Annotated in this window: 49 protein-coding genes and 1 other RNA gene (1 of these 50 running past the window's edge); 8 read left to right on the top strand and 42 right to left on the bottom strand. The window is 44.6% G+C overall.

What is annotated here, in order from left to right; all coding sequences use genetic code 11:
• The first annotated feature begins 31 nt into the window (after positions 1 to 31).
• Positions 32 to 679 carry a hypothetical protein gene (locus DKW60_RS13745; RefSeq protein ID WP_109838236.1) on the top strand — a complete coding sequence of 216 codons (648 nt, stop codon included), beginning with the start codon at positions 32 to 34 and terminating at the stop codon, positions 677 to 679.
• An 83-nt stretch (positions 680 to 762) separates the two neighbouring features.
• On the opposite strand, the gene purL is transcribed toward DKW60_RS13745, so the two are convergent.
• Entirely contained in the window at positions 763 to 4,656 is a 3,894-nt protein-coding gene (gene purL, locus DKW60_RS13750; protein WP_109838237.1) for a phosphoribosylformylglycinamidine synthase, read from the bottom strand.
• Positions 4,657 to 4,808: 152 nt separating this feature from the next.
• Between purL and smc the strand changes: the two genes are divergently transcribed.
• The 3 genes from smc (at position 4,809) to DKW60_RS13765 (ending at position 9,338) form a co-directional block, all read left to right on the top strand.
• Positions 4,809 to 8,318, top strand: a complete 3,510-nt coding sequence (gene smc / locus DKW60_RS13755) for a chromosome segregation protein SMC (protein WP_109838238.1) — start codon at positions 4,809 to 4,811, stop codon at positions 8,316 to 8,318.
• 30 nt (positions 8,319 to 8,348) lie between these two features.
• Entirely contained in the window at positions 8,349 to 9,005 is a 657-nt protein-coding gene (locus DKW60_RS13760; RefSeq protein ID WP_109838239.1) for a cell division protein ZipA C-terminal FtsZ-binding domain-containing protein, read from the top strand.
• A 117-nt stretch (positions 9,006 to 9,122) separates the two neighbouring features.
• Positions 9,123 to 9,338: a PA3496 family putative envelope integrity protein gene (locus DKW60_RS13765; RefSeq protein WP_109838240.1), complete on the top strand. Its 216-nt coding sequence runs from the start codon at positions 9,123 to 9,125 to the stop codon at positions 9,336 to 9,338.
• A 63-nt stretch (positions 9,339 to 9,401) separates the two neighbouring features.
• Here DKW60_RS13765 and DKW60_RS13770 read toward each other — a convergent pair whose 3' ends face one another.
• From DKW60_RS13770 to rsmI, 18 genes are all read right to left on the bottom strand, one after another.
• Positions 9,402 to 9,809 (bottom strand): PGPGW domain-containing protein, encoded by a 408-nt coding sequence (locus DKW60_RS13770; protein ID WP_219988762.1) that lies wholly within the window; start codon positions 9,807 to 9,809, stop codon positions 9,402 to 9,404.
• Positions 9,810 to 9,880: 71 nt separating this feature from the next.
• Positions 9,881 to 11,032, bottom strand: coding sequence for a cell division protein FtsZ (gene ftsZ, locus DKW60_RS13775; protein WP_109838241.1), 1,152 nt, complete (start codon positions 11,030 to 11,032; stop codon positions 9,881 to 9,883).
• 97 nt (positions 11,033 to 11,129) lie between these two features.
• Positions 11,130 to 12,368: a cell division protein FtsA gene (ftsA, locus tag DKW60_RS13780; RefSeq protein ID WP_109838242.1), complete on the bottom strand. Its 1,239-nt coding sequence runs from the start codon at positions 12,366 to 12,368 to the stop codon at positions 11,130 to 11,132.
• An 8-nt stretch (positions 12,369 to 12,376) separates the two neighbouring features.
• Positions 12,377 to 13,201: a cell division protein FtsQ/DivIB gene (locus DKW60_RS13785; protein ID WP_109838243.1), complete on the bottom strand. Its 825-nt coding sequence runs from the start codon at positions 13,199 to 13,201 to the stop codon at positions 12,377 to 12,379.
• A 3-nt stretch (positions 13,202 to 13,204) separates the two neighbouring features.
• The gene (locus DKW60_RS13790) at positions 13,205 to 14,110 is read right to left on the bottom strand and encodes a D-alanine--D-alanine ligase (RefSeq protein ID WP_109838244.1); all 906 of its coding nucleotides are present in this window, start codon (positions 14,108 to 14,110) and stop codon (positions 13,205 to 13,207) included.
• Entirely contained in the window at positions 14,110 to 15,531 is a 1,422-nt protein-coding gene (gene murC / locus DKW60_RS13795; protein ID WP_109838245.1) for a UDP-N-acetylmuramate--L-alanine ligase, read from the bottom strand. Before murC ends, DKW60_RS13790 begins: the two co-directional genes overlap by 1 nt.
• Complete coding sequence (gene murG, locus DKW60_RS13800; protein ID WP_109838246.1) at positions 15,528 to 16,640, bottom strand: undecaprenyldiphospho-muramoylpentapeptide beta-N-acetylglucosaminyltransferase; 1,113 nt, start codon at positions 16,638 to 16,640, stop codon at positions 15,528 to 15,530. Before murG ends, murC begins: the two co-directional genes overlap by 4 nt.
• Positions 16,630 to 17,913, bottom strand: coding sequence for a putative lipid II flippase FtsW (gene ftsW / locus DKW60_RS13805; RefSeq protein WP_109838247.1), 1,284 nt, complete (start codon positions 17,911 to 17,913; stop codon positions 16,630 to 16,632). Before ftsW ends, murG begins: the two co-directional genes overlap by 11 nt.
• On the bottom strand, positions 17,907 to 19,253 hold the full coding sequence (murD, locus tag DKW60_RS13810) for a UDP-N-acetylmuramoyl-L-alanine--D-glutamate ligase (RefSeq protein ID WP_109838248.1): 1,347 nt from the start codon (positions 19,251 to 19,253) through the stop codon (positions 17,907 to 17,909). Before murD ends, ftsW begins: the two co-directional genes overlap by 7 nt.
• A 3-nt stretch (positions 19,254 to 19,256) precedes the next feature.
• A complete protein-coding gene (gene mraY, locus DKW60_RS13815; RefSeq protein WP_109838249.1) occupies positions 19,257 to 20,339 on the bottom strand; it encodes a phospho-N-acetylmuramoyl-pentapeptide-transferase in 1,083 nt (360 codons plus the stop codon).
• A complete protein-coding gene (locus DKW60_RS13820) occupies positions 20,333 to 21,697 on the bottom strand; it encodes a UDP-N-acetylmuramoyl-tripeptide--D-alanyl-D-alanine ligase (protein ID WP_109838250.1) in 1,365 nt (454 codons plus the stop codon). The genes mraY and DKW60_RS13820 overlap by 7 nt, the downstream gene beginning before the upstream one ends.
• Positions 21,694 to 23,196, bottom strand: coding sequence for a UDP-N-acetylmuramoyl-L-alanyl-D-glutamate--2,6-diaminopimelate ligase (locus tag DKW60_RS13825; protein WP_109838251.1), 1,503 nt, complete (start codon positions 23,194 to 23,196; stop codon positions 21,694 to 21,696). The genes DKW60_RS13820 and DKW60_RS13825 overlap by 4 nt, the downstream gene beginning before the upstream one ends.
• Positions 23,196 to 25,004 (bottom strand): peptidoglycan D,D-transpeptidase FtsI family protein, encoded by a 1,809-nt coding sequence (locus DKW60_RS13830; protein ID WP_245929713.1) that lies wholly within the window; start codon positions 25,002 to 25,004, stop codon positions 23,196 to 23,198. Before DKW60_RS13830 ends, DKW60_RS13825 begins: the two co-directional genes overlap by 1 nt.
• Complete coding sequence (gene ftsL, locus DKW60_RS13835) at positions 25,001 to 25,273, bottom strand: cell division protein FtsL (RefSeq protein ID WP_109838253.1); 273 nt, start codon at positions 25,271 to 25,273, stop codon at positions 25,001 to 25,003. The genes DKW60_RS13830 and ftsL overlap by 4 nt, the downstream gene beginning before the upstream one ends.
• On the bottom strand, positions 25,270 to 26,208 hold the full coding sequence (rsmH, locus tag DKW60_RS13840) for a 16S rRNA (cytosine(1402)-N(4))-methyltransferase RsmH (RefSeq protein ID WP_109838254.1): 939 nt from the start codon (positions 26,206 to 26,208) through the stop codon (positions 25,270 to 25,272). The genes ftsL and rsmH overlap by 4 nt, the downstream gene beginning before the upstream one ends.
• A 17-nt stretch (positions 26,209 to 26,225) precedes the next feature.
• Positions 26,226 to 26,681, bottom strand: a complete 456-nt coding sequence (gene mraZ / locus DKW60_RS13845) for a division/cell wall cluster transcriptional repressor MraZ (RefSeq protein ID WP_109838255.1) — start codon at positions 26,679 to 26,681, stop codon at positions 26,226 to 26,228.
• A gap of 303 nt (positions 26,682 to 26,984) precedes the next feature.
• Positions 26,985 to 27,332: RNase P RNA component class A (gene rnpB / locus DKW60_RS13850), an RNA gene on the bottom strand.
• Positions 27,333 to 27,363: 31 nt separating this feature from the next.
• Entirely contained in the window at positions 27,364 to 28,209 is an 846-nt protein-coding gene (rsmI, locus tag DKW60_RS13855) for a 16S rRNA (cytidine(1402)-2'-O)-methyltransferase (protein WP_109838256.1), read from the bottom strand.
• Between the two features lie 84 nt (positions 28,210 to 28,293).
• Here rsmI and DKW60_RS13860 point away from each other — a divergent pair, with 84 nt between their 5' ends.
• The 3 genes from DKW60_RS13860 (at position 28,294) to DKW60_RS13875 (ending at position 30,702) form a co-directional block, all read left to right on the top strand.
• Positions 28,294 to 28,683 (top strand): YraN family protein, encoded by a 390-nt coding sequence (locus DKW60_RS13860; protein ID WP_109838257.1) that lies wholly within the window; start codon positions 28,294 to 28,296, stop codon positions 28,681 to 28,683.
• Between the two features lie 40 nt (positions 28,684 to 28,723).
• Positions 28,724 to 30,013 carry an amino-acid N-acetyltransferase gene (gene argA, locus DKW60_RS13865; protein WP_109838315.1) on the top strand — a complete coding sequence of 430 codons (1,290 nt, stop codon included), beginning with the start codon at positions 28,724 to 28,726 and terminating at the stop codon, positions 30,011 to 30,013.
• A 161-nt stretch (positions 30,014 to 30,174) separates the two neighbouring features.
• Entirely contained in the window at positions 30,175 to 30,702 is a 528-nt protein-coding gene (locus DKW60_RS13875) for a hypothetical protein (RefSeq protein ID WP_109838258.1), read from the top strand.
• Between the two features lie 87 nt (positions 30,703 to 30,789).
• Here DKW60_RS13875 and DKW60_RS13880 read toward each other — a convergent pair whose 3' ends face one another.
• The 15 genes from DKW60_RS13880 to DKW60_RS13950 form a co-directional block, all read right to left on the bottom strand.
• Complete coding sequence (locus DKW60_RS13880) at positions 30,790 to 32,034, bottom strand: O-antigen ligase family protein (RefSeq protein WP_181389705.1); 1,245 nt, start codon at positions 32,032 to 32,034, stop codon at positions 30,790 to 30,792.
• 113 nt (positions 32,035 to 32,147) lie between these two features.
• Positions 32,148 to 33,386, bottom strand: coding sequence for a tetratricopeptide repeat protein (locus tag DKW60_RS13885; RefSeq protein WP_146203488.1), 1,239 nt, complete (start codon positions 33,384 to 33,386; stop codon positions 32,148 to 32,150).
• A gap of 17 nt (positions 33,387 to 33,403) precedes the next feature.
• Positions 33,404 to 35,707 (bottom strand): GumC family protein, encoded by a 2,304-nt coding sequence (locus DKW60_RS13890; protein WP_109838261.1) that lies wholly within the window; start codon positions 35,705 to 35,707, stop codon positions 33,404 to 33,406.
• A 1-nt stretch (position 35,708) separates the two neighbouring features.
• Positions 35,709 to 36,704, bottom strand: a complete 996-nt coding sequence (locus tag DKW60_RS13895) for an SLBB domain-containing protein (protein WP_109838262.1) — start codon at positions 36,702 to 36,704, stop codon at positions 35,709 to 35,711.
• A 192-nt stretch (positions 36,705 to 36,896) separates the two neighbouring features.
• The gene (locus tag DKW60_RS13900) at positions 36,897 to 38,819 is read right to left on the bottom strand and encodes a polysaccharide biosynthesis protein (protein ID WP_109838263.1); all 1,923 of its coding nucleotides are present in this window, start codon (positions 38,817 to 38,819) and stop codon (positions 36,897 to 36,899) included.
• 74 nt (positions 38,820 to 38,893) lie between these two features.
• The gene (locus tag DKW60_RS13905; RefSeq protein WP_245929714.1) at positions 38,894 to 39,481 is read right to left on the bottom strand and encodes a sugar transferase; all 588 of its coding nucleotides are present in this window, start codon (positions 39,479 to 39,481) and stop codon (positions 38,894 to 38,896) included.
• Entirely contained in the window at positions 39,451 to 40,419 is a 969-nt protein-coding gene (locus DKW60_RS13910; RefSeq protein ID WP_109838265.1) for a UDP-glucose 4-epimerase family protein, read from the bottom strand. Before DKW60_RS13910 ends, DKW60_RS13905 begins: the two co-directional genes overlap by 31 nt.
• Positions 40,420 to 40,421: 2 nt before the next feature.
• Positions 40,422 to 41,198, bottom strand: coding sequence for a WecB/TagA/CpsF family glycosyltransferase (locus DKW60_RS13915; protein ID WP_109838266.1), 777 nt, complete (start codon positions 41,196 to 41,198; stop codon positions 40,422 to 40,424).
• Positions 41,199 to 41,223: 25 nt separating this feature from the next.
• A complete protein-coding gene (locus DKW60_RS13920) occupies positions 41,224 to 42,426 on the bottom strand; it encodes a glycosyltransferase family 4 protein (RefSeq protein ID WP_109838267.1) in 1,203 nt (400 codons plus the stop codon).
• Positions 42,427 to 42,448: 22 nt separating this feature from the next.
• On the bottom strand, positions 42,449 to 43,678 hold the full coding sequence (locus tag DKW60_RS13925; protein WP_109838268.1) for a glycosyltransferase family 4 protein: 1,230 nt from the start codon (positions 43,676 to 43,678) through the stop codon (positions 42,449 to 42,451).
• Entirely contained in the window at positions 43,675 to 45,024 is a 1,350-nt protein-coding gene (locus DKW60_RS13930) for a nucleoside/nucleotide kinase family protein (RefSeq protein WP_109838269.1), read from the bottom strand. Before DKW60_RS13930 ends, DKW60_RS13925 begins: the two co-directional genes overlap by 4 nt.
• A complete protein-coding gene (locus DKW60_RS24685) occupies positions 45,017 to 46,051 on the bottom strand; it encodes an EpsG family protein (RefSeq protein ID WP_109838270.1) in 1,035 nt (344 codons plus the stop codon). Before DKW60_RS24685 ends, DKW60_RS13930 begins: the two co-directional genes overlap by 8 nt.
• Positions 46,048 to 47,247, bottom strand: a complete 1,200-nt coding sequence (locus tag DKW60_RS13940) for a lipopolysaccharide biosynthesis protein (RefSeq protein ID WP_109838271.1) — start codon at positions 47,245 to 47,247, stop codon at positions 46,048 to 46,050. The genes DKW60_RS24685 and DKW60_RS13940 overlap by 4 nt, the downstream gene beginning before the upstream one ends.
• Before the next feature lie 14 nt (positions 47,248 to 47,261).
• Positions 47,262 to 48,239, bottom strand: a complete 978-nt coding sequence (locus tag DKW60_RS13945) for a phosphotransferase family protein (RefSeq protein ID WP_109838272.1) — start codon at positions 48,237 to 48,239, stop codon at positions 47,262 to 47,264.
• The gene (locus tag DKW60_RS13950) at positions 48,239 to 49,105 is read right to left on the bottom strand and encodes a glycosyltransferase family 2 protein (RefSeq protein ID WP_109838273.1); all 867 of its coding nucleotides are present in this window, start codon (positions 49,103 to 49,105) and stop codon (positions 48,239 to 48,241) included. Before DKW60_RS13950 ends, DKW60_RS13945 begins: the two co-directional genes overlap by 1 nt.
• A 97-nt stretch (positions 49,106 to 49,202) precedes the next feature.
• Here DKW60_RS13950 and DKW60_RS24690 point away from each other — a divergent pair, with 97 nt between their 5' ends.
• Entirely contained in the window at positions 49,203 to 49,346 is a 144-nt protein-coding gene (locus DKW60_RS24690; RefSeq protein ID WP_109838274.1) for an IS1 family transposase, read from the top strand.
• Between the two features lie 54 nt (positions 49,347 to 49,400).
• Here the strand turns inward: DKW60_RS24690 and DKW60_RS13960 are convergent, their stop codons facing one another.
• The 8 genes in view from DKW60_RS13960 to DKW60_RS13995 are tightly spaced (at most 22 nt apart) and all read right to left on the bottom strand, a layout consistent with a single transcriptional unit that may run on beyond the window.
• On the bottom strand, positions 49,401 to 50,285 hold the full coding sequence (locus DKW60_RS13960) for an NAD-dependent epimerase/dehydratase family protein (protein WP_109838275.1): 885 nt from the start codon (positions 50,283 to 50,285) through the stop codon (positions 49,401 to 49,403).
• Positions 50,285 to 51,601, bottom strand: coding sequence for a lipopolysaccharide biosynthesis protein RfbH (gene rfbH, locus DKW60_RS13965; RefSeq protein ID WP_109838276.1), 1,317 nt, complete (start codon positions 51,599 to 51,601; stop codon positions 50,285 to 50,287). The genes DKW60_RS13960 and rfbH overlap by 1 nt, the downstream gene beginning before the upstream one ends.
• Positions 51,588 to 52,658 carry a CDP-glucose 4,6-dehydratase gene (gene rfbG, locus DKW60_RS13970; protein ID WP_109838277.1) on the bottom strand — a complete coding sequence of 357 codons (1,071 nt, stop codon included), beginning with the start codon at positions 52,656 to 52,658 and terminating at the stop codon, positions 51,588 to 51,590. The genes rfbH and rfbG overlap by 14 nt, the downstream gene beginning before the upstream one ends.
• Entirely contained in the window at positions 52,651 to 53,436 is a 786-nt protein-coding gene (rfbF, locus tag DKW60_RS13975) for a glucose-1-phosphate cytidylyltransferase (protein WP_109838278.1), read from the bottom strand. Before rfbF ends, rfbG begins: the two co-directional genes overlap by 8 nt.
• A gap of 18 nt (positions 53,437 to 53,454) precedes the next feature.
• Entirely contained in the window at positions 53,455 to 54,411 is a 957-nt protein-coding gene (locus DKW60_RS13980; RefSeq protein ID WP_109838279.1) for an FAD-binding oxidoreductase, read from the bottom strand.
• Between the two features lie 6 nt (positions 54,412 to 54,417).
• Positions 54,418 to 55,374 (bottom strand): GDP-L-fucose synthase family protein, encoded by a 957-nt coding sequence (locus tag DKW60_RS13985; protein ID WP_281271855.1) that lies wholly within the window; start codon positions 55,372 to 55,374, stop codon positions 54,418 to 54,420.
• On the bottom strand, positions 55,343 to 56,440 hold the full coding sequence (gmd, locus tag DKW60_RS13990) for a GDP-mannose 4,6-dehydratase (RefSeq protein WP_109838280.1): 1,098 nt from the start codon (positions 56,438 to 56,440) through the stop codon (positions 55,343 to 55,345). Before gmd ends, DKW60_RS13985 begins: the two co-directional genes overlap by 32 nt.
• Positions 56,441 to 56,462: 22 nt before the next feature.
• A protein-coding gene (locus DKW60_RS13995) for a mannose-1-phosphate guanylyltransferase/mannose-6-phosphate isomerase (RefSeq protein ID WP_219988763.1) crosses the window boundary here: on the bottom strand, positions 56,463 to 57,671 show its 3' portion. The gene runs 219 nt beyond the window's last position; only the last 1,209 of its 1,428 coding nucleotides appear in the window; its start codon lies beyond the right edge, outside the window — the gene reads right to left on this strand; the stop codon is at positions 56,463 to 56,465.

Consider the following 57,671-nt stretch of genomic DNA (forward strand, 5'->3'; position numbering starts at 1 on the left):
CTACTTTCAATCATAACTCGATATAAAACAGTTGGATATTTTTGGTAAAATAAACCTATCATTCAAACTTATGGAAATATTAGGGCAAATAGCTAAAAACTATTATGGATCCCTTGACGGGCCTTTAAAGGTAGAGTTAATAGAGGAAACATACAACCTAGGGCTGCGATCATTAAACTGCTTGATGCAGGGGTTCAATGAATACACTGATGTCATAGAAGAGCATGTACAAGAAGCGATTGAAAAAAATGGCTATGCTTCAAAAGATGACATCACACTTCTTAGGAAAAAAATCGTCTTTAACTTTGCAAGTATGATTTCTCTAAGCTTCATAGAAAAAGCAGCTAACAGTGTTGCTTCCAAAGATCTAACTAATATATTCAAAAAAGTATATGAAGATGACCCACAAATAGGTAAACGACTTATAAATACTGCGATAGAGTTGGACTTCCCGAATGGCTTAAGCAGTAACTCTATCGCAGATTTCAATAAAGACCTAAAAGGAAACAACCTAGCACTAATGTTATTAAAACTCTTCGTCACTAGGCATCTATATAAGTTCAATGTCAAATATGATGTCAGACAGCGTGTATGTGAAGAACTTAGCATTGGACTAGAAAAACAAAAAAATATTTTAAGTAGTCAACAAAAGCAACTATCCTCAAGTAGCAAACACTAGCTTTTAAAACAACTCACACATAAGGGAAGCACTGCCTGCTCCCTTTTGTATCTGCATAATAAAAAACACTTAATTTATTTTCATCAACCAACCCAAACACGCGCATTACGGAACATACGCATCCAAGCACCATCTTCCTCCCACTCATCAGGATACCAAGAGTTCGTCACAGCACGCTGCACACGCTCAGGATGAGGCATCATAATCGTCACACGACCATCATCACTCGTTAGACCAGTGAAACCACCCACCGAACCATTCGGGTTCTCAGGGTAGTGCTCAGTCGCTTGACCTTGTGCATCCACATAACGCAATGACACTTGCTGATTCGCTAGCACTGACTCAGGTGTTACACCCTCATCAAACACAGTACGACCTTCACCGTGAGCAACCGCAATCGGCATCTTAGAGCCAGCCATTCCTTTTAGTAGAATAGATGGAGAGTCCATTACCTCAACCATCGCCACACGCCCTTCAAACTGCTCAGAGTGGTTGCGGTGGAATGATGGCCAGTGCGATGCACCCGGAATCATGTCTTTCAACTGAGACAGCATCTGGCAGCCGTTACAGATACCCAATGCAAACGTGTCTTCACGGGTAAAGAACTCGCTGAATGCTTGCGTCGCTTTTTCGCTGTGCAAAATAGTCTTTGCCCAACCTCCACCAGCACCCAGTACATCACCGTATGAGAAACCACCACAAGCCACGAGGCCTTTGAAGTCTGCAAACGATACGCGACCACTCAATACGTCAGTCATGTGAACATCAACGGTACGGAAACCTGCTTTATCAAATGCCGCTGCCATTTCAATCTGACCGTTAACGCCCTGCTCTCGCAAGATCGCAACCGCTGGACGATTACCTGAAGCAACCAGATCAGCCGTGACATCTTCATTTACGTCAAAGCTTAGATCTGCAAACAAACCGGTGTCGTTAGCATCTGCAATGCGCTCAAATTCTTGATCAGCACATTCCGTGTTATCACGTAGCGCCTGCATGCGGTAACTCGCTTCTGACCAGTACTGCTGCAAGGTCACGCGTGAGTTACTGTAGACCGTCTCACCTGACAGGCTAAACTCAACCGTATCGGAGTCATTTAACTGACCAATCACATGCGCGTAATCCGCGATTCCAGCCTTAGCAAATGCCGCTTCAACTGCTGCAAGCTCATCTGCTTTAACCTGAATCACTGCACCCAGCTCTTCGTTGAATAGCGCTTGTGTTGCATTAGCTGCAACTGCTTCAAGCTCAACAGACACACCTGTATGACCTGCAAATGCCATTTCAGCTACCGTTGCCAGTAGACCACCGTCTGAACGATCGTGGTAAGCCAACAACTTGCCTTCTGCACTGAGCGTTTGAACCGCTTCGAAGAAACCAAGCATCATGTCAGTGTCTTTAAAGTCAGGCGCATACTTACCAACCTTAGAGTAAACCTGTGACAACGCAGACGCTGCCATGCGGTTTTCGCCTTTACCCAAGTCAATCAGCAACAGCTTCGTGTCACCTTTGTCTGTGCGTAACTCAGGCGTTAGCGTGTTGCGAATATCTTTAACCGTCGAGAAGCTTGTCACAACCAATGACAATGGTGAGGTCATTTCGCGAGGCTCATCACCCTGCTGCCAAACCGTCTTCATTGATAGCGAATCTTTACCCACAGGGATACAGATACCCAGCTTAGGACAAATCTCTTCACCCACCGCGCGTACTGTGTCGTAAAGCGCTGCATCTTCACCGTCGTGACCGGCTGCGGCCATCCAGTTAGCAGACAACACCATCTTCGATAGCTCACCAATGTTCGCTGCTGCGATATTAGTAATCGCTTCACCAATCGCCATACGGCCAGACGCTGCTGGGCTAACCAATGCAATCGGCGTGCGCTCACCTAGCGCCATTGCCTCACCTGTGTACGACTTATAGTCCGTTGCAGTGACCGCAACGTCAGCCACAGGAACCTGCCAAGGACCAACCATCTGATCACGATGAACCATACCCGTGATACTGCGATCACCGATAGTGATGAGGAATGCCTTTGACGCAACCGTTGGTAGTCGTAGTACACGCTCAACCGCTTCTGCTAGATCAATCTGCGAGTAATCAAACTCAGGCTGTTCAAACTCAACATGCTTCACGTCACGTAACATCTTTGGCGGCTTGCCAAGCAGTACGTTCATTGGCATATCAACAGGCTTGTTGTCGAAGTTTGAATCCGCAACTAACAAGTGCTGATCTTCCGTCGCATGACCGACCACGGCATACACCGCGCGCTCACGCTGACAAATCTCTTCAAACTGCGCTAGCTTAGTTTCATCAACCGCCAACACATAACGCTCTTGCGCTTCGTTACACCAGATTTCCATTGGTGCCATGCCCGGCTCAGCATTTGGTACAGAACGTAGTTCAAACTTACCACCACGACCAGCATCATTAATAATTTCTGGGATCGCGTTAGAAATACCACCTGCACCCACATCGTGCATCGACAATAACGGGCTGTCATTTCCAAGCGCGTTACAACGGTCGATCACTTCCTGACAACGACGCTCCATCTCTGGGTTGCCACGCTGTACCGATGCGAAATCTAGCTTCTCAGCACTGGTTCCACTCGCCATTGACGACGCTGCACCACCACCTAAACCGATCAACATCGCTGGGCCACCTAGCACAACGATTGGTGTACCTTCTGGTAGCTCTTTCTTCTTGACGTTGTCTGGACGGATGTTACCTAGACCACCTGCCAACATGATTGGCTTGTGATATCCGCGAAGCTCCATGCCTTTAGGGCCTGGCACTTCTGCTTCAAAGCTTCGGAAGTAACCGCAAAGGTTTGGACGACCAAACTCATTGTTAAATGCTGCTGCACCGATTGGGCCTTCCAACATAATGTTAAGCGCTGAATCAATACGCGCTGGACGACCGTAGTCTACTTCCCACGGCATTTCGTATTCTGGAATTCTTAGGTTCGATACTGAGAAACCACACAGACCTGCTTTCGGCTTAGAACCGTTACCTGTCGCGCCCTCATCTCGAATTTCACCACCAGAACCTGTGGCTGCACCTGGGAATGGAGAGATCGCAGTCGGGTGGTTGTGTGTCTCAACCTTCATAAGCATGTGAACAGGCTCATCGTGATGCGCGTATTCATTGCTGCCATATTGCGGGAAGAAACGACTTGCCGCTGGGCCTTCGATAACCGATGAGTTATCACTGTAAGCGGTCAATACGCCATCTGGTGAGCACTTGTACGTGTTACGAATCATGCCGAAGAGTGTTTCTGCTTCTGGCTTGCCGTCGATAATCCAATCCGCATTGAAAATCTTATGGCGGCAGTGCTCTGAGTTTGCCTGTGCAAACATCATCAACTCAACGTCTGTTGGGTTACGACCTAGCGCTGCGTAATTGTCAGCTAGGTAGTCAATCTCATCTGGCGAGAGTGCTAGACCCAGTTCGGTGTTTGCATCATTTAAGGCTGTTTGGGCATCTGTACCTAAATCGATGTAACGAAGCTCTGCAGGTTCAGCGTGACTGAATAGCGCTTCAACGCTGTTATAATCAAACTGCACACTTTCCATCATGCGGTCATGCAGTTGCTCCGAAATAAGCGATTTTTGCTCATCACCTAGCGTGGCACTCGTCTCGATGTGATAAGCCGTTGCACGCTCTACTCTTGAAACGGTGCTTAACCCACAGTTATGCAAAATATCTGTCGCCTTACTCGACCAAGGAGAAATAGTCCCTTGACGTGGCACAACCAAAAACAACTCGCCCGACGGTGTCGTTGTATCTTGCTCTTCGCCATAGCTCAGGAGTTTATCAAGCAGTTCAGTTTGCTGCGCATCCAAGTCTTGCTCAAGATCAGCTAAGTGCTGATAGCGTGCGTGGACAGCGGTTACAGCAGGCACTACACCTTGTAACTGAGTCAGTAATTTGGATTGAATAAAGTCGGAAAAGGCTCTGCCACCGGGGATAATCAACATGGTTGGCTACATCGTTAGAAATGGATTCGCTATAATAGTGTATCTGCGCGCTGGGTTGAATGCTGATTTTTAATTTTTTCGTGCAAATAACGGGTAGCTTACTTATTATTAGCCCCCTATTGAAAATCACAATAATGGCAACTCGTCTCTGAATGCGCCTTAGCAAGATAAAACTGGCTGGATTTAAATCCTTCGTTGACCCGACTACCTTTGAAATGCGCAGTAATCTGACTGCGATTGTGGGTCCGAACGGCTGTGGAAAATCCAACACCATCGACGCCGTGCGCTGGGTAATGGGTGAGTCATCGGCTAAGCACCTGCGTGGGGCCTCAATGGAAGACGTTATTTTTAACGGCTCCTCCTCCCGTAAAAAAGTCGGCCAAGCCTCTATCGAACTGGTGTTTGATAATTCTGACGGTAGTCTTGGCGGCGAATATGCACAATACAGTGAGATTTCTACCAAGCGTCAAATCAGCCGTGATGGTCAATCCAAATATTTTCTGAATGGTTCACGTTGCCGACGTCGTGATATTACCGACATCTTTCTGGGTACCGGTTTAGGCCCGAGAAGTTACGCCATTATCGAGCAAGGCATGATTTCGCGTTTGATCGATGCTAAGCCTGAAGAGCTGCGTGTTTATATTGAAGAAGCAGCCGGAATATCCAAATACAAAGAGCGACGTCGCGAGACTGAGAATCGTATTCGCGCGACACGTGACAATCTTGATCGACTCACTGATTTACAAGAGGAGATTGATAAGCAACTCAGCACATTGAAGCGTCAGGCCAGTGCTGCAGAGCGATTCAGGGATTTTAAACAGACGGAACGTCAGTTAAGCGCAGAGCTGATTTACCTGCAGTTACAAGCCGTCGATAAAGAACGCCATAGCCAACAAGAAGAAATCAATATACAGGCAAAACAACACGAGACACACTTAACAGAGCAACGCTCAATTGAGACCCAGCTGGAAACACTGCGTACTAAACAAACCGAAGCAAATGCACATTTTAATCAGGTGCAGGCAGGTGTATATGAAGCGGGTGCTAAGGTATCAAGCTTTGAACAGCAGATTCGTCATCAACATGAGATCGTGCAACGTGACAAACAGCAACGTGAGCAATTAGCGCAGGAACTGGCCAGTGCCCGCATGCACCTTCAGCATGATGAAGAGCGCCTGACTGATGCCCTCTCCTCTTTGGAACTATTGGAGCCACAAGCCGAGGAACTGCTTGAGGTCAAAGAAACTCAGCAAGAAGCACTGGACCGTGCAGAGCAAGTACTGAATCAATGGAAGCAACAATGGGCGCAGTTGCAGCAGCAAATTGCTGAGCCTAGCCGACAGCTGAGCGTTGAAAAAAGCCGAAGCGAGCAACTTCAGCAGCAAATTAATCGCAACCAACAGCGCTTGGCTCGTCTGGAACAACAGCAATCTGATCAACAGAACAAAGACTCTGATGCAGAAGATCTGGATGCGATCCGTGAACAGCAAGCAGTGCTTGCCGAGCAACTACAAGAAGCAATCCTGACACTGGAAGATACGCAAGCTAAAGCGACGGAGCGGCAGCAACAGTACCGTGAGCAACAACAAAAACAGGATCAGTTACGCAGTGCGATTCAAAAATCAAAGGGTCGCCTCAGCTCATTGGAAACCTTGCAGCAAGCGGAGCTTGGGAAAGATAAAAAACAACTAAATACTTGGTTAAGAGAACACAAGCTAGATCAGCTGCCACGGCTTGCAGAACAGATTGAGGTGAGCCCCGAGTGGGAAAAAGCCGTTGAGACTCTTCTTGGGCCAACACTGGAGGCATTGCAGCTTCCGGATAGCAGGCAAGCAGCACAAATTATTGACGCGGGCTGTACTCAATCACTGGAATTATTATTGGCAGCGTCACCACAAGGTTCAGCGGACTACCCAAGCGATAGCCTGGCGCAACAGATCAAACAACCTGAGTCAATTAAGCCATTACTCGCCATGGTCTACTGTGTGGCAGATCATCAGAGTGCGCTAGCTCGGCAAAATAGCCTGCAAGCAGGCGAGAGACTCATTACCCCCGATGGTAGTTGCTTCGCTAAACACTGGATGCGACTCAGTGGCAGCCATCAGTCGAACGAAGGTGGTGTACTGGCTCGTCAAAAAGATATCGAGGCGTTGCAACAACAGTTAGAAGACGATCAGGTCTTGCTGGAAAGCACTGAGGAATCGCTGCAAAGTAATCAGGAGATACGTCAACAACTTGCTGATCAGCAAAAAACATTGCAACAGCAACAGCAAGCCTTGCACCGCGAAGAAAGCGAAATCAACGCTAAGTTACACAGCCTTGAGCAACAACAAATTCAACAACAGCAATTTAAGCAGCGGCTTAGCGAAGAAATTACAGAACTGACTGAGCAACAAGAGCAAGATGCAGAGGACTTGCTCGCCTCACAAGACGCTCAGGAATTGGCACAGGCACAGATAGAGCAGCTCAATGAGACGATCGAGCAATTACGTGAGCAACAGCACGATCTGGAGCAACAAGTCACGCTTAGCAGACAGTCATTGCAGAGCAGCCTCAACCAATATCAAGGCTTGCAGATTCAAATAGAAACACAACGTAGTGCTAAGCAAAACAGTGAGCAGCAAGTCTCCCGCATCACATTGCAAATAGAACACTTACAAGAGCGTGAATTGAGTCAGCAAGATGCTCAGCTTGATGAGGTGTTGATAAGTGAGCTACAGCTGCAATTGGATGATGCGCTTGGTGCGCGCAAACTCTCAGAGACTGAACTAAAAGATGCCAGAGAGTCACTCTCAAATATTGATCAGGAGATTCGCCAGAAAGAACTCGCCAGAAGCGAAGCCGAGTCAAAAGTGGTTAAGCTACGTGAACGTATTGAAACGCTGAAGCTCAATTGGCAAAGTGTCAATGTCCGTCATGAAACACTGACCGAGCAATTGGCAGAAACTGAGTTTGATCCTGAAGGCTTGCAGTTAGAAATGGATCTTGCAGCGCAGATTGAATCTCATCAAACGCAGCTGCAGGAGATCAAACAAAAGATACAGCGTTTGGGTGCGATCAACCTTGCGGCCATTGAAGAATATGATACGCAAAGCGAACGAAAAACGTATCTGGATGAGCAGCATGCAGATCTGACTGAAGCACTGGAGACTCTCGAAAGTGCGATCAAGAAAATTGACAGAGACACACGCGGGCGCTTTAAAGACACCTTTGAGCAGGTCAACTCGAAGATTCAGGATATGTTCCCTCGCTTATTTGGCGGCGGCCAGGCATATCTTGAAATGACGGGTGATGACTTGCTAACCACCGGCGTCTCGATTATGGCCAGACCACCGGGCAAGCGGATTAGTAGCATTCAGTTATTATCAGGTGGTGAAAAAGCCCTGACCGCTTCCGCGATGGTGTTTGCGATCTTTGAATTGAATCCGGCACCATTTTGTATGCTGGATGAGGTGGACGCACCATTGGATGAAGCTAATGTTGGTCGTTTTTGTGAGCTGGTAAAACATATGTCACAGCGAGTACAATTCATTTTTATCACGCACAATAAGACAACCATGGAATTAGCGGAAAATCTAATTGGTGTTACGATGCGTGAACCGGGTGTATCCCGAATGGTAGCTGTTGATGTTGATGAAGCGTCAAGAATGATTCAGTCATAACAAAATAAGCGATGAGTGAAGGAAAGCAATATGGACATAGTTAGTATTCTGATTACCGTTGCAGGCATTATCGTCATGATAGCCCTGTATATAATGGGAAGAATCTCACAGAATAGGTTTCCGAAAGAACAAGATAACTCGATTCCAAGAATCAATGATGACTTCGGCGAAGTAACCTCCTCCATTATGGAAGACATTCCTGCGACAGATGGCTCTACGCCGGTTGTGGTCGAAGAAACCATTACCGCTTCAGACCCACCGACTAAAGAGCGTAAGCAGGCTGTAACGCCGCGTCAGGTAGTTCTGTTTATTGCTTCAGAAGAAGGCAAGATGCTCGACGGTAACAAAATCAATGAGGTGCTGCCTCAATATCACCTCAAGTTCGGTGAAATGGATTTGTTTCATTATCCGGTTGAAGAAGATGGTGTGCCATCGAAGCTGTTTAGTATCGCCAATGGCATTCAGCCATGGACACTAAATCCGGATGACCTGAAAGACTCAGAAACACCGGGATTATCGGTGATGATGCAATTACCAACACCTCTGGATGATCGCGATGCTATCGAGATTTTAGTGTCAACTACGCAGATGATCGCGACAGATCTCGGCGGATCACTGAAAAACGGCAATCAGGAAACCTTTAGTAAAACCGACTATCAAGACCTGATTGACTCGCTAGACCACTAAAAACGCAAGATAAAAGGTAAGCTTGACTCAGCGCTCGTTAAGCTTACCTCTCTGATAATCGAAGCCATAACGCTCAAATAACAATAATAACAGCCCAAAGGGCAAAGTGAGTTTGGCATGATGACAGACAACAAGCAGGTACTTGATAGTATTTTTCAAGCGACAGATGACTCAATCCGAGTCATGGATAATAAATCTAAGAACGGCAAAGAGAACGAAAAGAATAAGCCTAAGCCGCATGTGCTACGACGAAATATCGAAGACTATCTTGAACGAAAGGCACTCGAGAGAAAACTTCAGGATGTTTTCGATGACGATTATCCATTAGACTAAATCATCACAATAAAAACTATGACCAGAGACTGATTAGTCGCAGGACTGGCGGTCTCGCATTCTCTAAATGAGTAGTGGTTTTTTATTGGCTTTCTTGCGAATCCAATTGATTGAATGCAGCACTTTTGGATATGAAACCAAACGACGCTCTACTGCGTATTTTCCCGGGAAATCCATCAGGGCTATCCCAAAAAATATCGTCAATAAGCCCTGTCCGGGCAACACCAACATCAAAATTCCCATCAGCAGCAGAATAAAGCCGGCAATGTTTTTCAGAGCGATCAGCAGATACCGTAGTACGGGATGAAAGCTGGCCCAACGACTTACATGACGTTGTTCGTCACTGAAGTAATCTTCAGGAATTCTTACGATGACAATTGGCACGATAAGCAATGTCAAAACAAACATGGCAATTGAGATAAGCCCGATAGTGACAAACCATTCGGGGTTTATTGAATCTAATCCAAACACTCAGCTCACCAAAAAGACGTTGGCGGATATTCCCGCCAACGAAAACATTGAATCGATATTACGACAAGCTCTTAGTCAGCTTGGTTACGCAAAAACGCCGGGATATCCAGGTAGTTTTTATCAGAACCTGAGCTCTTAGATTCAGGCTGCGCTACTGTAGGATTCACATCACTACCCGCAACTTTCTTCTGAGTTTGCTCAATCTGTACAGGACGTAAACGTGTGGTTGCCTGACGTTGTGGAGCAGCCGCTGCAGTTGAGGAAACCGGTCCATCCAGACCAGTGACGACAATTGTTACACGGATCTCATCCGTCATATCAGGATCGATAACGGTACCAACTACCACTGTCGCTTCATCAGAAGCAAACTCACGGATCGCGCTGCCCACTTCTTCAAACTCGTGGATACCCATATCCAAACCAGCCGTGATATTTACAAGAATACCGCGAGCACCGTTCAGATCTACATCATCCAGTAGCGGGCTAGAAATCGCTGCTTTCGCTGCTTTCGTTGCACGCTCTTCACCTGAAGCACTACCAGTACCCATCATGGACTGACCCATGCTGTTCATTACTGTGCGCACGTCCGCGAAATCCACGTTGATCAAACCAGGACGAGTAATTAGCTCAGCAATACCCTGAACTGCGCCTAGTAGTACATTGTTAGCTGCTTTAAATGCGTCTAGCAATGTGATGTTCTTGCCTAAAGAAGTCAGCAACTTGCCATTAGGAATGGTGATCAAAGAGTCAACGCTCTTACCCAGATCAGCAATACCAGCTTCAGCAGCTTGCATACGCTTAGGTCCTTCGAATGGGAAAGGCTTGGTAACAACCGCAACCGTCAGAATACCTAGCTCACGTGCCAGTTCAGCAACAACCGGAGCAGCACCTGTACCTGTTCCACCACCCATACCGGCCGTGATGAACAACATATCAGTACCTGTAATCAACTCCTTGATACGCTCACGGTCTTCCAACGCCGCTTCACGACCAATTTCAGGATTAGCACCAGCACCCAATCCTTTGGTTAATGAGTTACCTAACTGCAGCAAAGTGTTTACGCCTGAACCTTCCAGCGCTTGTGCATCCGTATTGGCACAAATAAATTCAACACCTTCAATGCCAGAATCCACCATGTTTTGAACAGCGTTTCCGCCACCGCCACCAACGCCAACAACTTTAATTACCGCGCTTTGGCCATCTGTATCCATAATCTCAAACATGCCTTTCTCCTTTTAATCTTCTTCTATCAATTCAATGTGACTAACAATTATTTTCCTAAGCCCTTCGTGACCTGGAATCTATCCCTTTTACGAGCTTCTAAAGATTTCCGTTAAACCAGCCCTTCATACGTTCCCACAAACTATCTGACGAACCTGACACAAGCGTGCCACTTCCGGTTCCGGCAGCCATTTGGCGCGCGCCATAAATCAGCAAACCAACGCCTGTCGAATGGATTGGGTTATCGACTTCCCCTTTCAAACCACCTACTTTACGAGGCGACCCTAAACGCACTGGCATGTGGAAAATTTCTTCCGCCAAGTCCACTGCGCCCAGAATTTTTGATGAGCCACCGGTTAGCACGATACCGCCACCAATTCGCTCGGCGTAACCACTGCGACGCAGTTCTGCCAGAATCAATGAAAACAGCTCTTCATAACGAGGCTCAATCACCGATGCCAAAGTCTGGGTTGATAGCGTTCTTGGTTCACGCTCACCCACACCCGGCACTTCAATAATCTCTTCTTCCGTAATCAGCTGGCGTAAGGCACTGCCGTGCTGGATCTTTAGTTGTTCTGCAAACTGAGTCGGTGTACGTACCGCGACTGCGATATCATTGGTTACCTGGTCACCCGCAATCGGTATAACCGCTGTGTGCTGGATTGCGCCGTTCAGGAATACCGCGATATCACTGGTTCCACCACCGATATCTACCAGACATACGCCCAGTTCTTTTTCATCTTCCTCAAGCACTGCGTAACTTGACGCTACCTGCTCAAGAATTAAATCATCCACATCAAGACCACAACGCTCCACACACTTAATAATGTTTTGCGCGGCACTCTGAGCACCGGTTACCAAATGCACCCGTGCTTCTAAACGCACACCTGCCATGCCAACCGGATCACGAATGCCATCCTGATCATCAATCACATACTCTTGCGGTAACACGTGCAAGATGCGCTGATCGGCAGGAATCGCCACCGCTCTCGCGGCATCCATCACTCGCTCAAGGTCAGCTTCCGTCACTTCCTTGTCTTTAATCGCGACAATTCCGTGAGAATTCAGACTGCTAATATGACTTCCGGCAATTCCGGCAAACACAGAGTTAATGTTCACTCCGGCCATCAGTTCCGCTTCTTCCACAGCACGATGAATCGACTCGATAGTGGAATCAATATTCACCACCACGCCTTTCTTCATGCCGTGTGATGGGTTCTTGCCGATACCAACAATTTCTACTTCACCATTAGCCGCCACTTCACCAATGAGCGCTACAACTTTAGACGTTCCAATGTCTAAAGCGACTACCAAACTTGTTCCACCGTTACGTGACATGCCGTGTACTACCCCTTTTTCTTGCTGGCTTCTTGTTTGAGTTGCCAGTCACTTTTCCACTTCACTGCAAAACCATTGGTATAGCGCAGATCCACTGTGTGAACTTTGTTGATCAGATCGACCAACTCTTCCTTGTATCCAATAACAAACCGGCGTAACCGCTTTTCCTGCTGATCACGGCCGATATTCACGATTAACCCACTTGCTAACTTCAACTGCCACGAACCACGAGAATCTTCACGGAACTCAACAATCTTGGCAGGAAAATCTCGCGTCCATTCCTGAACTTTCAGGTAGTTCTCAACCATGTTTCGCCCATTGTCTTCAGGGCTAAACAAAATTGGCAACTGACCCATTTTTTCCGGTAGCTGTGCATCAATGATTTCACCAAACTCATTAAGCATGCTGTCCTCACCCCAAAAAGCGATAGGACGCTCTTCATGGATGGTGATTCTCAATTTATCCGGCCACAACTTTGTCATTGATGCCGAGTAAACCCAAGTATTGAACTCCAGCTCGGTTTCCAGATTTTTAGCTTCCAGCAGATACAAATTCGTCGAAACAAATGGCTCGATAATCGGCTGTAGCTCATCCTGATTCAGGTACTTCAGATCACCCGTCACTTCTACCGATTGAATCGTCAGATTCTCCGGACGATTTATCCAAATGTATCCCGCAGCAATTAACAACAATGGCGCAAGCATCAACAAAAATGCAGAAACCCTTCCCCAATTGACAGAGATATTTGGCTTCCAACGCTGCGCAATAGGCTGCTTGACGGTCTTGCGACGCGTAGCCTGCGGGCGTTTCTTTTTAGGTGCCTGAGTTGCCATAAATTACCTCGAGGTCTCCAATATCTTCACGACTAACTCACCAAAGCTAATGCCTGCAGCAGCGGCCGCTTTTGGCACCAATGAATGACTTGTCATGCCCGGGCTGGTATTCAGTTCAATTAGCCAAGCCTTGCCATTAGTGTCCTGCATTAAATCAATACGCCCCCAGCCTTTAGCGCCAAGCATATCGAATGCTTGTTTCGCTAATTGCTGCATGTTCTTTTCGGCCTCTGCCTCCAAACCACATGGGCAAAAATAGCGTGTGTCATCCGACTTGTATTTCGCTTCGTAGTCATAAAACTGACTATCCGTTTCCACCCGGATAATTGGCAGTACCGTGTCACCAACAATCGAAATCGTGTACTCCGTACCATCAACCCACTGCTCAGCAAAAACCTGGCAATCATACTGACGTGCGGTCTGATACGCACCCGGTAATTGTTCTGCACTGGTGACTTTCGTCATGCCCACGCTGGAACCTTCGTCAGCTGGCTTTACCATCAGTGGCAAACCATAATCAGCAACAACCTGATCAAAGTCAGTATCATCATCTAACATGGCAAATGCTGGGGTTGCCAGCCCAGAGCCAGTCCAAATTCGCTTGGTCATCAGCTTATCCATACTGATCGCTGAAGCCATCACGCCACAACCGGTGTAAGGAATTTGCAGCAGCTCTAAGGCTCCTTGCAAGACACCATCTTCACCACCACGGCCGTGTAAAATATTAAACACACGATCAAAGTTACCGGCTTTTAGTACTTCCAGCACATCTCGACCTGCGTCAACCGGATGTGCATCCACACCCTGAGCACGCAAACCTTCCAGCACTTCTGCACCACTGTTTAGGGATACTTCACGCTCTGCGCTCCAACCTCCCAGCAATACCGCAACTTTACCGAAATCAGACATCAGCCTTCGCCTCCAACACTGAGTTGCTTAGGCAACGCTGCGGAAATAGCACCGACGCTTCCTGCTCCCAAAGTCAATAGCACGTCACCGTCCTGCAGCTGATGTTGCAGGTTCTCCAGAATGTCATCGTTATTCGCAATAAATACCGGATCAACCTTGCCTCGATTACGAATCGCTCGAGAAAGTGAACGACCGTCTGCACCAGCGATGGGCTCTTCGCTGGCAGCATAAACATCCATCAACAACAACACATCCGGCTCAGATAGCACTGATGCAAAGTCTTCAAACAAATCACGCGTACGTGTAAAACGATGCGGCTGGAATAACACCACCATACGACGTGTTGGCCAGGCAGTTCGTACCGCATTCATGGTCGCGGCCATTTCAGTTGGATGATGGCCGTAATCATCAACTAGCATGACTTTACCGTTTGGCGTTTCAATATCACCGTAACAATTAAAGCGACGACCAACACCCTGAAAGTTCGTCAACCCACGCTGAATCGCATCATCACTGACACCAATCTCAGCCGCTACTGCGATTGCAGCTAATGCATTCAATACATTGTGCTCACCCGGCATATTCAGCTCGATATACAATGACGGCTTATCTTTACGCTCTACCGTGAAATAACTCTTTGCTCCGTCATAACGAACATTCGTACCTCGTACATCAGCATCATAATGAATCCCGTAGCTCACAATGGTACGGGACACTTCCGGCAGAATTTCACAGACGTGTTCATCATCCACACACATCACGGCTAAACCATAGAAAGGTAAGTGATGCAGGAACTCCACGAAGGTCGCTTTTAGCTTTTCGAAATCACCGTCATACGTGGACAAGTGATCCGCATCGATATTGGTGACAATAGAGATCATTGGCTTTAGTAACAAGAATGACGCATCACTCTCATCCGCTTCTGCCACCAGATACTCACCACTACCTAAGCGAGAGTTACTCGCGGTACTGTGAAGCAAACCACCGATAATAAAGGTTGGATCTAAACCACCCTCTGCTAAGAGGCTTGTCACCAAGCTTGTAGTCGTCGTCTTTCCGTGTGTACCGGCAACCGCGATACCATTACTGAATCGCATGATTTCAGCCAGCATTTCAGCACGAGGAACAACCGGAATACCGTTAGCACGTGCCTCCAGTACCTCAGGATTGTCCTCGCTGACCGCAGATGAAATAACCACTACATTAGCGCCAGCAATATTCTCAGCAGCATGACCAATATGAATTATCGCACCCAAGTCTCTCAGGCGATCCGTCATGGCACTTTGCGCAATGTCCGAACCCGTTACCTGATAGCCAAGATTTGAAATCACCTCAGCAATACCGCCCATACCAGAGCCGCCAATCCCCACAAAGTGGATTTGCTTGATACGTCTACGGGCTAATTCGTTAGCTGGCTTCATGCCACAACCTCTGTGTTAAATCGATAATCTGCCAATCCTGCAACTATTGCGGCGACTTCAGCCGTTGCATCCGGACGGGCAAGCTCACGGGCTCTTTCACCCATTTGCAACAAACGCTCTGGCGTCTGCATCATTTTTTCTAAGTGCTCTGCCAAAGCAGAAGCAGTTAAATCTGTTTGCGGTAACAAAATCGCTGCACCATTTTCGGACAAGTACAATCCATTGGCTGTTTGATGATCATCAACCGCATACGGATACGGTACTAATACCGAGGCTAACCCTGCTGCTGCAAGTTCCGCCACCGTCAACGCACCAGAACGACAGATGACAAGATCTGCCCAACCATACGCCTCTGCCATATCCTCAATAAACGGACTCACCTGCGCGTCAACCGATGCCTTCTCATAACACTCACGAGTCATTGCATCTTTATCGCGACCCGCCTGATGTCTCACTACAAGACGGATTGATTCATCCAGCTGAGCCAATGCCACTGGTACTGTCTCATTCAATGCCTGAGCACCTAAACTGCCACCAATAATCAGCAGATGTAATTTGTCACCGTGCTGCTTCATACGCTCAGCCGGAGCAGGTAATCCCGCAATATCTTTGCGTACCGGGTTACCGATAGGCACTGCTTTATCTTTAGCCTGCGTGAAGCTTCCCGGGAAGCCTTCTAACACCTTAGTGCTGAATTTACTCAACAGACGATTCGTTAGTCCCGGAATTGCATTCTGCTCATGGATCACGACCGGAATCTTCATCAATGAAGCAACCAAGCCTCCCGGCCCTGCCACAAAGCCACCCATGCCTAATACGGCAACCGGCTTGTGTTTACGCATAATCGCGACTGACTGATACAAGGCCTTTACCAGCTTGAAGGGTGCAAGCACTAATGCCATCACGCCTTTTCCGCGCAAACCTGTCACATCAAGCCAAGCCATTTCAATGCCTGCTTCCGGAATCACACGCGCTTCCAAACCTTTGTGCGTCCCCATCCAAACCACCGGAACGCCCTGTTCCTGTAGCGCACGCGCAACTGCTAAACCCGGATACACATGGCCACCAGTTCCACCTGCAGTAATCAATACCGGACGTTTATTTTCCACGAAACGCGCCTCCGACTTTTGCAGGTGCTTTGCGTTTTTTCATCGTTTTTGCTCGCTTTGACGGGACTTTGCGTGCCGCCACTGACTGCTTACGTTGCTTCTCACGTTCCAACTCTTTTTCAGACAAGCCGAACAATGCAATCTGCGTATCGCGATGCACACGCATCAGCAATGCCATTGCAATCATGATGCTTAATAAACTACTACCACCGTAACTAATAAATGGTAGCGTCAAACCTTTAGGTGGCAATATCGCCAAGTTCACACCAATGTGGAACAGTACCTGAAAGCCCAACCAAAAACCGATGCCGTAAGCGACGTATGCCCCGTAGTGAAGCTTGGCTTTATCCGCATTAAAGCCAATCACAAATGATCGCTGAACCAACCAGCCAAACAGGGCTAAGGTGAGAACAATACCCACGAATCCGAACTCTTCTGCGAGCACTGCAAACACATAGTCATTATGTGCTTCCGGAAGGTAAAACAACTTCTGCACACTTGCGCCCAGACCAGTTCCGAACCAACCGCCATCACCAATTCCCATCAAGGAATGAACGGTTTGGTAACCTTTGTTCTGTGCATGCTCCCAAGGGTTAAGGAACGCAATCACACGAGCCATGCGATAGCCGCCGGCCATCACCATGCCGACCATAGCAACAATTGCAATAGTGAATAAGAACAACAAACGATGCAGCTTCACGCCACCCAAGAACAACAACGCCAAACCAGTCGCCGTGATCATGATCACGCTTCCGAAGTCAGGTTCTAAAATCAATAAGGTATCAATAATCACAATCACCAGCAGTGGCATGATCAGTGGCTTATAGGAGCTTGACTCCGCAAGGTCTTTCCCATGACGCACCAGATAGCCCGCCATATATAAAATAAAGCTGACTTTGGTTATTTCAGAGACCTGAATCGATGCGAAACCAACACCAATCCAACGGTGTGCACCGTTCACCTCACGCCCAATAAACAGAACAGCAACCAGTAATATGATTATAGGAACCAAAATCGCTGGCCCCATGTTCTGCCAGACTGACATTTTAAAGTTGTAAGTCACGTAAGCAACTACAGCACCTAATACCAAAAATACCATTTGGCGATTCAGGTAGAAGTAGGCGTTACCGTTATTCTTTTCGGCGATAGCAACCGACGCTGAGGTCATCATGACCGTGCCCAAGGCAATTAGCAGCATGATATTGATCAATAACGCACGATCAATATAACGCTCCCATTCCGGGTAAAAGTCAGCAAGGATACGCTTTAACATAGCACCACCCTCTTGACAGTCTCGACAAACACATTGCCGCGCTGCTCATAGTTATCAAACATATCGAAGCTGGCACAGGCCGGAGATAACAACACATTGTCACCAATCTGTGCCAGATCTTTCGCCTGCGTTACTGCGTCCACCATATTGCGTGCAAAAACGATTGGAATATCGCCCTTTAGCGATAAGGCAATCACTTCAGCATCTTCGCCGAACAGGACCACTGCCCGGGCATACTGGCGAACCACATCAGCAAGCGGCGTAAAGTCAGCACCTTTGCCCTGACCGCCAGCCAGTAATACCGTCTTTCCTGTCAGGCCAGTCATCGCCGCGACAGTCGCACCAACGTTAGTACCTTTTGAATCATTAAACCAGTTGATCCCGTTGTACTCAGCAATCCACTGTGTGCGATGTTCCAGACCGGTGAACTCTCTCAGTACTTCAAGACAAGGGCTTAAAGGAATGCCAGCAACCTCAGCCATTGCTAAAACTGCTAGTCCGTTAATCTCATTGTGCTGACCGGCCACTTTTAGATCATCCTTACAAATCAAAGGCTGCTTACCTTTGACTAACCATGTCCTGCCCTCGTTATCGGCTAAGCCATACTCGCCTTGATTCGGTACACCTACACCAAATGTAATGATGTCTTTATCACCCGCAGCAGTCACCACTAATGGATCATCACGGTTAACGATTTTGTAATCGCAGTGGTCATAAATTTTGGCTTTGGCGGTTGCATACAAATCCATGCGACCTGAGTACCGGTCCAAATGATCTTCTGTTATGTTCAGAATACAGGAAGCTTTGCAGTTCAAACTGAAGGTTGTCTCTAACTGGAAGCTGGAAAGCTCAAGCACGTATAGCTCAGTATCAGCCTGATCTAACAGCTCAAGTGCCGGCATGCCAATATTGCCACCCGTCGCAACCTTGACACCGGCTTGCTTAGCCATCAAATCAAGCAATGTCACAACGGTCGTCTTACCATTAGAACCAGTGACAGCAATAATCGGGGCTTTTGCCTCGCGAGCAAATAGCTCGACATCACCCACTACTTCAATGCCTAGTGAGCGCGCTTTTTCAATTTCTGGTGTCGCCAGTGGAATACCGGGGCTCACCACTAAACGCTTTGCCTCACACATCACATCAGCATCAAAGCCGCCAAAGTAACGAGGCACTTCCGGAAACTCTTCGGCTAAAGTATCTGACGATGGTGGCACTTCACGAGTATCCATCACAGCAAACGCAACGCCTTGCGTCGATAAATGACGCGCAACCGACAACCCGGTCTTTCCAAGACCGACGATCAGTGTATGCCAATTTATCTGCTCAATTCGTTGCATAATTTAACGTACCTTCAGGGTCGCTAAGCCGACCAAAACCAGAACAATCGTAATAATCCAGAAGCGGACAATTACCTTTGGCTCAGCCCAGCCCTTTAATTCAAAGTGGTGATGGATAGGCGCCATGCGGAAAATACGCTTTCCGGTCATTTTGAAAGAGCCAACCTGTAGAATCACTGAGACGGCCTCCATCACAAACACACCACCCATGATTGCTAATACAATTTCCTGACGTACGACAACGGCAACTATACCGAGGCCTGCGCCAAGTGCGAGTGCGCCAACGTCACCCATGAACACCTGAGCTGGATAAGTGTTGAACCATAAGAAACCTAAGCCTGCGCCGAAAATAGTCGCGCAGAAAACAACCATTTCACCCACTCCGGCAATATATGGAATGCCAAGGTAGCCAGAAAACACGCTGTTACCACTCACATAAGCGAAAACACCTAAACCTGCAGCAACCAAAATGGTTGGCATAATGGCCAAACCATCCAACCCGTCAGTGAGATTTACCGCGTTACTTGAGCCGACAATGACCAGGTATGCCCATGGAATGAAGAAAAGTCCCAAGTTTACAGATACGTCCTTGAACACCGGAATAAACAAGGTTGTTTCAGTATCACCTGCTGCCATCAGATAAAGAATCGTCACACCAACAAAAGCAATCAGTGATAAACCGAAGTATTTCTTGCGTGCAGACAAACCTTTACTGTTTTGGTATTTCAGTTTCAGGTAATCATCCAAGCCACCAATCAGGCCTGAGCCCAGAGTGACGAATAAGGTCACCCACACGTAATAGTTAGTCAGGTCACCCCAGAGTAATGTGGAGACCCCAATAGAAAGCAAGATTAGTGCACCACCCATGGTAGGCGTACCTGCTTTACTCAGGTGTGTCTGTGGCCCATCGTCACGAATACTTTGACCAATTTTTAGCTCGGTCAAACGACGAATCATGAGTGGCCCAATCGCCATACTCAAGCCCAATGCCGTTAATACCGCTAAAATACCCCGCAATGTCAGGTACTTAAACACATCGAAGAAGCTAAAAAACCCAGATAACCAATCAAAAAAGAAAACTAGCATGTGCTTGCCTCCTTTTGGTCGTGAGTAGCAATTTCCTGTTGTAATGCTTCAACCACTCGCTCCATGCGCATGCCGCGAGATCCTTTCACCAATAAGGTCATATTATTTTTCAGTTGTTGTTTTAAAGAATCCAGTAGTGGTTCAAGCTCGGTAAAAAACTCGGCTCGCTCACCAAATGCCTTTGCAGATTCCTCAGTGAATTTGCCAAGACAAAATAATTGATCAATATTTTTTTCACGCGCATATTCACCGATATGACGGTGCAGCTCGAGCACATCATCGCCCAACTCCCCCATATCACCGAGCACTAGTACCCGCTCACCTGCGGTAAAACCGGCCAATACATCAACCGCCGCTGCCGCTGAGGTTGGGTTAGCATTATAGGTATCATCAATAACACGTGTGCCGTGCTGACCAGGCACTGACGCCAAACGCCCTTTAACTGGCTGTAGCGTTTCAAGCCCTGCTTTGATATCCGCCAAACTTGCACCCACAGCGATTGCCGCACTGGCCGCTGCTAATGCATTTCGTGCGTTGTGGTTACCCAATAATGATAAGGTAATTTCTACTGACTCATCTTCAGTAGAAAGTACCAACATCCCTGTTGGTGAGACCTTTCCTTGTACGGTGGCGGCATTATCCATGCCGAAACTGATAATCTCACGTCCAACATTGCAGCCCTTCCAATAGTCAGCATACTGATCATCTGCGTTGATAATCGCGACACCAGACTCATCCAAGCCCAGGAAAATTTCTGCTTTAGCGCGTGAAACACCCTCAATACTGCCAAACCCTTCAAGATGTGCTGCGCCTGCATTATTCAGAATCGCAACATCGGGTCGGGAAATACCGGTTAAAAATTTAATCTCACCGAAATGGTTCGCTCCCATTTCGATAACAGCATAATCATGTTCATCTCGTAATCTAAGCAGCGTTAGCGGCATTCCCAAGTCATTATTCAGATTGCCAAGCGTTGCCAATACAGAGCCTTTTTGTGACAAAATGGCACTCAGCATTTCTTTTACCGTGGTCTTACCATTGCTTCCTGTCAGACCCACCAACGGCTTTTTAAACTGTTGGCGCCATGCTGCCGCAAAACTCGCTAAGGCAGCCCGTGTATCCGTCACAAGCACCTGTGGAAGATTACATTCAACCAATTCACTTACCAGAGCCGCACCAGCAATTCCGTCAAGCGCTGCCACAAAATCATGCGCATCAAAGCGCTCACCTTTAATCGCAATGAAAAGCTGATCGCTGTTGACCGCACGTGAATCAGTGGCAAACGAATCAATTTCTACGTCGGCGCCATGGAGCTTTCCACCAGTCATCTTTGCAATATCAGAAAGCATCCAAGTCATGCCGCAGCCTCCATCGTTGCTAAAGCCTGACGAATTTGTTCACGGTCATCGAAAGGATATTCCACGCCACCAATAAGTTGTGCTTGCTCATGTCCTTTGCCGGCGATCAGTACTACATCACCCGTGTTAGCTTGCTGGACTGCGAGCTTTATAGCTGCTGAACGATCATGTTCAATAATCACCGCTTCGGGGTGTTCAAAACCTGCCGTGATATCACTCATAATATCCACTGGGTTCTCTGTTCTGGGGTTATCGTCGGTCACTATCACAACGTCTGCCAAGCGCTCAGCAACAGCAGCCATTAATGGACGCTTCCCCGCATCACGATCTCCACCACAGCCAAACACGCAAATCAATTTTGCCGAACAATGGACGCGCAATGCAGATAGCACTGACTCAAGTGCACCTGGCGTGTGTGCGTAGTCTGCTACAGTTAAAAAGTCTTGATGCTCATTTAATGCGACGCGTTCGATACGACCGGAGACAGTTGCAACTTTAGTTACTGCATCAATAGCGACATCAATGTCGTAACCTAATGAAATCATTGCTCCTAATGTCGCCATCAGATTACTGAGGTTGAAGTCACCCAGCACTGATGCACCAAGTGAATAATTCTGGTTCTTGTAGGAGACAACAGCGGATAAACCACGATGATTATAGTTCGCACTTGAAGCAACTAAAGTGGTTTCTGTGTAATCAGAAGCGTCGCCGATCACATAAGGAACAACAGTGACATCACTACCACTCAATTTTTCAGCAAGCAATAATCCGAAGTCATCATTAAGATTAAGCACCGCTGATTTTGGTCGATGCTCAAGAAATAGTTTAGCCTTGGCTTCTGCGTAAGCCTCTACAGTCCCGTGATAATCAAGATGGTCACGCGTCAGGTTAGTCAAGATGGCGACGTCGAAGTTGACGCCTGCTACGCGCTGCTGATCCAACGCATGTGAAGAGACCTCCATCGCCACACAGCGGCTCCCTCGCTGGCTGAGGCGTTGGAGATTCTTATGAACAGAGATCACATCTGGTGTGGTATGGGTCGCTTTTTCCAAAGCATTAGGGTTCCCAATACCCAGTGTCCCGATCACAGCACACGATCCACCGCTTGCATTCATTGCTTGCGCCAAAAAGTGGCTAACAGAAGTTTTTCCGTCGGTTCCTGTAATCCCGACAATCTGCAGTGGCTGATTAGAATAATCATAGAGACGGGCTGCAATTCCGCCTAGGCTCGCTGGTAGATTCTTTATCGCAATCAGAGGAATTGATAACTCAGGAACATCGATACCATCGACATATTCCCAGATAACAGCTACTGCTCCGGATTGCTCTGCTTTCTGTGCATATTTCAAGCCATGTTCTTGCGAACCATTCATCGCAACGAACAAATAACCACCAATAACGGCTCGACTATCTAAAGTCATTTCCGAAATTTGCTGATCTTCAAAACCGGATTGTACACCAATCACGCCATCTAATAAATAACTAAGCGGTTGTGACATTAAGATGCCCCCCCGTTAGTTTTGCTGGATGCTCTTTGCTTTGGCAGGTCATCAGGTGGAATATCCAGCACACGTAAACTGCTCGACATAATTTTTGAGAACATTGGCGCAACTAAACGGCCACCGTTGGCGCGCTCCACCCGAGGCTCATCCATCATGATCGCAACAATCAAACGTGGATCACTCGCGGGCGCCAAACCGATAAAGCTCACCACTTTACGATCCTTACGATACTTTTTATTGATGTACTTAAATGCTGTGCCTGTTTTACCTGCAACAGTGTAGCCATCAATCATAGCTCGGCGACCCGTCGCTCCCTCTTTAACCACTGCAGTCATCATACGCAATACAGCCCGCGCATTTTCTGGTTTCATAATGCGCTGTCCAACAGGCTCTTCAGTCTGTCGTATCAACTTAGCCGGATACATAACACCTTCATTAGCGAAGATTGTGTAAGCCTGCGCTAGCTGTAAAAGACTCACCGACACACCATAGCCATAACCATGTGAAGCGCGATCAACCTCTCCCCACTTATCGTAATAGCTAAGGCTGCCATTAGTCTCAGCAGGCGCGCCTGAGTCCGGACGCAAACCAAGACCGACGCGATTAAGAAACATCCAGTGATCTTTGGCATCCATTAACAATGCAACCTTGCTTGCACCCACGTTACTGGACTTAGCCAATACCATATCCAGAGTCAATGTACCGTAGTTACGCGGATCAGTAACTGTTGTCTTTCCTAGTTTCAGCTTACCCGGATTCGTATCGATCGATACTTCAGTACCAATGACCCGCGCCTCCAAAGCCGCTGCAAGCGTTAATGGCTTAAGCGTAGAACCTGGCTCATAGGCATCCATCAGTGCTCGATTGCGATAGTTTTCAGGCTTCAAAGAGCCACGTGCATTAGGGTTAAAGCCAGGCATATTTGCCATCGCCAATACTTCACCAGAACGTGCATCCAGCACAACCACCGAACCGGCTTTCGCGCTTAGCTGAGTAACCTGTTCTTTAAGTACTTTATATGCCTGATACTGAATACGACGGTCAATACTCAACTGAACATCCTGGCCGGGAACCATGCGTTCAACTTGCTCCACATCTTCGATTAAGCGAGCCGCACCATCCTGAATTACTCGCTTTTCGCCAGCCTTACCCGCCAACTCTTGGTTCATTGAAAGCTCGATACCTTCAACACCACTATCATCTATGTTAGTGAAGCCAACAACATGAGCAACTGACTCAGCCATAGGATAGAAACGACGGTACTCAGAATGAGAACCTATCGCAGGAATATTCAGGTCAGCGATATCTTGCGCCAACTCAGGAGGAGCTTGTACGGCTAAGCGCACAAAACGCTTGGTTTTGTTATCAGTCAGCAACTTAGTCAACTCACCTGAAGTCATACTCAACAATGCTTCAGCTTTTTGTAAGTTAACGTCTAAATCATCCAACTTATCTTGAGCAGCTGCAGAGTCTTCATCCTTTTCCGCTATCGCCTTACGTAAGTTGTTGCGGACATCCCAAAATTTACGAGGGTCTGTCCAAATCGTCTCTACAGGTGAACTAATGGCAAGTGCATCATTATTACGATCTATGATCTGGCCGCGGTAAGGAGGAACCGTCATCGTGCGCATCTGGCGCTTATCAGCCTGAGCCTGTAACCATGTCTGCTGGAAAATTTCCAAATAACCCGCACGCACCAACATCACCGCCATACCTGCAAGCAGCACCATCAATAGTACTAAGCGCCTGCCCCGGTATACGGGTGAAATTTTTGCATTTTGTGATTTACGACGAGTTACAGTCACTCTCTTATTACCCTTATATCTACAGCACGAGGAATGTGCATTCCTAATTCACGGCGCGCCTGAGCTTCGACACGCACTTCATTTAAATCTGTTCCTTGTTGAATCTTCAGTTGACTCCATTCCGCGGTTAGCAAGTCGCGTTCCTGCTGAACCTTTTGTGCTTCAACGAATAATGTTCTTGTGTAATTGCGCTGTGTCACGACCTGTATGGCTGCGAACACGACTCCAACATACAAACTCACCAACAAAATAAGCTTCCAATGCTTCACGACTTTCGCTCCAAAATCCTCATCACGGAACTGCGTGAACGGACATTCTCAGCAACTTCCCTACTATCTGGCTTCATCGCCTTGCCAATCGTACGAAATGGCAATGCAATATTTGTCTCTAAAACAGGCAAACCTCTTGGAACCGGTGCTGGTGTCGATAACTTCTTAAAGTACCGCTTCACCATTCGGTCTTCTAAGGAATGAAAACTAATCACTACCATCCGACCATCGAGCGCCAAACGCTCTGCGCCTGACTCTAAGCAACTCTCCAAATCAGCCAACTCTTTGTTAATAAAGATCCGAATAGCCTGAAAGCTTTTGGTTGCCGGATGCCGCTTACCATGAAACTTTCGTGGAATCGCATCACTAATCAAATTCGCCAACTGCAATGTCGTTTCCAGTGGCTTTGTGTCTCGCTGCTCAATAATGCGTTGTGTAATCCGGCGCGCGAACCGTTCATCGCCATATTTCCACAACACTTCCATAATTTCGGTATCCTGCGCCTCAGCCAACCACTCAGCGGCAGACTCACCAGACTCCGGATTCATTCGCATATCAAGCGCACCATCACGCTGAAAGCTAAATCCTCTGGCAGCATCATCCAACTGAGGAGATGAAACACCCAGATCTAACAAAAAACCATCAACGGACCCTTCAATGCCACGCTCATCAAGCGCTTGCGAAAAATCAGCAAACGACCCGTGGTGAATCATCACTCTTGGATCATCTGCGAATAAGTCATTCGCTACTTTGATCGCTTCAGGATCCTTATCAACCACTAATAAGCGACCCTGCTCTCCTAATTGCTCAACGATTTTTTTTGAATGTCCGCCGCGACCAAACGTGCCATCAACGTACAAACCTTCTGGCCTGACTCGCAAAGCATCAACCGCTTCGTCTAGCAGTACCGTGACATGTTGATAGTGTTCAGCCATTCAAGCCGCATCCTGCGTTAGAGAGAGACCTGACTTAAAACGTCGTCTGTTTCCAGATTAGCTTGTGCCTCGGCAATCCATGAGTCACGCTGAGCCAACCAAGTCCCTTCATCCCATAATTCAAATTTATTAGCTTGCCCCACCAGTACCGAAGCCTTCTCGATACCTGCATACTCACGTAATGGTGGAGACAAACGAATCCGACCTTGCGAATCCAGTTCAACTTCAGAAGCATGACCCAGCACCAAACGCTGCATGTTTCTGACGCTTCGGTTCATATTAGGTAGACGCATCAACGTTCTTTCAACATTGATCCACTCATCCATGGCATAAACCAATAAACAATGATCTGTGTGGTCCACAGTGACAACCATCTGTCCGGATGCACTCTGCTGAATCGACTCACGATAACGCGAAGGGATTGCGATGCGCCCCTTAGTGTCAACGTTGAGATTGGATATTCCACGAAACATGTGTTTTTTCCGATTCAGGCGGAGTGATTTTTAGCAGGAAAAACCACAATTCCCCACATCACTCCACTTTCCGCCAATATAGCTACGAAAAACCCACAGGTCAACACAGATTTGTGAAAAACCTCTAGAAAAGACAATTACTTAGACGACCTGAGACACCACTAACCCGAACAAAATTAAGTTTATTTTTAAAATACAAAATTGTGTCAGCACAACTTAAGAAATTACTTCAATAAAGTTGACTAAGTTGCGGATTACTGGATATAAAAATGAAAAGTGAATTATAAATAATCACCCTATAGAAGTTCGAGTTGGCCGATAAGCCGGGTTCTGTCTTGGACAATCATTCATCTGAATATACGTCACCGCATATTTCAAGCAACCTACCCGGATACAACGCGGGTCGCGCCATAGTATCCCTATTTGGTCTTGCTCCGGACGGGGTTTACCTTGCCACAAACTGTTACCAGCTGTGCGGTGCGCTCTTACCGCACCCTTTCACCCTTACCACTTTCGTGGCGGTCTTCTCTCTGCTGCACTTGCCGTCAGCTCACGCTGCCCAGAAGTTATCTGGCGTCCTACCCTGTGGAGCCCGGACTTTCCTCCCAACTCAGGCCGAAACCTGAATTGCGCGACTGTCTGGCCAACTCGACCACGGACTGTAGCAAAATAAACGCAGCATTCATAGGTCACGCAAAGCCATTGCAGCCTTATAACAGTGATTTTTATTCTCTCCGGTAATTTTTGCCGCCAGAGAAGCGCTTTGTTTGACGGAAAGCTCTGCCATTAATAACTTTAATAAAGGTTCCAGCGCCATACCCTGTGAAGCCTCGGTGGGGAATGCGCCCTGAACCATCACAACAAACTCACCTTTTTGGTGATTTGGTTCAGATTCTAACCACTTCAACACCTCCGAAGCCGTTCCGGAAAACGACTGCTCAAACATTTTGGTTAGCTCACGCGATAATACCACCCGCCGATCCGCCTCAATCACTTCTGACAAATCCCGCAAGCTCGCCACAATACGATGACTCGATTCATAATAGACCTGAGTACAGGTTTGCTGTGTTGCTTTTTGGAATGCTTGCTTACGTGCCGCGGACTTGGCTGGCAAAAAACCCTCAAACACAAATCGATCCGTTGGTAAGCCAGCCACCGACAAAGCGGCAATAATGGCGCAAGCACCCGGAATTGGCACGACGGGTATAGACAACTCCCGCAAGTGCTGTACCAAATGATACCCAGGATCACTAATCAATGGCGTACCCGCATCACTAATTAACGCCAAACTCTCTCCAGACTGCAACCACTCAGTTAACTGATCCAGCTTATCCCGCTCATTATGATCATGCAGTGCCACCAAGCGCTTTTGTAGACCAAAGTGAGTCAGCAAACGCTTACTGGTTCGCGTATCCTCGGCACACACGCGGTCAACCCCTGCCAGCACATCCAGTGCCCGCTGCGTGATATCCCCCAAATTTCCGATGGGTGTCGCCACAACGTATAGTGTCCCTGGCTCAATTTGCATACCGTTTTTCCTTTGAAATGTGCGGGACCGATATTCCCGTGCTAGAGTCGTCGACACCCTAACTAACAAAAATAATCCAGCTCTATGAACGACAGGCACTATACACCAAAAGCCCGCCACTCTGCGACATCCCGACAGGTCAGAGGCGAATCAGAAGAACAACGTGCCTGCGAGTATTTACAAGCACAAGGACTTGAACTAATCACCCAAAACTTCAACTGCAGAATGGGTGAGATCGACCTAATAATGAAACACAAAGATAGCTTGGTATTTGTAGAAGTACGTTACCGCAAAAACAGAGCATTCGGTGGAGCCGCCGCCAGCATTACCCGCAGCAAACAACGCAAAATCATCCGCACCGCACTCTTTTATCAACAAAAGTACGCCCCAAAAAGCTGCATGCGTTTTGACGTCATCGCCATTGAAGGTGATAATGAACTCCAATGGTTTCCTAGCGCATTCGATGGCTTCTAGGTACACTTTCCCACCCAGACAGACTTTTATCGGTTTTGACATGCCACTCAATCACCACAGCTTAGTAGGCTTCTTTCGGGAAGCAGCCCCTTATATCCACATGCACAGAGGTAAAACCTTTGTTATTGCTGTTTCCGGGGATGCATTAATGCACGAATCGATTGGGAATTTATTTAGTGATATCGCGATACTATCTACGCTCGGCGCGCGGATCGTCTTAGTGCATGGTGCACGACCGCAGATTGAGGCTCACTTGACTGCCAACAACCATAAAGGACGGATTCATAAAGGCCTGAGAATTACTGACGACAAAACACTCGCCTACTCCAAAGCAGCTATTGGTGCGGCCCGACTGGAAATTGAGAACCACCTAAACCGTGCATTGAATCGTCCACCTATTGTGAATAATAGTCTTGGGATCGTATCTGGTAACTTTATAACCGCCAAACCCATTGGGGTAATCGATGGCGTTGACCACTTACACACGGGCAAAGTCAGGAAGATAAACCATCAACAACTGGGACAGCTATTATCAAATGGCAATATCGTACTATTATCACCCATGGGTTACTCCCCAACAGGGCAAATTTATAATGTACTGTTTGAAGAGGTTGCCGGATTTGCTGCTAACAAGCTAAAAGCAGACAAGCTCATATTTGTGCATGAACGCACCTACTTGCCTGACCTTCCAAAACAGCTCAATCTCAGCCAACTGGATGACATCAAGAATAGCTCGACGGAAAGACTTCTTAAAGAGATCAGCCATGCTATTCATCATAACGTGGAACGAGCACACCTAATTGACCCAAACATCGACGGAGGATTACTACTCGAACTTTATACTCGCGACGGTGCCGGAGTAATGATTGACAACAGTCACTATGATGAACCAAGACAGGCTAACATAGATGATGTGAGTGGCATACTTGATCTAATCAGGCCGCTAGAAGCAGAGGGAATACTAACTAAACGCTCACGTGAACAGCTAGAGCTAGATATTGGGAATTTTAGCGTAATAGAGCGAGACAAAAAAGTAATCGGGTGTGCCGCGCTATATGTGATTGAAGGTACAGAATTTGGAGAGCTGGCATGTCTGGCAATTCACCCCAACTACAGAAACAGCAATAGAGGACAGAGAATTTTTGACCACATAAAAAGCAAAGCGCGCAATTTAAACATTAAAAACTTATTCATACTCAGCACACAATCCGTTGACTGGTTTACTGAGCTAGGTTTCAAGCCATTTGAGTTTAAAAAACTACCACAAAGCAGAAGGGACACCCAAATAAAGTCCAGAAAATCAAAATCAATGATTCTGCCTCTTCCATAAGCATACAAATATATCAAACCTAAAAAGAACAATTTTAGAACATACCGCACATCAATTTACCTTAAATAATCGTGCCATTTAGATAAAACTACGATATAATTGTACTGAACGAACTTTGCAGCCACAGCTGCATCACAATTCATCCCTTGGAGATATTACAAATGGGTACAATGACAAAAATAGCTGTTGCCATTGGTCTTTCAGCTTTCGCTGGTTCAGCATTAGCAGCTGCACCTGCAGACATGCAAAACAGAACAGACACACGTGCACAGCAGATCCTTACTAAACTAAACACAACGACTCAGGAAATGTCTTGCCGTGAGATGTCTGACCAGTTGGCTCAAGCAGGTAAATCTGGCTCAAAACTGAAAGGCGTAGTTCTTAAAAATGCCCTTACCGAAGCGATTACTACCACTTCTGAGAAGAACAACCTCAAGGAGTGTATTTCTACTGTAATGGCCTCTAACGCTGCAGCAAAAGCATCTGGCGTTAGCACAGGCGCTAAAGGCGGCTTACTAGGTAAAGCACCTGGCGCAGCAGGTTTACTTGGCGGTGCTGGTGTTGCTGCTGCTGGCACATCTACACTTGCTACTGTGGCATTAGGCCTAGCTGGTGCTGCTGCAGTTGCAACAGTAGTTAATGAATTGGATGATGATGATGATCCAGTATCTGGTACTACTGGTGGCTAAGCAAAATAGCATTATTTTGTGACATCAAAGGCGACATATCTAATAATATGTCGCCTTTTTTATTTTTAGATAAGCAAGCATCAATTATTAATTAGAGTTTTCCCTTCTAAAAAACATCCCTACCAGCAAAGCAAAAACCATCGTATTCATTGGCTCATGCAAAATAAAATCCATTGAAGAATGCAAGAGCAACATTAAAATTCCGATACCAGAGCCAACCTGAATAAACCTTTCTCTGTTCCAGACACCACCGGCCAACTTAAACCAGCCAAACAGATAAAGAAAAAAGAACCCCACAATAATGAAAACGGCTGCAGCACCCATCTCAAACAATAGCTCTAGGTAATCATTATGAGCATTATTGATAAACCGTAACTGCTCGACAGGCTGAAACGCTCTATAAATATCAGAAAAGGTACCAGGGCCACTACCAACAGGAAAGAAAGCTTTTATACCTTGAATAGTATGCTCGAAGATACGCCAACGCTCATCTTCAACTGGATTTTTCGAAACAAACCTATTGAGTACAGGGATTAACCCAATCGACACTGATAAGCCGATTGCAATAGTAGCAAATGCTGCGGTAAATCCGACTGACGCCTTACCACCGATATGACGGGAGAAAACAATCGTAGACAGCAACACTGCCACCATGATTAATAACACGCCGATTCGGGATTTTGCGAATATAGCTGCCAAAAAGACAATCAAAGCAATAAAAGTGTATATCAGCACCTGATTAAAAATACGACTCAAGTTTTTGGCTCGTCGACCAGAGCTTGACCTGCCTATTGAGAATAATAAAAGCCCAATGACAAGGGGCAGAACCATCTCAAGCAATGCAGAAAAGTGGTCTCGATTGACATAAGTACCTTGAGCACTTCCACCGCTCGATGGCATACCAAACAAGAAAAAAGGATTACCGCTGGTATACTGAATCAAGCCTAACGAAGCTTGTAAGGTAGTAATCAACAATAAGGCATACACCAACTGAGTCAACCTGGATTCATTCAAGCTCAGAGCCACAAAGAAAAACGAAACAGGTGCGATTAAAGTCAATAATGCAATCTTAGATTCATAGGGAATAATAGACAGATAATGTTGCTGATTATCACTGTGGTTCCGGTTCAACCATTCAGCAACAGATTCATACAATTCTCGCCCAGGCAAGTGCAGATGATCGATAAAACTCAGAGGCACAACATAAGCACATGCCATCAGTAAGGACGACCAGAAAAACCAAAAAACGATAGGGTAACTTTTGCCCTTGTACTCACCAGACCAAAAAACAATAAATAAGCAAACAACACCGAGTAACTGAACAATCAGCATAACCTGCTCAGGAACAAACACGCCATGAAAGCAAATGACTGACAACATTAGTACCGACAAAAATAAATTGCTGGCAGAAGCAATCGTCCCCGGAGACCTCTCAAGCTTATGACTCACTCTTCTTCCTGCTTTCTGGTAATTTCAATATCATCAAACCACAGACTTCCTGCAAAATACTGCTCATGCCTAAAACGACTGGTAGCCTCTAGTCTTATCAGTTGAACACGACAAGATTCAGGCACCTCAAAGTCCACGGATAATTTAGACCAAGGATTAGAGCCCAGCAGTGGTATACTTTCAACGAGTACCTCACTACCACCCTCAATACAACGGATTCTCCAACTCAACCCCTTTGTCGTTTTTAACGTATCGGTTCGGTAACGAAGTGCCAATTCATAATAACCTGGCTCTAGCATTAATCGTTGGGAAACATGGCGAAAGTTGATTGGAACATTCTTTCGAAGACTGACCTGTAGGGCTTTACGACCTTTGATACCATAGGTAATATCAGGCTTAATTCTAGGATTCTTTGATCTGGATACAACCCAGCCAAACGCTTGGTTATAAATACCGCTTTCGAATCCTCCATCAAAGATCAAATTATCATATTTTTTCTGATATGGCTTTAATCCTCCAGACCAAGCATCACGAGCTTCTTGCCACTCTCCCTCCTTAACAAGACGCGATACGTAAGCCCCGCGCTCAGAATCACTCACTCCCCGCACAGAAGAAAGCACCCTAGCCTGATAAACCTCCCGAAGGCGATCAATAGACAACTCTCTTGATAAATAAGCAAAGAAACTTGGCCACCAATTAGGAGGGGACTGAACGAATTGCCCCATCAAGGCATCCGCGCTGGGGTCATTAATCAAATTCATAAGGTAAGGGAATAATTGACTTCGTAAGCGAGGATTACGGATAAGCAACACATTCCACTCTTCAACAACTTTATCGACTCTCCCCCTTGAAAACCAATAGTCTGCTAAACGCGACCGTGTAAATGTGTGGGCTGACCAAAGCCTCCCAGATAACTCCGCCACTTCATCCGCTTTGCTATCACTTCCTTGCTTTTCATACAACTCGAGCAACCGTGAGGCCGCTCTTCCACTCGATAGGTTATTCTGTAATGCATTGAGAGCCAGCTGCTCCGCCTCTTCAAAGGAGTCAGTCTTGCTAATTGATTGAACCACTAAGGCCTCGGCAGACAGCACATCCGCGTGATGTTGCAGATTTGCCAGCGGCATCTCATAATCACTGATCACCGCCTCACTATTAATATCACTTACCGCGTAAATAGAGAGTGAATACAACAATCCCGCTGAAACGACGATCGCAAAAAGCCTAACAAACAAAGCCTGAAACCACATGGTTAGGTTTTGTTCGGCAGATGATCTGCACCATAACTATAGTAATCTGTATAGTAGTTATACCCACCGTAGCTGCCACCCGTTTTTACTTTTGTAAACAAGACACCAATCAGGTTGGCATGAGCCTGCCGTAAGCGCCGGTTTGCATCCTGAATCTGACGCTTCTTTGACTGCGCAAAGGCAGTGACCATGACAGTAGCATCCGCTCTGTTAGACAAAACCAATGCATCTGCAAGACCCATCACAGGAGGGGCATCAACAATAATGATATCAAATGTATCTGGCGCCAAAGAAAACAACTCATTTAGTCGCTCACCTGTCAATAACTCAGAAGGATTGGGGGAAATAGGCCCGGCTGTAATGACCGAAACGCCCGAAATAGACGACTCCTGAATAACATCAGCCGTCTCAGCTTGTGAAGTTAAATAATTAGACAAGCCAACAGAGTTGTCTAGCTTAAGTCTTTTGTGCGCTGTTGGTTTTCGTAGATCAGCATCAACCACCAGCACACGGTTATTAGCCTGTGCAAACGCTGTAGCTAAATTTACACAACTACTAGACTTACCTTCAGAAGGCATCGCACTTGTCAGTACCAAGACCCTCGGTAGGCCCAACTTACTCGCAAAGAGTAAATTCGTTCGTAAGGACCTAAATGCTTCTGCAATAGCAGATGACGGTTCATTCACAGTCATCAATGCATGCGCAACCGGATCATCACCTTTTACCGATGGGGTCATTCCCAATAAAGGAAGTCCCAACAAACGTTCTAACTCATCTGTCGTCTTAACGCGATCATCAAGGAACTCCAGCAGAAATGCTACGACCGTACCCAGAAAAACACCCAACACTAAACCCAGCGCTAAATTAAGTCTCGTGTTAGGTTTATGCTTTGCAAACGGCACAATAGCCGGATCCAACACTGAAATATTATTACTCTCAACGCCACCGGCAACACTGACTTCTTTCAAACGCGTTAGCAAGCCATCATAGGAACTCTTGTTAGTTTCAACTTCACGGAAAAGCGTGTTATAACCGATATCCTGATCACGAATCTCGACAAATAACTGCTTCTGGCGTTCCAATTCCGCTGCAAGCTCAGCCTCGTTTTCTTTCGCGGCCAAAAAGTCAGTACTCAAAGATCGTTCAACCGTTTGTCTTATTGTGCGAGTCTCAGCGTCAATTTCATTCTCAATCTGCTGCATCTGCCGACGTAATTGAACCATTAACGGGTAACCAGGCTTGTAGACTTGCAATTGCTCCTGATATTTGGACTGCAGATTGACTAAATTCTTTTTAAGTGCCTGAACGGTAGGACTATCCAAAACCTTTGCATCGCCATGAGCTCGTTGTGCCTGCTCATACTTGCTCTGCATTTCTATTCTCTTTGTCTCCGCCTCCCCTAAGGCCTTACTCAGCTGAGTAATCTTGGTTGCCGTTAAGCCTGGTGACTTTTCATCTCCAAGTTTAAACAGGCCCTTCTCTTTGAGATAGTCATTGAGCTCAACCTGTGACTGTTCCAGCTTACTCTTAACATCTGCGAGCTGCTTCCCTAAAAACTCCTTCGCAAAACCAGCTGACTCGACACGCCTTTCAAGGTTCATATCGATATAGTTTCTTGCGATAGAGTTAACGATATTAGCCGCTAGTTCTGGATCAGTACTGTCATAACTTAACTTTACAATTTGGGAGTTTTTAACAGGTGACACGGTCAAACCACGAATCAGCTTATCTTCTAATGGTGCCTTCCCGACCCGCTCGCTTGTAGTTTCAAACTGAGACTCTTCTGCAAAAGGGTCAACCTCGTCCTCATCTGTGCTACCGAGAAACAACGACTTTAGACCATCCACTGTTTCAGCAAAGAAAGGCTTCGCTAACTGATCACCTCTAAACAGAGACTCGATCCCCATACCCTCCATCGTTCGCTTGGCAAGTGCCCGACTCTTAAGGACTTCAAACTGAGTTTGATAAAAATCCCTGGCATTTCTGGAACCTGACTCAGCCTCAACATCATACTTCAGGACTTTTGTTCCTTCCATTTCCACCTGTAATGTTGTGCTAGCCCGGTATACGGGCTTCATCATTAAGGTCATCACAAGAGCCGCAATAAACGTCAAAATGGCGATGAGTATAATGGTGCCCTTACGACGCATAATGACACCGAAGAGCTCACGCAGATCAATCTCATCATCCGCCTCATCATCTGACTTTGACAAGTCACGAGTATACCCTTGTGGATTGACCACCTGCTCATCGGGTGAGCGTAAGTGCCGGGGATCATCAGATACCGGAAAAGAAGTATTCGACATATCAGTTCACCCAAGTACTCAATAGATTTAATGGACTAAGAATGGAAAGCGCTTGTCCTAGCCAGTAACGGCTATTTGATCGATGCACAACGATTCTATCGCCCGATTGCACATATGGATCAGGTGCTGTGCCTTGCCTTATTGCGGTTAAATCCACACCATATGCCTTCTCGCCAGTATTATCTCTCCGGAAAAGAATGACCCTATTCGGTGCACCAAGCGACGTTAAGCCCTGACTTAAGGCAATTGACTGCAAAACAGTCGTCGGTTCTTCAAAGGTAAACACGCCTGGCTTCTTAACTTCGCCCTCAACAGTCACCCGTTGTGTTTCCATGCGCTGTATGACAATACGATCGTCATTCCGAACGAACGGGTCATTAGCCTGACCCTCCCGAATGAGATCAATATCCACATAATACACTCGGTGACCAGAGCCTTGTTTTCTAAACACTGCGACCGTATCAACTTTTGCCCGCTCACCTAAACCACCCGACATTGCAATCGCCTGAAGCAGTGTTACCTGACCACTTAATGGATAGACGCCAGGCTTCCTAACCTCACCCTCAACGGTGACACGCTGGTTGGTAAATTCTTTGATAAACACACTAACTTGAGGGTTTTGCAACAAGTTGGCACCTAACAATTGTGCCAGCCGTTGCTCAGCTTGTACTTGGGTGAGCCCTGCTACCCTGATATTCCCGATCAGGGGCAGTGTAATGCTACCTCGTTGATCAACCCGCACCTCACCGGATAGCTCAGAAGCCTGAAAGACCTTAATATTGAGCAGATCAGAAGGGCCGATACGATATACATCGTTGGAACGATATTGAGCAAGCTCTCGCATATCAGCAATTATCCGAGGGTTTGTGTTAGCACCACCAGCGACTCTACGCGCTTGTTGAGGCGTATTCGCTACAGACAAAGACTCAAATGTGCCACTGGGGGCCGGCGTACCAAAAGCACCGCTTAAGTTCCCACCAGCAGAACAGGCGGTCAAAAGACAAAAAACTAGCAGAATGCTTAATCGACTAAAATATTGATATGCTGAAATCACAGAATTTGTACTCACATTATTTTGTTCGGGATACTACCATACCAAGTGAAAAGTGCCATGGGTTTATTAAGTCTCACAACTTAGTATCGTTAAAGCACCCAACAAGTTCATTGCTAATGACGACTAGTCTACTGATTATGAAGCTTTTTTCTGCTTATCTAGTGGCAGATCAATGATTTGACCACGCTTCCCGTCGTCCAGCTTAAAACCACTCACATAAGTTTTTAACATGGCATAAATGCGCTCCACATCACGTCGGTTACAGGCGGTATTCAGGTTATCCAATATCTCCTGATATTCCACCCAGCTTACTTTTTCTTCATGGGCATGGAAAATACGGGGGTGTGCGGTTTCGGAGGCATCGCCGTCAATCAGCAGTTCTTCGTACAGCTTTTCACCGGGCCGCAAACCAGTGTATTCAATCCGAATATCCCCCTCAGGGTGTTGTTCGGTTTGTTCCTGTAAGCCGCTGAGGCGGATCATGCGCTTGGCCAGATCCACAATTTTGACCGGCTTCCCCATATCTAGCAAGAAGACTTCACCGCCTTTAGCCATCGCGCCTGCCTGAATCACTAGTTGAGCCGCTTCGGGGATAGTCATGAAGTAACGAATGATATCGGGGTGTGTGACGGTAATTGGGCCACCGGCTTTGAGTTGCTTGCGGAATAAGGGCACGACGGAACCGGACGACCCCAACACATTGCCGAAGCGTACCATGGTGAAGACGGTATCGCCGCCCAGTTGTGCCAATGCCTGTAATGAGAGTTCCGCCATGCGTTTGCTGGCCCCCATGACATTGGTGGGGCGTACGGCTTTGTCGGTGGAGATCAGCACGAATCGTTCGATATTAGCTTCATAGGCCGCGTAAGCGGTGCGATAGGTGCCTAATGCGTTGTTTTGCAGGCCTTCGACCGGATTGTGCTCAACCAGAGGAACGTGCTTGTAAGCAGCAGCATGGTACAGAGTTTGTATGTCGTTTTGTCTAATTGCTTCTGAGACACGTACCTGATTCTGCACAGAGCCGAGTACGGGGATTAGCTCAACAGAGAGGCTTTCGTGGCGGCACAGTTCGATGAGTTCGCGTTCAATTTGATACAGAGAGAATTCGGAGACTTCGAATAAGACGAGCTTATTGGGAGACTGGCGGACGATTTGTCGGCAGAGTTCGGAGCCGATGGAACCGCCTGCGCCGGTGACCATGACGCTTTTTTCGGTAATACACTGGGAGATCAGGGTGGGATCCGGGGCGACAGGTGTACGACCCAGTAAGTCGTCTATTTCTATTTCGCGGATTTCTTCGATGGAGCTACCAGCCACCAGATCCACCATCGCGGGAATGGTACGTACATGAATGGGGAGGTGTTCGAGCTTGTGCAGGATTTCGCGACGCTGCCGTAGTTCCACGGAGGGCATGGCTAGCAGGAGCTGTTTGAGTTGGTAGCGGTCGATAAGGTCGCTGAGCTCTGAGGGTGCGTAGATTTTTAAGCCGTGGATAAAGGATTTTTGCAGGGCTAAGTCATCGTCGACAAATAGCACTGGGCGGTATTCCGGGCTATTGATCAGGGCTTGGGCAAGTTCGGCACCGGAGCGACCGGCACCGTAGATGGCGACGTTGGTGCGGCGGACTTTGTTATTGGCGCGGTGGTATAGGCGGCGGACGAAATGGCGACTGCCACCTACCAGCAATAAGGCGGTTCCCCAGTAGATGATGTAGACGGATCTGGGGATGCCTTGTAGGTCAAAGACCGCGGTGACCAGCAATAGTGCAATGACGGATACGCTGATGCCAGTGACAACAGCGGCGAGGGCTTCATTGCCCAGGAAGCGGATGACGGCACGGTAGAGGCCCAAGCGAATAAAGACAGGGATGCTGAGTAAGGGGGCGACGAGTAGTAGCCATACGCCGTCTTGCAGGGGTGGTGTCCAAGAGCCGTGGCGCATGGCGAAGCTGGCCCAGACAGCAAAGGGAATCATGATGAGGTCTGCGCCCATCATAATCATTCTTTTTTGCCCTCGAGAAAGGACGAATAATTTATCTCTGACTTGGTTACGATTCATTGATTCAAATACTCCGTGAACCCAAGCAATTCAATCAACTTGAGCAACTACTTTAGAGGCAACTGAAAATACAATTAGGGGGACGTTTGTTTAACTTTATCACCACTCCCCTTTCCCAGCACAGTTTGGATAATGTAAGAGAAGTAACCCATTAAGTTAAGTGTTGAGAGCATTTTTGAATCAGTGACAGCAAGTTTATTGGGTGTTGACATATCAATATTTTGTATCTGCGCGAGCCCCGTGATGCCAGGACGCGCATCAAAAACACCGTGCTTTACTCGTTCCTGAATCAACTCCTTTTGAGTAGGTAGACAAGGACGCGGCCCAACCAGACTCATCTCACCTTTTAGGACATTCCACAATTGAGGAAGCTCGTCTAGTTTGGTGCGGCGAAGGAAGTGGCCGAACGGGGTGATTGAGGTCACATCTACCAGGTGGGTTGCGACAGAAACAGTACCAGGGTTCATGGTACGGAACTTTACTAAAAAAAATGATTGTTGATTACGCCCAATACGTTCTTGCATAAACAAGGGAGAGCGTGTGTCCAACCACCCTAGGATAAACAACAATATCAATATTGGAAAACCCAATATCAACCCCAGAGTAGAAAATAATAGATCAAATATACGAGTCATAATGTCTTTTTCTGTTGTTTTAGCCAAGCTTCAGCTGTTTGCTGTAGTGCTTCATCGACACTAACAGGAGGGCTCCAGTCAAGCAAGTCATGGGTCTTACTGATATCGACTTGCAAGTTGCCGCAAAGGCGTTGAGCGATGGTACGCTTGCCTATCAGAGACAGAGAGTTCTGCAACCAGCTTTGCGGAATGGGCAGCAAGCGTGCAGACTTGCCTAAGGCTCGACCTAGGCGTTGAAGTAGCTCAGTGGTGGATAGATCCTCCCCGTCGCTAACTAGAAAAGTCTGGTTGACAGCAGCAGGGTGATTAATGCAAATAGTAATCATATCAACTAAGTTATCGAGAGCCACTAAACTTCGTTGATTGTGAACTTTGCCTAATGGTAATGGGATACCTTTATAAAGCCAGCTCATCATACTTTGGAAGTTACCTTTTACGCCAATACCATAAACCAATGGTGGGCGAATAATAACAACCTCCAAACCAGTTTTTTGAGCAATTAACCTTAAACCTTGCTCAGCCTCTTGCTTGGATTTCCCGTAAGGATCCAATATTGTAGGAGAATAAGTCCCTTCAGCAGTAAATGGCTGCCCCAAAGCAGTAGCCTCACCGTTGACTTTGATGGAGCTTAAGTAGATTAGGCGGCGGACTCCAGCTGTTGCGGCTTGCTGAGCGAGATTGAGGGTGGCAGCCGTGTTGGTACGACGGAACTCTGTTAAAGGCTCAGTAGCGGTATCGTGCATGACGTGAACACGGGCAGCTAGATGGATAATAGTATCCACATTACTGAGGGCAACTGTCCAGTCGGTACTAGGTAGCAGGTCGCTTATAGGAACTTGTTGAATGCTACTGGGGAGACTATCGGTGACATGGCGTACAGCGGCAGAGAGAGAGTAACCTTGTTGGCATAGGTGTGGGATGAGTGTAAAACCGACGAAGCCAGTAGCTCCTGTGAGTAATATCATGCCTAGGACTCCTTTAAATTATCTCCAGCACCTTTTGTCTTAAACCAATAGCGCAAGACATTGGTAATATATATAGGTGTGGATAGAACAGTTCTTTGCCATGTTTTAGGCTGGGTGACCAAACGATGTAGCCACTGAAGCCCCATTACACTGATCCATTGAGGTGGCCTAACTTTGGTTTCTGCAAAATAATCAAATTCTGCGCCAATACCAGCAGCTACTTTGGCATTGATTAGGGATAGATTATCAGCTATCCACTCTTCTTGTTTTGGTGCAGTCATACCTACCCATAGGACAGTGCAGTTTGACTGATTAATTCGTCGAATGATGCTAGCATTCTCTTGATCAGTGAAGCTCCCCATCGGTGGTGAGTATGTGCCTACTACGGAAACATTGGGGTAGTGTTTATGCATATTATTTTGTATTTTGGCTAGGACATAATCTGTTGAGCCTAAGAAAAAGTAACTAACTTCATTGTTTTCTCGATTGAGGCTTTTGCTCAGTAATTTAAAAAAAGTAGGGCCGGATAAGCGCTTAATATTGTATTTTCTAAAGAGTTTTGCGGCTAATTCTGTACCAATACCATCACAAAGAACGTAATCAAATTGATTGATTTTATTCAGCAGTTCAGGTTTCTTTTGCGCAGTGACCTGAGAGTGAGGATTAACGAAAGCGATTGATTTGCATGAGCTGGAATGCTCAATATGTTGGTCGAGCTCTGTTAAAACAGATTCTTTGCTTATCTCGCTAAATCCAATGTTCCATATCTTTCTTTTCATAACGTGGGTGACTCAAGGTTTTGAATTATTTTCTTGATGACATGAGCTGAGCTTGCTTATAGATATCTATTAATCGCCTGTAGTTGGCTGCCTCATTATAGTGTCGTTCATATTCATTCCGAGAATTATGAGCCATTTGTTTTAGTGCCTCTGGATCATGCCATACTGTTTGCACTTCATTTAGCAATGAGCTTAAGTTCCCTGCTTCAAAAACGACTCCTTGAACACCATGCTTGACAATAGACGGCAAGGGGCCAATATCGGATACGGCGACTGGTGTGCCGAAAGCAAATGCTTCGCGGATTACCATAGGAAACCCTTCAAAACATTGCGAAGGGAGAATTAAAAGCTTGGCTAATGCAATTTGGCATTCAGCCTCGTCAGGTGGCAATTGCCCAAGGAATTGAATAGTCTTACACCGCGCTGCTGAAACTAAGCCCTCTAATCTAGGTTTTAATTCGCCATCACCCAAAATTTTTAGGATAGGTGCAACCTCTCCCCATACCAACCATGCCTTAACAAGAGCTTCTATACCTTTCTCAGAAGTGAGCCTACCTGCAAAAATGACATAGTTTTCTTTTTTCTCCCAAGTTGTCTTTATAGGAGAGCCGGGATAAAAATTAGGCTTAACATGAACCAACTCACTGGGAAGGCCTGCTTCAATCACAAGCTCTCGCTGAAATTCGGTTAATGTAATAAAAGCATCGACATGCTTTACCCACGTCCTCAAGTAACGGTGTAAACTGATACTTAAAGCTAGTGGCAGTGTTGCCAGTCGACTACCTCGATAACAACCATGTTGAAGTGCAGGAATAACAGAGCGCTGGTTTATACATAATGTACATACATCACCGTTCCTCATAGGAACAGCATTAGGACAGAACAGGCGATAGTTATGTAAGGTTAAAACACGCGCTGCCTTTTTACCGATAGCATGAAAAATGCTAGGTGAAATCAGAGGAAAGGTATTATGAACGTGTACAATATCCGGCTGAAAGCTACTTACTGTTGATGTAATCGCTTTCGTCATCCAAGGATTCCACGCGGTTGCTGCCGCACCTTTGATTATACCAGCAATGCCTTGCTGGCGAATTTCATCACTATGGCGTGTGAATTCTTTGACCTCATGTTGATTACGTTTTAGTAATTTTTTTTCGATTTCAAAAACTTGATTTTCACCAGAAGGAGCAGATGACCCATAAAAATTGTGAGTTAGTAATATGTTCATAACCATTATCCCTTAATCAACTTCAACTGCTAGTTTTTTTTTGGTAAATGCTATTTATATCAATAGCCTTTTGCTCCCACGACAACTCACTTGCTTTTTGCTGAGCCCCATGAGCTATATTTTGACGATAAGCTTCATCAGTAGCTAATCGAGTTACAGCCGCTGCGAAATCTCTAACCACTTGATTGGGGGTTGTAACTTCTACTTTAATACCACATGTATCATCAACAACACCGGCAAACCCACAATGATCTAAGCAGACAATAGGGAGTCCACATGCAAGCGACTCCACTGTGACTGTTGACGTCAAATCGCGTAAACTGGTTATTAACATTACGTGGCTGTCCAGCATTACTTTCAGAACCTCGCTACGCTCTAACCAGTAATGAAAATGACAATTATTATAAATACCAAGTCGCTTAGACATCAATATCCAATCTTTTGTTAAGACACCTTTACCAAGAATATGTAACTCCCATTTCAGATCCTTGGATAGAGTAGCTAATGCACGCAACGCGATATTCAAAGCCTTTCGCCTTACATGAACTCCTGTCCAAACTAAACGCAAAGGTTTATTTTGATCACGAGCAACCACTAACCGTTTCAGTGGCGTTTGCGGAACCCCTACTTCGCACATAAGCGCACTACTTACACCCCAATACTTCAAAGCCCCTAGTTGGTTCTCTGGTGTTGCTGCAATCAACCCCTTTCCTGCTACTCTTGCAGCCATTCTGGGACGTACTGAAAAATGCATCTGCCATAAGTTGACAACGTTATATGCAAGGTAATACCCCCCCCCCCACCCCATAGCTGGAAGGAAACGTAATGGAAATAGCCCCATCCCACCAACGGGGCCCCAAACGAAAGGAACACCAAGCTTCCAAAGATAGCCTGGCTCCCTAAAACCTACCATGGTTAACTGATGCACCAAATCAAATTGAACCTCACAATGCAGTTTTTTCCCTAAATTAAAGGCATCAACGTGCCATTGCCTATAGTACCAATAATAGGACGGAGGCCAAAACTTCCTCAGCAAACGATTTCGCTTTTTCCTAATATAGTAAAAATGAACAGACTTTAATATCTCAGGATTTTTTGAAACATACTTATCAATATCATTACGAAATTTTTCTTCTTCAACTATAACCCATAACTCATGGTGCTTGGCCAAAGCATTGACAAACCCCCAGCCGACCCCTGGTTCGGAGCCCATAAAGGGGCTACAAGCATAAGAACTTATAAGAATTCTCATAGTGATTCTCTGAAACTCGTTAGCATACGGTCTATTATAAAGGAAACACTTGCATCCACCGTCACCTTTACAGCCTTGCCATCACTTTCAAATAAATTTTCTGCCGAGCTAAGTTGCCTCTCTATCTCTCTCACAGTTAATTCTGGCTTTCTCGAGTGTATTACTTCTGCAGTACCATTAAGATAAAAAACAATATCAGGCTTCGGGATTGTCAATAAAAGTAAATTTATAATGCCGGATACTGAATTCACCCTAAATCTCTTAGGATCAATTATGAGATCATAAAAAAAACGATCATAAATAATTACTGTAGGTTTACTTGCAATTATTGGTCTATCTTTGATCCAATAACCTATGATGTAGTCTAAATACAAGTAAAGTACTCTGAAAATAGATACAATAAAACCCGATGGGGCCTCAGAATGAGGTATTTGAGGAACTCCTGGTATAGCATCTTCAATACTAGACAAAGGGCGTTTCATCTTAGATAAAGGAGGGAGTAGCCCAGGGCGTAAATGACGTGTTACAACTGCATTGTGAGTCGACTCATTAAGAACAGATGATAGTTGTTTTATCAAGGTTGATTTACCAGAACCATCAGGACCAACTAAAGCAATTATCTTACCTGAAGGTGACATATATCTTTTAATTTTATCGTAAAAATCAAGCATAAAATTACATATTAAATATGGCTTTTTTTTAAGCTTTGCTTTAAAGAAAGAGGGCTCCAACCTACAGCTGATCACACTCTTTCCATTCACTAACAAGCTCTGTTGAAAAACCGTATTGACCTCGGCGATTGTAGAAGCTCCTATACATGAAAATAAGCTTTTGATTTCTTCCCAATTTTCGTTGAGACTTAAAAGCTCCTTCTCTTGAAACTTTTTTCTCACCTCTTCGCCCACTATTCTATTATTATTAAGAAGCTCTTTAAGAAACCACAAAAATACTGAAAAATAATCTGGTAATATATGTACCCCTCTATGAGTTAATGCATTAACTGCATTAAAATCATCCAGAATATGAAAACCTTTATAATATAGCCCTATATTAACATCCAAGCATACACCCCACCATTTTTCTTTACCCTCAGCTCCAAGCAAAGTAAGCTTCTCAAAACTTTTGGACTTGGAGCTTCCAATTATAGATATACACTCTCCACAAGAAACCTTCAAAGTACGAATAAAATCGGTATAACTATCAGGACTAATTAAAATATCAATATCACTCCCGTTAGTACTATCTGGTAAACTCCGGTAATTTCTCATTACAAAGTAAACAACCCCTATTTCATTCAATTTCTCAAAAAAACCAACTAAAAATTGCCTTTCCGATGTACTACCCATTAAATAAGTCCATTTGTTTCAAAAGTGTCTGAACATTAGGCACGAAGCCATATATAACAACGATTGTAATTGATAATAGTTTGACCTTCATATTCTTAGCACTAATATTACAAAGAATCAGCAGGGCCTCAATAGTGAAATTAAAGAACAGTATTCTTGATGCACTTTCCGTTTGATCTACCAACGTAAGCATTAAAAATATCGCGAAGAAGAAAGTTCGATAAATATTTAACTCTAAATTGATTGATGAGTTATCTATCATCCAATAATAAGTACTCAATACATAGATAAAAAACAAAGGCAAAACTTTAGATAACCCAGAATCAACCTCACTATTTCTTGTAGTAAGATTAAAATACTCTGGAAAAATAACATATAGAACCAACGTAGCAAAAAAAGAATAAATCAAGTACAAGAAAACCCGTCTAATCTTAAAAATCTGTTTCTTATTAATTAACCTAGATTCAATCTTTTCTCTAAAAATATTGTAAATTACTATAGGTACAATAAATAATGCGCTACTCCAGTGAAATGATTGAGCTACAACCAAAAAAAAGAAACTACGAAAATATTTTCGCTTCCGGAAATTAACAATTAGGAAAATAATAAAACAAGTTGCTAGTCCTTGCCTAAGAACATTCTCAGTCGATAAAAAGTGGCTAACACTTAAAATACAAATTGATGCTACAAAGAAAATATTCTCTTTTGGTAGCACTGCTTTATACGACCAAATCATGAAAAAACTAATGAGCAACTGCAGTGCCATAATTTTACCTGTCACACTCATGTTTGGCAGAAGAAAACCTATCACGTTATAAACAAGCTGAAAGAAGTAATCTATGTTTGCTGCCTGACTCTCGAGCTGATAGACATATGAAATTAGAACATCGCCTGTGAACTTCTGAGTAAGAATTAACGGGCTAAGCAAAGTCAGCACGATTACTGAATAAAAATATTTAGTATTTTTTAATATTAATATAATCGAAAGCACATGAGCTAGTGACCATAGAGTAATAAAAAAATTCATTTCTGCTTTGATCTATAAAAATATATGAGAAATATTTCGAATACAATACTAGACATTATCGCACCTACTCCTCCTAGATAACTAAAAAACATGAGTACAAATGGAATGGAAAGAAAAAAGGAAGAAATCGAGCACTGAAATTGCTCTTTAAACTTACCAAACGAAGAAATTATTAACTCCATATTATTTCTTACAACCAAGAAAAGCAAATAAATCAGCCAAATAGTAACAAAAAAACTCAAGTCTTTATATTTCTCAAAGTAATTCATATCCAAAATATACTGAACAGAAACTAATAAAAAAAGAGAATACAAAATGTAAGCCAATATCTGAACTTTAAGTGCAACCAAGGAGAGCTTTTTTACTTTATCTTTACCATTTTCAGACCTTAATTTAGTATAGTATGGTAATAAAACATTAGATAAAACCGGCATCATCATCACAAAAGGGGTAATAAAAACTCTCGACGCACTAATTTTTGCAATATCTTCTGTTACCAGAAAAAATGACGCTAAAAGTACATGCCCTTGCGACCTTATAATATAGAAAAAGTTATTGACTAATGCCCACTTACCATTTATTAACAACTTAAGAAACAACTTATAAGTACTAACAATACCTAACTGGAGGGTGAGTCTAATTCTTAATAGCATGTAAAATGTCGAGATCACCTGTACCAAACAAAACAAAAGTAACCCAGTTGTTGCACAAACCGACAAATTTTTTACTTTAAAAAAAAATAATGCTATCAACACTATTAAAGCTGATAATATACTTCCTTCAACACAGATAATAATTCTTTCTTCTAAAAATGAATATCTCGTAAGAACCTCTTTTATCGAAAGAAATAAAGAAGCAACTGCAACTAAAGATAATTCAATTCTATATACATCAAATAAATATGCAAATGGAATCAACAACAAAAAAAGTATTACAATCAATAAAAGTATCAATATTATTGCTTCGAACACAACTTCATGCTTTCTTTCATTTTTACCTGAAATAAAAATTACAACTTGGGTTGTAATAAGAGCGCTTATAGAACTACTTATAAGTAGTGTAACAGAGTATAAAATACTATATAATCCAAACTCTGACTTGCTCATTAGTACCATATAAAACAGTACAAGTAAAAATGATGTAATGCTAGTTATAGCCTGATTAACCATACCAAGTGAAAACTTTTTAAAAAACATCTTTAACTAATCCATCAGCAGGCCTTTTTATATTTAATGTAAATAGAGTTTATGTCATTTGAGTCCGGATTTCTGCTCACATTATAGGAAATCATAGATATATAACTAAATCTAATTATTTTTTCCATATAGTAAAGTTTTGTATATAAGGCAGCATTTACATCAGAAACATCAAACTCTTTACTTAGTTTATGAGAAATTTCTGAAGCAGACCACCCGAGTGAATCCAAGAAGTGACAAGCATCATACATAGGTGTTTTTAATGACACCCACTCCCAGTCTATTAATTTAATGTCATCTTTTTTAAACAATATATTCCACTTGGAAAAATCCCCATGAGATAGATTTAATTTAATTCGATAATCTTTACCAAGTTTATTTATTATATCCACAAGATCATTTCTTATATTTTTATTAATAGACCTTAAAACACCATCTTTAGAATGCAAAATAACCAAACCCAAATATCTTTTAAAATATAATTTATCTAAAAAAACTTCACTAGAAGCCGCACTGGAAATATCCAATGATATACGTAAAATTCTTTTTATATTTTTCTTAGAGTAAAATAAAAGCTCTCTATAACCCGCATCACTTTCAAAATACAATGTATTACTATCAATTACTTTAGGTATTTGGAAACTTACCTTTTTAAGACTCTCTTTTAGCGCTTTTTCATACCTAAAAACACCTTTAGTTGACTTTTTGGCTTTTCTTTTTTTTAAGTTCTGATATATATGTACTTTTTTTTCATTATAGTATATATAAGTGTCCTTCCCAAAAAAATGCTCTCCCCCATGCCATACACATATTAAGCTACAATCATTGCATATATTATTTTCTATACTGAGGGGTATAGACAATTTTTCGACTTTAAATTTAAAGAGACGGACTATAAGTTTAAACGGAATAACTTTAAGAACATTGAATATATCAAAAAAATTAGCGCTAACATGTGCTTTCTTTGATAACTGATACAGTTTTTTCTCCATTATAACTTACTCTCAACTCTTCTTTTGATTATATAAAAAACATATAATGGACTCTCAATAATCTCCCTTACAGAGAACCTAATACCTTTCTTCCAGAAGATAATAGTTCTTATTTTTAGTAAGAAATTAGAGGCATTTTTTTCGATTTGACTGTATTCTTTCGAACTTGAAAATATGTTTCTTTGCTCAACTATCATGGCTAATAGTGTTTTCTTATTTAGCGATATATTACTATTAATTCTATAATTTCCAAGATCACCATAGACTTTTAGCAACCCCCCACCTAGTCGAGATACACGATAATAAAACTCATGATCTGCTGAGTAGTAACTCTCATTAAAGAAACCATATTTTTCAAATATTACCCTATTTATAGTGAGCCCAGTCATTGAAAATGGACACTTCCATAATAAACTTCTATGACTTACAGTTTCGCTACCTGTAATAACACCGTCTTTCCTTACTGACTTTGAATCACTAAAAATATTCACATCAAAACCTATTATTGTATTTAAAGGGTCTAAGCTATGATCTTTACCAATTATTTGGTCTAGTTTCTCTAAGTGATTTTCACACAAAATATCATCATCATGCAACATTACAATAAAGCTTCCACTTGCTTGTCTGACACAATGATTCCAATTACCAACCATGCCTAAATTTTTTTTATTCTTTATATATTTAATATATTTTGTGTTACACCGTTTAATGTGTAATTCAACAGAATCCTCTTCTGGGTTATTATTACAAACTACTATTTCATATAACTCTTTGGAATATCTTTGGTTAACAGCACTTTCAAGTGCTTCTATCAACAGCTTTTCACGCTTAAAAGTTGGAATAACAATGCTATATTTAAATTTCATATCGGTCTGTCAAATTAAAGGTCATATACCATAAGCGCTATATCTAAAGTTACTCTAATCTCGACTTCAATTGATGTAACAAGATTAAGTACTCTCTATGGCAGTTATCGACGTTATTTGTAAATCCTGTAACCGTATAAGTGATTATCGAAACGGAAAATCACTCACTGGAAAGCAGCGATATCCTTGCAAAGGTTGTCGTCATTGTTTTCCAAATACATCATCATTAAAAAGCCCATGAGCCTGACGTGACCTACAAGGTTGATACATGACCCGACAATCTTTATAAAAAAATTCACGCGTATTCCCTTACAATACTTTTTAGACCTGTGTGTAGTAAAGCTTTAGGGCTCCAACCTAAATTAAGTAATGTTTGGTTATTTACTGCTACTGTCATCATTTCTCCTTCGCGATAAGGTATAGACCCAAAAGAGAGTTTTGTTTCCACTGGGTTAATTTCTATTTCATATATTTTTTTTAATTGCTCTAAAAAACTTCTAACAGTAACCAACTTTCCTGTGCCAACATCAAATTCACAGAAAGTTGGTAGCCGTGATGATTTTTCTAAAGTGATTAAATACGCAGAGACAACATCATCTATATGAATAAAATCACGGCGCTGCTCGCCTTGTGTGAGTTTTATTTCTGTTACATTTTCTCTAAGTTGTGACAATACCCAAGGTATAAACTTATTCGTATCATCTCTTGGGCCATACATATGCTCTATTTTTAGATTGATTACCTGAACATTACCACATTGTTGCTCCAGCCATTCGACAAATTGTTTTTTAGATAGTGCATAAATATTTAAATGTTTTTGTAGCAAAGTATCTGTATTAAAAAAAGTATCTGTATTGTATTTTATACAAGCATCAAAAACTCTTAATCCGAATAACAAATTACTCTCAACAACTTGGTGCATAGATTCACCTTTGCGCCCATAAACACAGGCAGTATGAATCACGCTATTTATGCGTTGCTCTTCAAATACCATTTCTAATGGTTGCTTATCTACATCATAACTGACAGTACTGGGAAGAAGTTTTTCGATGCGCCATGTATTTGAAGTTGAACGTTTTAGAACAACAACTTTATGACCTTTTTCCAACAAAGCTTCAAGCAAGTGGCTTCCTAAAAAACCAGTTGCCCCTGTCAGCAAAATAGTTTGTTGTTCGCACATTAGAAGTTTACACCAAAGAATGTTTCTAGCTTGTCTGCAACATAGTCAAGATGCTCTTTATTAAGCCCAGGGTATATACCCAACCAGAAAGTTTGATTCATCGTGTTATCAGTATTGGTTAAGTCTCCAACAACACGGTATGGTAAGTTTTGGAAGTAGGGTTGTCTGATAAGATTTCCAGCAAACAACAAGCGTGTACCGACTTTGTTCTGATCAAGGTATTTGATCAAGTCATTACGATTAGTGTCGGTGTTTTGTTTCAGCGTAATGGGGAAGCCAAACCAAGAGGGTGTTGAATTGTCAGTTGCCTGAGCAATATCCAAGAAATCAGTCAAAGTTGCTAAGCGTTCCTTTAAGTACTGATAATTGGCAATACGCTTTGCAATAAACTCTGGTAGGCGTTGTAATTGCGCTAAGCCACACGCTGCCTGCATATCTGTGATTTTTAGATTGTAGCCAAGATGAGAATAGGTATATTTGTGATCATAACCCTCAGGAAGATCCCCTAGTTTTTGTGTAAAGCGCTGTCCACAAGTGTCATCACAACCTGGTTTGCAATAACAATCGCGTCCCCAGTCGCGGAATGATTCGGCGATACTGATAAGTTGATTATTATTGGTGAAAACAGCCCCACCTTCTCCCATAGTAATATGGTGTGCAGGGTAAAAACTAAGCGTTGCTATATCTCCCCATGTACCGACCATTTTATTATCATACTTTGCACCTAGCGCATCACAACAATCTTCTACGAGCCAAAGGTTATATTGGTCACATAAGGCCTTCACTTTAGCTAGGTTAAATGGGTTGCCCAAAGTATGCGCTAGCATGATAGCTTTAGTTTTCGGAGTAATCGCTGCCTCAATCAGTTCAACATCAACATTATGTGTTTTTAGGTCAACATCCACAAAAACTGGAATGGCGCCAAACTGCACAATAGGATTGACTGTAGTCGGGAAACCAGCAGCAACTCCAATAACTTCGTCGCCCTTCTTAATAGCTCGCTCACCCAGCTTTGGGGAGGTCAATGTACTAAATGCAACTAAGTTAGCCGATGAGCCAGAATTAACTGTGATCAGGTGCTTAATACCAATATAATCAGCCAATTGCTTCTCAAATTTTTCATTAAAATGACCTGTGGTCAGCCACCCATCCAAAGAGGCTTCAACCATGTATTGCAACTCTGGCTCCCCAATCACTTTTCCAGAAGGTGGAATAATATTGGTTCCCAGCTCAAATGGTTTATCAGCGTATTGTAGTGCTGCATATTCACTAACTAATTCTGCAATTTTTTCCCTTAAAGCTTTAGTGTTTTGCATTTTTCATTTCACTCATGTATTTATTAATTTCACTAAGGCAAATAGCTTGCATATCTTGCTTACTTAACCAAGCTTGGTGCCATTCAATAATTTTTGCCAATGCCCTATCCAATCGCCAAGTGGGTTGCCAACCGAGTCGTGCTTTTGCTTTGGAAATATCAAGTTTCAAATAGCCCGCTTCGTGCGGATGAGCATTTTGATCCAAAGTCCAGCTTGAACCTTCCCAGCACGACACCATGTGATTAAGTATCCACTCAACGGGTTGAGCGTCTTCATCATGAGGACCAAAATTCCAACCCTCAGCATAGCTTTCTGGCTCTTGATAAAGTTGTTGTGCCAGCAACAGATAACCGGATAAAGGTTCGAGTACATGCTGCCAAGGTCGGGTAGCGGATGGATTCCGGATGACAACCGCTTTTTGGAACTCAAATGCCCGCAGAATATCTGGGATAAGCCGATCACTTGCCCAGTCGCCACCTCCGATAACATTACCAGCTCTAACAGAGGCCAAACCTATTCCTTTCTCTTGCATAAACGAGCGGCGATAAGCCGAAGTTACTAGCTCTGCACAACCTTTGCTGCTGCTGTAGGGATCATGACCGCCCATCGGCTCATTTTCACGATAACCCCAAACCCATTCACGATTTTCGTAGCACTTGTCTGTCGTAACATTAATAATCGCTTTCAAACTAGTGCAACTTTTGGCTGCTTCTAATACCTTAGCCGTACCTATCACATTGGTTTCGTAGGTTTCAATAGGCTCCTCATAAGATAGCCTGACCAAGGGTTGCGCCGCCATATGAATCAGTATGTCAGGATTAAACGCCGCCATGCTGGCAGTGAGCTGTACTAAGTCCCGAATATCACCAATCTCTGATTCGATTTTTTCAGCAACACGTGCTTGTTCAAACAGGCTCGGTTGAGTCGGCGGCGTTAATGCGTAACCCTTAACGGTCGCCCCTAGCGACCCCAGCCATAGAGCAAGCCAACTGCCTTTAAACCCCGTATGACCTGTTAAATAAACTCGTTTACCTTGCCAAAAACGTTGGTCAATCATTGGCTTCTTTCCATGTTTTCCATGGTGCTTGTCCTGCTTGCCATAATTCCTCCAGATGACATTTGTCCCTCAGGGTATCCATGGGTTGCCAGAAGCCTTGGTGTTGGTATGCCATGAGTTGATCATCCTGAGCAAGCCCCATTAAAGGCTCTTGTTCCCAAATACAGCTATCGCCATTAATACGATCAAGTACTTTAGGCGACAGCACAAAAAAACCACCATTGATCATTGCGCCATCACCTTTGGGCTTTTCTTGGAAACTCCTTACTTGCTGATTCTTGATTTCTAAGGCCCCAAAACGTCCAGGAGGAAAAGCGGCTGTTAGTGTCGCCTGTTTACCGTGTTGCTGGTGAAAAGCGATTGTTGCCTGAATATCAACATCGCTGACACCATCACCATAAGTAAAACAGAAGGACTCTTCGTCCCTCAAGTAGCTGGCAACACGTCCTAAACGTCCACCAGTCATTGAGTTATCACCCGTATCAACCAACGTAACTGTCCACGGTTCAGCACGTTTCTTATGAACATCCATCCGATTATCTTTCATAGAAAAAGTGACGTCCGATTGGTGGAGAAAGTAATTAGCAAAATATTCCTTAATGAAGTACCCCTTATAGCCACAACAAATGATGAAGTCATGAATACCATGTGAAGAATACATTTTCATGATATGCCAAAGAATAGGCTTTCCACCAATTTCGACCATTGGTTTAGGCTTAGTGATAGTTTCTTCGCTTAAGCGTGTGCCTAAGCCACCTGCTAATATAACTGCTTTCATGGTTTAAATTGTTCTTTGTTAGTTTGAAGGGAGAAAAGCATCTGCGTAAAATGAACTGGGCACAAGACCAGCCTGAATAAAGTCAGACTTAGCCGCCTCAATCATAGCTGGGCTACCACACGCGAAAACATCCATTGAACTGAGACTTGGGAAGTCAGCAAGTACTGCATGGTGGACTAACCCTGTTCTGCCTTGCCATGAAGAGCTAGGTGTAGAACAAACAGGATGATAATTTATCCATTCATAACCTTTTGCCCATTCAGAGGGTAGTATACTGTAAAATCCCTCTGCTGTTTGATTACCCCAATAAATCCATATCGGCGTAGTTTCCTGCGTCGCCAAGATAGATTGAACCATACTTTGTACAGGCGCGAACCCTGTCCCACCCGCTAAAAAGATAAGAGGCCTCTTAGTAACGATACTGGCTTTTCGCCTAAAGAATGTTCCAAAGGGCCCTTCAAGCCGTAACAAATCATTTATTTTAGCTTGCTCAAATAAATATTGACTAAACTTACCTTGCACCACTTTGCGTATGTGTAGCTCAATTTTATCGGCCTGTGCCGTTGATGCGATGGAGTAACTACGACGGATATCACCTATAATTAGATCAATGTATTGACCTGAAATAAATGGAAGTCTTTGATTTGGCGGTAAGCGCAGTGTCAGAACAATGACATCTTCACTGGCGTATTCGAGTAAGTCGATACGGCATGGTAATGTCTTAACTTGAACGTCATTTAATTCAGTTAATAATTCAAGCTCCAATATCATGTCTTGACTAGGTATAGTGGTACAAGTTTTGATGGTACTGGGGCTTTGGCCTTCAGACTTTACTATAGCTACACATGAGTCGCACTTTCCCGTTTTACAGCTATAGGGTAGGGCAACTTCTTGCCGTAATGCTGCTTGTAATATAGTTTCTTCATCACTTACAGTAAAAGATAAATGTGAAGGTTGGAGGGTAACATTGTACATATTAATTTACGGTTCTATTAGTTGCGAAAAATCAAGATATGTCTTTTGAATCCCCTGCTTTAGATTGGTTTTAGCTGCCCAACCACACGAGTGCAATAAGCTTACATCTAAAACCTTCCGCATCGTCCCATCTGGTTTACCAACATCAAATACAACCCTCCCTGTAAAACCCACCTCATCCATTATGGTTTCCGCGAGTTCCCGAATCGTCACATCCTGTCCCGTACCTATATTGAGCACTGAACCTGTATAGTCTTTCTCCATAAAAAACACACAAGCATCGGCTAGATCGTCCACATACAAAAACTCACGCCGTGGCGTACCCGTCCCCCACACCACTAGCTCCTTATCCCCACGCAACTTTGCCTCATGCGCCTTACGTAATAGAGCGGGAAGGACGTGGCTGTTTTCCAGGTCATAGTTATCATTCGGTCCGTACAAGTTCGTGGGCATCACACTAATGTACTGCCGCCCATACTGTGCGTTATAGGCCTCACATAACTTTATCCCAGCAATCTTTGCAATCGCATACGGTTCATTAGTGCACTCCAGCGCTCCAGTAAGCAAATACTCTTCCTTAATAGGCTGCGGGCAATCACGCGGATAAATACAACTGCTACCCAAAAACATCAACCGTTGTATACCTGCTAAATGTGCTCCGTGTATTAGATTGGCTTCAATCATCAGGTTTTGATATAGGAATTCAGCTCGATAGATATTATTTGCATGAATACCACCAACTTTTGCCGCCGCAATAAAAATATAGTCCGGCTGCTCATCCGCTAAAAACTGATGCACCGCCGCCTGATTGAGTAAATCCAGTTCCTGCCGCGAACGTGTAATAATGTTAGTATAGTCACCTGCTTTCAGACGACGCACCAAAGCGCTGCCGACCATGCCACGATGCCCAGTAACAAAAATTTTTGCATTTTTATTCATGGTAATTAAAGGCACTAAAGCCATGTTTTTTAGTCAACTCATCCCGTTCTGCAATCCGTAGGTCTTCCTGAACCATCTCCTGCACTAGCTCTGCAAATGAAGTACGTGGAGTCCAACCAAGCTTCTCCTTAGCTTTCGTCGGATCGCCTAACAAGGTCTCCACTTCCGTCGGACGGAAATAACGCGGATCAACGGCCACAATACATTTACCGTTGTCATCATAACCTTTCTCATCAACCCCTTCGCCTTCCCAACGAACCTGCATTCCTAGCTCTCTGGCAGCAATCTCAATAAATTCACGTACACTGTATTGTTCGCCCGTAGCAATCACAAAATCTTCCGCGTTATCCTGCTGCAACATCAACCACTGCATTTCCACGTAGTCTTTCGCATGCCCCCAGTCACGCTTGGCATCCATATTGCCCAAAAACAAGCAATCTTGTAGCCCCAGTTTAATACGCGCCAAAGCACGGGTAATCTTACGAGTCACGAAGGTTTCACCACGCTTAGGAGATTCATGGTTAAACAAAATACCGTTACAAGCATACATCCCATACGCCTCACGATAATTCACCGTGATCCAATAAGCATACATCTTGGCAACCGCATAAGGGCTACGCGGATAAAAAGGCGTTGTTTCTTTCTGCGGTATTTCCTGTACCAAACCATACAATTCCGAGGTAGAGGCCTGATAAAAACGCGTTTTCTTTTCGAGCCCCAAAATACGGATGGCTTCAAGAATTCGCAAAGCACCCAACGCATCAGAGTTAGCCGTATACTCAGGCTCTTCAAAACTCACCGCAACATGACTTTGTGCCGCAAGGTTATAAATCTCATCCGGTTGCACCTCCTGAATAATACGCACCAAGCTGCTAGAATCGGTCATGTCACCATGGTGCAATACAAAGCGCTGCTCAGTCTCATGTGGGTCTTGATATAAATGATCAACCCGGTCGGTATTAAACAAGGAGGTGCGGCGTTTGATGCCGTGTACCACATAACCTTTTTCCAGTAAAAACTCCGCAAGGTATGCGCCGTCTTGTCCAGTGACACCCGTGATTAGAGCGACTTTTTTATTAATTCCTGTCATTTGTAATTACCTATAAGTATTCCTAACTACGCCCGTAGACATCTTCAAACCGCACAATATCATCCTCACCCAGATAACTCCCTGATTGCACCTCTATGATTTCTAAAGGCACTTTACCAGGATTACCGAGAGAGTGAGTTTCACCTAGAGGGATATAGGTAGATTGATTTTCTGTCAGCAGCAAAGTTTTATCACCACATCGGACTTCTGCCGTGCCGTTAACCACAATCCAGTGCTCTGCACGATGGTGGTGCATCTGCAAAGAAAGTTTCTCACCGGGTTTGACCACGATCCGCTTTACTTGAAAGCGCCCACCTTCATCAATGCAGTCATAGCTACCCCAAGGGCGATTGACCTCGCGATGAATACTAGCCTCGCTACGTTGTTGGTCTTTCAGTTGTCCGACAACATGTTTGACGTGTTGCACTTTGTCACGGTGTGCCACCATAACCGCGTCTTTGGTTTCAACCACCACTAAGTCATCAACACCCACTAACGTGACCAAGCGATGTTCTGCATGCACTAAGTTGCCTTTGGCCTGATGTGTTAAGACATCGCCGTGCAGTACATTCTGCTGAGCGTCCTGCTGACCCACCTCCCACACTGCTGACCATGCGCCAACATCATTCCAACCTGCATCGAGCGGTATCACGACAGCGTCTTGAGTTTTTTCCATCACCGCATAATCAATCGAAATAGCCGGTGCTGCCGTAAATGCCGCAGTATTCAAACGGATAAAATCCAGATCATGACTAGGGTCAGCAAGTGCTGCCTGACAAGCCTGTAATACCTCAGGTTGATACGCTTCAAGTGCTGCTAATAATCGATCCACACGAAACAGAAACATCCCACTGTTCCACAAGTAATTTCCGCTATCGACATAGGTTTGCGCAGTTCCAGCATCAGGCTTTTCGACAAAAGCAGCAACACGACTGGCATCTAAATCCGTCAGACTCTCACCCTGCCGGATGTAACCATACCCCGTTTCCGCTCGTTGCGGCACAATCCCGAATGTGGTCAGATAACCGTCTTGCGCCGCCTGTGCTGCCTGCTGGATTGCTTGGTGAAACGCGTCGTTATCCGTAATCACATGATCGGCCGGAAGCACTAGCATCAAAGCGTCGCTTTTCCCCTGCTGAGTGAGGTGTAACGCTGCTAAGGCAAGCGCAGGGGCAGTATCACGTCCAACTGGTTCCAACAAAATACCTTGATGCGCCAGCTGTAATTCACG

Source organism: Leucothrix pacifica, from assembly GCF_003172875.1.
In the GTDB taxonomy this organism is placed as follows: Bacteria; Pseudomonadota; Gammaproteobacteria; order Thiotrichales; family Thiotrichaceae; genus Leucothrix; species Leucothrix pacifica.

What these genes read in the sequence shown, in the direction of transcription:
- DKW60_RS13860 (WP_109838257.1), top strand. Translation starts at nt 28,294, where the DNA reads ATGAACGACAGGCACTATACACCAAAAGCCCGCCACTCTGCGACATCC.
- rfbF (WP_109838278.1), bottom strand. Translation starts at nt 53,436, where the DNA reads ATGAAAGCAGTTATATTAGCAGGTGGCTTAGGCACACGCTTAAGCGAA.
- DKW60_RS13960 (WP_109838275.1), bottom strand. Translation starts at nt 50,285, where the DNA reads ATGTGCGAACAACAAACTATTTTGCTGACAGGGGCAACTGGTTTTTTA.
- DKW60_RS13875 (WP_109838258.1), top strand. Translation starts at nt 30,175, where the DNA reads ATGGGTACAATGACAAAAATAGCTGTTGCCATTGGTCTTTCAGCTTTC.
- DKW60_RS13790 (WP_109838244.1), bottom strand. Translation starts at nt 14,110, where the DNA reads ATGTCTGATTTCGGTAAAGTTGCGGTATTGCTGGGAGGTTGGAGCGCA.
- DKW60_RS13945 (WP_109838272.1), bottom strand. Translation starts at nt 48,239, where the DNA reads ATGGAGAAAAAACTGTATCAGTTATCAAAGAAAGCACATGTTAGCGCT.
- mraY (WP_109838249.1), bottom strand. Translation starts at nt 20,339, where the DNA reads ATGCTAGTTTTCTTTTTTGATTGGTTATCTGGGTTTTTTAGCTTCTTC.
- DKW60_RS13820 (WP_109838250.1), bottom strand. Translation starts at nt 21,697, where the DNA reads ATGACTTGGATGCTTTCTGATATTGCAAAGATGACTGGTGGAAAGCTC.
- DKW60_RS13930 (WP_109838269.1), bottom strand. Translation starts at nt 45,024, where the DNA reads ATGGGTAGTACATCGGAAAGGCAATTTTTAGTTGGTTTTTTTGAGAAA.
- DKW60_RS13760 (WP_109838239.1), top strand. Translation starts at nt 8,349, where the DNA reads ATGGACATAGTTAGTATTCTGATTACCGTTGCAGGCATTATCGTCATG.
- ftsZ (WP_109838241.1), bottom strand. Translation starts at nt 11,032, where the DNA reads ATGTTTGAGATTATGGATACAGATGGCCAAAGCGCGGTAATTAAAGTT.
- DKW60_RS13910 (WP_109838265.1), bottom strand. Translation starts at nt 40,419, where the DNA reads ATGATATTACTCACAGGAGCTACTGGCTTCGTCGGTTTTACACTCATC.
- ftsW (WP_109838247.1), bottom strand. Translation starts at nt 17,913, where the DNA reads ATGTTAAAGCGTATCCTTGCTGACTTTTACCCGGAATGGGAGCGTTAT.
- DKW60_RS13980 (WP_109838279.1), bottom strand. Translation starts at nt 54,411, where the DNA reads ATGTACAATGTTACCCTCCAACCTTCACATTTATCTTTTACTGTAAGT.
- murC (WP_109838245.1), bottom strand. Translation starts at nt 15,531, where the DNA reads ATGAAGCCAGCTAACGAATTAGCCCGTAGACGTATCAAGCAAATCCAC.
- rfbH (WP_109838276.1), bottom strand. Translation starts at nt 51,601, where the DNA reads ATGCAAAACACTAAAGCTTTAAGGGAAAAAATTGCAGAATTAGTTAGT.
- DKW60_RS13880 (WP_181389705.1), bottom strand. Translation starts at nt 32,034, where the DNA reads ATGCTGATTGTTCAGTTACTCGGTGTTGTTTGCTTATTTATTGTTTTT.
- DKW60_RS13825 (WP_109838251.1), bottom strand. Translation starts at nt 23,196, where the DNA reads ATGTCACAACCGCTTAGTTATTTATTAGATGGCGTGATTGGTGTACAA.
- DKW60_RS13890 (WP_109838261.1), bottom strand. Translation starts at nt 35,707, where the DNA reads ATGTCGAATACTTCTTTTCCGGTATCTGATGATCCCCGGCACTTACGC.
- rfbG (WP_109838277.1), bottom strand. Translation starts at nt 52,658, where the DNA reads ATGATTGACCAACGTTTTTGGCAAGGTAAACGAGTTTATTTAACAGGT.
- smc (WP_109838238.1), top strand. Translation starts at nt 4,809, where the DNA reads ATGCGCCTTAGCAAGATAAAACTGGCTGGATTTAAATCCTTCGTTGAC.
- purL (WP_109838237.1), bottom strand. Translation starts at nt 4,656, where the DNA reads ATGTTGATTATCCCCGGTGGCAGAGCCTTTTCCGACTTTATTCAATCC.
- ftsA (WP_109838242.1), bottom strand. Translation starts at nt 12,368, where the DNA reads ATGTCACGTAACGGTGGAACAAGTTTGGTAGTCGCTTTAGACATTGGA.
- DKW60_RS13940 (WP_109838271.1), bottom strand. Translation starts at nt 47,247, where the DNA reads ATGTTTTTTAAAAAGTTTTCACTTGGTATGGTTAATCAGGCTATAACT.
- DKW60_RS24690 (WP_109838274.1), top strand. Translation starts at nt 49,203, where the DNA reads ATGGCAGTTATCGACGTTATTTGTAAATCCTGTAACCGTATAAGTGAT.
- DKW60_RS13925 (WP_109838268.1), bottom strand. Translation starts at nt 43,678, where the DNA reads ATGAGAATTCTTATAAGTTCTTATGCTTGTAGCCCCTTTATGGGCTCC.
- DKW60_RS13915 (WP_109838266.1), bottom strand. Translation starts at nt 41,198, where the DNA reads ATGAAAAGAAAGATATGGAACATTGGATTTAGCGAGATAAGCAAAGAA.
- DKW60_RS13920 (WP_109838267.1), bottom strand. Translation starts at nt 42,426, where the DNA reads ATGAACATATTACTAACTCACAATTTTTATGGGTCATCTGCTCCTTCT.
- rsmI (WP_109838256.1), bottom strand. Translation starts at nt 28,209, where the DNA reads ATGCAAATTGAGCCAGGGACACTATACGTTGTGGCGACACCCATCGGA.
- DKW60_RS13985 (WP_281271855.1), bottom strand. Translation starts at nt 55,374, where the DNA reads ATGGCTTTAGTGCCTTTAATTACCATGAATAAAAATGCAAAAATTTTT.
- mraZ (WP_109838255.1), bottom strand. Translation starts at nt 26,681, where the DNA reads ATGTTTCGTGGAATATCCAATCTCAACGTTGACACTAAGGGGCGCATC.
- DKW60_RS24685 (WP_109838270.1), bottom strand. Translation starts at nt 46,051, where the DNA reads ATGAATTTTTTTATTACTCTATGGTCACTAGCTCATGTGCTTTCGATT.
- DKW60_RS13900 (WP_109838263.1), bottom strand. Translation starts at nt 38,819, where the DNA reads ATGAATCGTAACCAAGTCAGAGATAAATTATTCGTCCTTTCTCGAGGG.
- argA (WP_109838315.1), top strand. Translation starts at nt 28,724, where the DNA reads ATGCCACTCAATCACCACAGCTTAGTAGGCTTCTTTCGGGAAGCAGCC.
- murD (WP_109838248.1), bottom strand. Translation starts at nt 19,253, where the DNA reads ATGCAACGAATTGAGCAGATAAATTGGCATACACTGATCGTCGGTCTT.
- gmd (WP_109838280.1), bottom strand. Translation starts at nt 56,440, where the DNA reads ATGACAGGAATTAATAAAAAAGTCGCTCTAATCACGGGTGTCACTGGA.
- DKW60_RS13765 (WP_109838240.1), top strand. Translation starts at nt 9,123, where the DNA reads ATGATGACAGACAACAAGCAGGTACTTGATAGTATTTTTCAAGCGACA.
- DKW60_RS13785 (WP_109838243.1), bottom strand. Translation starts at nt 13,201, where the DNA reads ATGGCAACTCAGGCACCTAAAAAGAAACGCCCGCAGGCTACGCGTCGC.
- rsmH (WP_109838254.1), bottom strand. Translation starts at nt 26,208, where the DNA reads ATGGCTGAACACTATCAACATGTCACGGTACTGCTAGACGAAGCGGTT.
- DKW60_RS13950 (WP_109838273.1), bottom strand. Translation starts at nt 49,105, where the DNA reads ATGAAATTTAAATATAGCATTGTTATTCCAACTTTTAAGCGTGAAAAG.